At 43.2% G+C, this 57,671-nt stretch carries 37 protein-coding genes (2 of these 37 cut by a window edge); 21 read left to right on the top strand and 16 right to left on the bottom strand.

What is annotated here, in order from left to right; all coding sequences use genetic code 11:
- Positions 1-1,365, top strand: the 3' end of a protein-coding gene (locus tag HII16_RS00430; RefSeq protein WP_169126455.1) for a TonB-dependent receptor. 1,794 nt of this gene lie to the left of the window's left edge; only the last 1,365 of its 3,159 coding nucleotides appear in the window; its start codon lies off the left edge, out of view; its stop codon occupies positions 1,363-1,365.
- Positions 1,366-1,490: 125 nt separating this feature from the next.
- Here the strand turns inward: HII16_RS00430 and HII16_RS00425 are convergent, their stop codons facing one another.
- From HII16_RS00425 to HII16_RS00415, 3 genes are all read right to left on the bottom strand, one after another.
- Positions 1,491-1,775 (bottom strand): SelT/SelW/SelH family protein, encoded by a 285-nt coding sequence (locus HII16_RS00425; protein ID WP_211183353.1) that lies wholly within the window; start codon positions 1,773-1,775, stop codon positions 1,491-1,493.
- A gap of 24 nt (positions 1,776-1,799) precedes the next feature.
- Positions 1,800-2,060 (bottom strand): hypothetical protein, encoded by a 261-nt coding sequence (locus HII16_RS00420; RefSeq protein ID WP_169126453.1) that lies wholly within the window; start codon positions 2,058-2,060, stop codon positions 1,800-1,802.
- 264 nt (positions 2,061-2,324) lie between these two features.
- Positions 2,325-4,601: a putative Ig domain-containing protein gene (locus tag HII16_RS00415; RefSeq protein ID WP_169126451.1), complete on the bottom strand. Its 2,277-nt coding sequence runs from the start codon at positions 4,599-4,601 to the stop codon at positions 2,325-2,327.
- Between the two features lie 437 nt (positions 4,602-5,038).
- Here HII16_RS00415 and HII16_RS00410 point away from each other — a divergent pair, with 437 nt between their 5' ends.
- The 5 genes from HII16_RS00410 to HII16_RS00390 all read left to right on the top strand — a co-directional run bounded on the left by HII16_RS00410 (position 5,039) and on the right by HII16_RS00390 (position 19,949).
- Positions 5,039-8,173 (top strand): TonB-dependent receptor, encoded by a 3,135-nt coding sequence (locus tag HII16_RS00410; RefSeq protein WP_169126449.1) that lies wholly within the window; start codon positions 5,039-5,041, stop codon positions 8,171-8,173.
- A 69-nt stretch (positions 8,174-8,242) separates the two neighbouring features.
- Positions 8,243-14,719: a S8 family serine peptidase gene (locus HII16_RS00405; RefSeq protein WP_169126447.1), complete on the top strand. Its 6,477-nt coding sequence runs from the start codon at positions 8,243-8,245 to the stop codon at positions 14,717-14,719.
- Between the two features lie 38 nt (positions 14,720-14,757).
- On the top strand, positions 14,758-17,199 hold the full coding sequence (locus tag HII16_RS00400) for a Calx-beta domain-containing protein (RefSeq protein WP_169126445.1): 2,442 nt from the start codon (positions 14,758-14,760) through the stop codon (positions 17,197-17,199).
- Between the two features lie 204 nt (positions 17,200-17,403).
- Positions 17,404-18,453, top strand: a complete 1,050-nt coding sequence (locus tag HII16_RS00395; protein WP_169126443.1) for a helix-turn-helix transcriptional regulator — start codon at positions 17,404-17,406, stop codon at positions 18,451-18,453.
- A gap of 92 nt (positions 18,454-18,545) precedes the next feature.
- Entirely contained in the window at positions 18,546-19,949 is a 1,404-nt protein-coding gene (locus HII16_RS00390) for an amidohydrolase family protein (RefSeq protein WP_169126441.1), read from the top strand.
- Between the two features lie 120 nt (positions 19,950-20,069).
- Here the strand turns inward: HII16_RS00390 and HII16_RS00385 are convergent, their stop codons facing one another.
- The 3 genes from HII16_RS00385 to HII16_RS00375 all read right to left on the bottom strand — a co-directional run bounded on the left by HII16_RS00385 (position 20,070) and on the right by HII16_RS00375 (position 28,454).
- Positions 20,070-22,652 (bottom strand): putative Ig domain-containing protein, encoded by a 2,583-nt coding sequence (locus HII16_RS00385; RefSeq protein WP_169126433.1) that lies wholly within the window; start codon positions 22,650-22,652, stop codon positions 20,070-20,072.
- 260 nt (positions 22,653-22,912) lie between these two features.
- The gene (locus HII16_RS17005) at positions 22,913-26,746 is read right to left on the bottom strand and encodes a S8 family peptidase (RefSeq protein WP_169126432.1); all 3,834 of its coding nucleotides are present in this window, start codon (positions 26,744-26,746) and stop codon (positions 22,913-22,915) included.
- A 226-nt stretch (positions 26,747-26,972) separates the two neighbouring features.
- Positions 26,973-28,454, bottom strand: coding sequence for a peptide MFS transporter (locus HII16_RS00375; protein ID WP_169126431.1), 1,482 nt, complete (start codon positions 28,452-28,454; stop codon positions 26,973-26,975).
- 514 nt (positions 28,455-28,968) lie between these two features.
- Here HII16_RS00375 and wecA point away from each other — a divergent pair.
- From wecA to galE, 15 genes are all read left to right on the top strand, one after another.
- A complete protein-coding gene (wecA, locus tag HII16_RS00370) occupies positions 28,969-30,027 on the top strand; it encodes a UDP-N-acetylglucosamine--undecaprenyl-phosphate N-acetylglucosaminephosphotransferase (protein ID WP_169126430.1) in 1,059 nt (352 codons plus the stop codon).
- 155 nt (positions 30,028-30,182) lie between these two features.
- Complete coding sequence (locus tag HII16_RS00365; RefSeq protein WP_169126429.1) at positions 30,183-30,584, top strand: hypothetical protein; 402 nt, start codon at positions 30,183-30,185, stop codon at positions 30,582-30,584.
- Between the two features lie 2 nt (positions 30,585-30,586).
- The gene (locus HII16_RS00360; protein WP_248289459.1) at positions 30,587-32,389 is read left to right on the top strand and encodes a polysaccharide biosynthesis/export family protein; all 1,803 of its coding nucleotides are present in this window, start codon (positions 30,587-30,589) and stop codon (positions 32,387-32,389) included.
- 4 nt (positions 32,390-32,393) lie between these two features.
- Positions 32,394-33,179, top strand: coding sequence for an ABC transporter permease (locus HII16_RS00355; protein WP_169126428.1), 786 nt, complete (start codon positions 32,394-32,396; stop codon positions 33,177-33,179).
- Positions 33,176-33,826 (top strand): ABC transporter ATP-binding protein, encoded by a 651-nt coding sequence (locus tag HII16_RS00350; RefSeq protein ID WP_169126427.1) that lies wholly within the window; start codon positions 33,176-33,178, stop codon positions 33,824-33,826. The genes HII16_RS00355 and HII16_RS00350 overlap by 4 nt, the downstream gene beginning before the upstream one ends.
- A 2-nt stretch (positions 33,827-33,828) precedes the next feature.
- Complete coding sequence (locus HII16_RS00345; protein ID WP_169126425.1) at positions 33,829-35,253, top strand: lipopolysaccharide biosynthesis protein; 1,425 nt, start codon at positions 33,829-33,831, stop codon at positions 35,251-35,253.
- A 19-nt stretch (positions 35,254-35,272) separates the two neighbouring features.
- Positions 35,273-36,403, top strand: coding sequence for a UDP-N-acetylglucosamine 2-epimerase (non-hydrolyzing) (wecB, locus tag HII16_RS00340; protein ID WP_169126423.1), 1,131 nt, complete (start codon positions 35,273-35,275; stop codon positions 36,401-36,403).
- Between the two features lie 13 nt (positions 36,404-36,416).
- Positions 36,417-37,682, top strand: a complete 1,266-nt coding sequence (gene wecC / locus HII16_RS00335) for a UDP-N-acetyl-D-mannosamine dehydrogenase (protein ID WP_169126421.1) — start codon at positions 36,417-36,419, stop codon at positions 37,680-37,682.
- Between the two features lie 16 nt (positions 37,683-37,698).
- Positions 37,699-41,508, top strand: a complete 3,810-nt coding sequence (locus HII16_RS00330) for an FkbM family methyltransferase (RefSeq protein WP_169126419.1) — start codon at positions 37,699-37,701, stop codon at positions 41,506-41,508.
- Positions 41,509-41,551: 43 nt separating this feature from the next.
- On the top strand, positions 41,552-42,535 hold the full coding sequence (locus HII16_RS00325) for a hypothetical protein (protein WP_169126417.1): 984 nt from the start codon (positions 41,552-41,554) through the stop codon (positions 42,533-42,535).
- Positions 42,536-42,548: 13 nt separating this feature from the next.
- The gene (locus HII16_RS00320) at positions 42,549-43,748 is read left to right on the top strand and encodes a glycosyltransferase (RefSeq protein WP_211183351.1); all 1,200 of its coding nucleotides are present in this window, start codon (positions 42,549-42,551) and stop codon (positions 43,746-43,748) included.
- On the top strand, positions 43,745-44,641 hold the full coding sequence (locus tag HII16_RS00315) for a glycosyltransferase family A protein (protein WP_169126415.1): 897 nt from the start codon (positions 43,745-43,747) through the stop codon (positions 44,639-44,641). Before HII16_RS00320 ends, HII16_RS00315 begins: the two co-directional genes overlap by 4 nt.
- On the top strand, positions 44,641-45,399 hold the full coding sequence (locus tag HII16_RS00310; RefSeq protein WP_169126413.1) for a glycosyltransferase: 759 nt from the start codon (positions 44,641-44,643) through the stop codon (positions 45,397-45,399). The genes HII16_RS00315 and HII16_RS00310 overlap by 1 nt, the downstream gene beginning before the upstream one ends.
- A gap of 20 nt (positions 45,400-45,419) precedes the next feature.
- Entirely contained in the window at positions 45,420-46,379 is a 960-nt protein-coding gene (locus tag HII16_RS00305) for a DHH family phosphoesterase (RefSeq protein WP_169126411.1), read from the top strand.
- Positions 46,380-46,414: 35 nt separating this feature from the next.
- Entirely contained in the window at positions 46,415-47,425 is a 1,011-nt protein-coding gene (galE, locus tag HII16_RS00300) for a UDP-glucose 4-epimerase GalE (protein ID WP_169126409.1), read from the top strand.
- Positions 47,426-47,561: 136 nt separating this feature from the next.
- Here the strand turns inward: galE and HII16_RS00295 are convergent, their stop codons facing one another.
- From HII16_RS00295 to HII16_RS00250, 10 genes are all read right to left on the bottom strand, one after another.
- Entirely contained in the window at positions 47,562-48,197 is a 636-nt protein-coding gene (locus HII16_RS00295) for an EAL domain-containing protein (protein ID WP_169126407.1), read from the bottom strand.
- A gap of 175 nt (positions 48,198-48,372) precedes the next feature.
- Positions 48,373-49,842 carry a sodium/proline symporter PutP gene (gene putP, locus HII16_RS00290; protein ID WP_169126405.1) on the bottom strand — a complete coding sequence of 490 codons (1,470 nt, stop codon included), beginning with the start codon at positions 49,840-49,842 and terminating at the stop codon, positions 48,373-48,375.
- A gap of 242 nt (positions 49,843-50,084) precedes the next feature.
- A complete protein-coding gene (locus tag HII16_RS00285; protein WP_169126403.1) occupies positions 50,085-50,798 on the bottom strand; it encodes a DUF3379 family protein in 714 nt (237 codons plus the stop codon).
- Positions 50,791-51,306, bottom strand: a complete 516-nt coding sequence (locus HII16_RS00280) for a sigma-70 family RNA polymerase sigma factor (protein WP_135437606.1) — start codon at positions 51,304-51,306, stop codon at positions 50,791-50,793. The genes HII16_RS00285 and HII16_RS00280 overlap by 8 nt, the downstream gene beginning before the upstream one ends.
- Positions 51,307-51,463: 157 nt before the next feature.
- Positions 51,464-53,101, bottom strand: a complete 1,638-nt coding sequence (locus tag HII16_RS00275) for a BatD family protein (RefSeq protein WP_169126401.1) — start codon at positions 53,099-53,101, stop codon at positions 51,464-51,466.
- A complete protein-coding gene (locus HII16_RS00270) occupies positions 53,095-55,005 on the bottom strand; it encodes a VWA domain-containing protein (RefSeq protein WP_169126399.1) in 1,911 nt (636 codons plus the stop codon). The genes HII16_RS00275 and HII16_RS00270 overlap by 7 nt, the downstream gene beginning before the upstream one ends.
- A complete protein-coding gene (locus HII16_RS00265; protein WP_169126397.1) occupies positions 55,005-56,015 on the bottom strand; it encodes a VWA domain-containing protein in 1,011 nt (336 codons plus the stop codon). The genes HII16_RS00270 and HII16_RS00265 overlap by 1 nt, the downstream gene beginning before the upstream one ends.
- Entirely contained in the window at positions 56,012-56,527 is a 516-nt protein-coding gene (locus HII16_RS00260; RefSeq protein WP_169126395.1) for a DUF4381 domain-containing protein, read from the bottom strand. Before HII16_RS00260 ends, HII16_RS00265 begins: the two co-directional genes overlap by 4 nt.
- Complete coding sequence (locus HII16_RS00255) at positions 56,515-57,516, bottom strand: DUF58 domain-containing protein (protein ID WP_169126393.1); 1,002 nt, start codon at positions 57,514-57,516, stop codon at positions 56,515-56,517. The genes HII16_RS00260 and HII16_RS00255 overlap by 13 nt, the downstream gene beginning before the upstream one ends.
- 29 nt (positions 57,517-57,545) lie before the next feature.
- Positions 57,546-57,671: the 3' end of a MoxR family ATPase gene (locus tag HII16_RS00250; protein ID WP_169126391.1), read on the bottom strand. 831 nt of this gene lie beyond the right edge of the window; 126 of the gene's 957 nt are visible here — the last part of the coding sequence; its start codon lies beyond the right edge, outside the window — the gene reads right to left on this strand; it ends in the stop codon at positions 57,546-57,548.

Genomic DNA, 57,671 nt, shown 5'->3' with positions numbered 1-57,671 from the left:
TTCATCAATATGGATGGACAAATTGCCCCGCGCCTAGGTTTAGCATGGGATATTTTTGGCGATGGTGAATCGGTATTTACCGCCTCATTCGGCCGTTTTTATCTACCAGTAGCAACCAATACCAACATTCGTCTGGCCGGTAAAGAATTGTATGTCATCAAACGCGATTATCAGTTCGATAGTATTCCTGCTTCAGAGTTTGAAAGTATCGCTGATATCCTAGGTAACAGTGAACTAGATTTAATCGCCGCTGACGGCACCCTAAAAGATACGCGTCGTTTGGTTGATGCGGACATCGAACCTATGTATCAAGACGAATATACCATGAGTTTTGAGCAGCAATGGGACGATTATGTTTGGGGTATTCGTGGTACTTATCGCGAACTTGGCGAATCCATTGAAGATGTTACCGTACAACGTGGTTTGGAAAAATATCTTGATGAAGTATTTGATGAAGATTGTCCTGCCTGTAGTGGCTCACAAGCTGCGATGTATGTACTGACAAACCCAGGTTCATCGGTGAATATCTGGGTAGATACCGATAACTATGTGGATGAGAATGGGAATTTGGTTGAAGGGCCGAAAGAGTCGCGAAACTTTACCATCCCAAATGAATATCTACAGTATCCAGAAGCAGAGCGTAAATATATCGCTTGGGACTTAAAAATTACTCGCCCTTGGCAAGATGATTTTACTTTCTCTGCAACTTACACTTGGTCTCATTCATGGGGTAATACCGAAGGTTTGGTTGACTCCGATATTGGTCAGCGAGATGCCGGTGCTACGCAAAGTTTTGACTATGCGGCACTTATGGACCATTCGTACGGAGATTTACCGAACGACCGTCGTCATACCTTCAAATTAACCGGTGCCTATGCTTTTAATGAAGAATGGTCAGTCGGCTTTAATGCGACATGGCAAACGGGACGTCCAAATAACTGCTTTGGTTATCACCCTGATCCAGGTGCTGTGCCTTCCATTTATGGCCCAACATCTTTCTATTGTGAAGAAGAAGTAATAGACCCGGATAGTGATCCTGAAAATCCGGAATATATTGCTGAATCTGTGCCAAGCTCGCGTGGTTCAAAAGGTCGTACACCAACAACGTTTGTACTTGATTTAAGCTTAACTTATCAAACCACCATTATGGGTTTTGATACCAGAGCGCAATTACAAGTGCAAAACGTGTTTAATGAGATTGAAGCAACACGTTACTACGAAACCGGTGAAGTGAGCGACATTACTCTGCCAAGGTTAAAAGAAATTAACCCTGAGATGATCGCCAACACCCATCCCGACTATGGTCTGGTGTCATCAACGACGGCACCTCGTTATGTCGAATTGTCGATATCTGCTAGATTCTAGTGAGATAAAGACGACGATTAATACGCGTATAATAAAAAACCACAAAGTTCGCTTTGTGGTTTTTTTATATTCGTGTGTGCGCACTGACGATAGATGTTAACCATCAATCGCCTGCTGGCATGTCATTACGGGTGAGCTGATTTTCGGTCGATACAGCCTAAATCTTTGTTGGGGGCGATAGCATCACGCACACATTGCTTTAATTCGGTTATTTCTGGAAATCGAGCCATTTTTTTGCGCGACCAAACCAGTTTGCCATTGGCGACGATTTCAAAAATCCCACCATTGCCCGGACGCAATGTGAGCTCGTCAATGTCACCATCAAAGGTGGCCAATAACTCCTGCGCCATCCATGTTGAACGCATCAGCCAGCGACATTGAGAGCAATAGGTAATTTCTACTTTATTCATAATCGGATCTTTATCTTGTTTGTGCTAAAGCTTAAACAGCTTTTTCGTCAAACGTGATCCCGCGAATGCTATCGCAATCGCTAACACGAAATACAAGGCGACGAGGTAATTGGTAAAACTGGCTACATGAACCTTAGCGTCAGCCAGCAGACATTGACCGGTTTGATAATCAAAGCGTCCACCATGGTCTAAACAGTCGTCAACGATAGTGAACTCGTTAATTAGCAAGATAACCAAAACCGCAACGATGACACCAAAAAACATGGCAATGGAGTGCTTGTTCATAAACTTTTTATGATTCCTAATAGAGACTTGGTTGCTGGCCTATTAACTAGAGATGTAATGAATCCACCAAGTTGGGGTAAGTAACTTTGTCGGTCACAGATAGTAATGTACTGAAATAAACGGTATTGTCAATTTCCTTGCGGCCAAAATAGCAATAATGACTGATTTAGGGAGGCTCAATTAACTCAGACAAAACCGCAAACAAAACCACAGATAAAAAAGCCCGGTAATAAACCGGGCTTTTATCGTTAAAGTGCAGTGTTGCTATTGCTTACTTAACTCTTCTAGAAAGCTACCATTAGCAACGTAGTTACATCCTGAGGCGTTACAACAAGAGCCTGCAACGGCATCGCCATTCGACAACTCACCTGCTGCAACCTCAGGGAATTTACCGAAGGCACAGCATTTGCCATTGGATTCGCCTGTTAAACCGCGGTGGCTTTCAACACACAAGTTTGCCGGTACATTGCTACACATAAAGGTATTACGTACTACGTATTCAGGATCTTTAACCAATAGTGCTGTATCTAACCCGGCTTCTTCACAAATGTTTACCGTAGGGCCTAGGTCAGGTAACTCTTCACAGCCGCCTGCACCGTTGTCTTGTTCACCAACTAAACAGTTACCTTCAAGTAACCACGGAGTTAAGCTAACAAGTCGAGTCACAGCATACGTTAACGTTCCTGTTTCAACCATAAGTTGTGCACCCATAGACAAGTCTTGCTGGCCAATCCAGGTATAACGCATTGGCAAACCTGCACCATCATAATCAACTAATAGTCGACCTTCGCTGTCTACTGACCACGTGAAGTTGCTAACCGAACCTTTATTGTCAGTATTACCTGAGTTATCGGCATTAAAGTGATTTTCTACGCTGATTAAACCACGGTCTTCAATATACTTTTTCGCCGTATTGATGTGCTCTATTAAAATTGGTTTTGACTCAATTTCTACATTGCGCTCTATCAGCGTTTTATAATGGCTGTAATTAAAGTCGGCATCCCATAAGTTGATTTTGCCAAGCTTTGGTAGGTTAAACATTGGCGTGAAATCAGCAACTGGGTTTAACTCGTTAACCAAATCAGTAAACGATGCCTTGGCAACTGATAAGTACTCAAGATTTGTTAGGCCATTGATATTATCTAATGTACGAATGTTTTGGCCAGATAAATCCAAGCTTTTTAAATGCGAAAGTCCATATAGGTCAGTAATATCAACACCATCACTGTATGCAAAACCAAGAGAGGTTATGTTTGTCATATGAGAAAATTCGGTGAAGTCAACGCTACCCGCAAAGTATGAGTTGCTGATGTTTAATGATTCAAGCTCTGTAAAGTAGGCAAGGTCGGCAATACTGTCTACATTGCTAAGGCCGTCACAGCTGATATCAGTAATATTGTTTGTCGTGGCATTTTCACCGTGCTGTTCAATAATACAATTTTCCAATTCTTCGTTAGCAAACGTTAAGTCATTTAGGAAAGTAACTGTAAAGTCAGGGTGACCATCGCCGTCCGCATCAACACTTGCCGACTTATCAAGCGGAAAAGCATCGTTCATATCCAGAACCAAATCGTTATCTGAATCATCATCTTCTGAGTTGATGATGCCGTCGTTATCGGTGTCCAGATTGTCGCTGTTCGCTAACATCTTATTTTGGAAGTGATCAACCAACAATGCAGCACGTGAACTGATCATGTCTTTTTGTTGTGAAGACAGGGTTTCTGAATTAACAAAATCGCTTAGTAATTCAGCGCCATCAACAGACAGGTAGTTGGTGATTTGCTGTAAATATTGATATTCACCATGAGCGGCAAGAGTTGAGAAAGGTGAAATAACCGGCGCAACAGCATCAGTCGAGGCATCAAAATTTAACGCTGAAGTAGAAAGCGTAATAGGTGCTGAGGCAAAGTCATCATCTTGACGCGTTATGTCATCTGCACCTTCACCTAAATAAGCATTCATATTGGCCGCAGAGTACATGCCAGCCTGATCTGCAGTTAATAGAAATTCAAATTGGCCTTGCGCGTCACTGGTGACCACTAATTCATTTTCATCGTGTTGATTGTTTGCATTAGCGTCAAAGTAAACAAGCGCACCACTAATAGGGCCATCTAATACTGTACCGCTTACTTGCACCAGGTTGTTAATGGTTAGATCAAACGCAGTCAAATCCGTTGAAACTTTACCATCACTTACGCTAATGATGATGTCTGCCGTGATGCCCGCATCAGCCAGCGTCGGGGTTCCAGAAAGCGTACCAGTGGCGCTATCAAATGTTGCCCAATCAATATTCTTGTTGATTGAAAACGATAGAGAGTCACCATCACTATCGCTTGCAGAAGGCGTGAATGAAAATGAATCAAGTTCATTGATGGTTGAAACCTCTGGCGCACCGCTTATGGTTGGCGCAGCATTTGTTGGTGGATCTATAGGATCTATAGGATCTGGATCTGAGCCGCCGCCACCGCCGCCACAGGCGGTCATTGTCAAAGAGCCGGCTATCAGCATGGCTAATCGATGATGCTTGAATGGATTGTTCATAGTTTTCCCCGAGTTGAAATACGTTATCAACTCACCACTTTATAAGAGCAAATATTAGGCGGATGTTAAAAAGTGTAAATTTGCCGCTGCATAGGGAGGTTTGTTTATCCTTACACTTGCTTTTGAGTAGATAATATTCATTAAAAACAGAGGGTTATTTTAACTGTTTGAAGTTTGTCCAATTGTCAAAATTTCCACTCAATTGAAAGGTGTTACATAGGTTAATAAGTTGTTGTTTTTGTTATTTTTATGTGTTTGAAAATCGACACTTCCATAGGCGTTCATTCGTTAACCTTTTTTCACATATTTTCGCACTTAATTACATTAGTCTGAGGCTGCAATTTTTATCTCTGCAGCTTTTAATAAGTCTGGATGTCAGTGTTTATGAGGCCTGCAGGGTAATTTATAACGATAACTACACTGTATAGGCTAACACTATGAAATTAAGCTTGAACAAGTTAACAAGAGCGATGGGATATTCGTTGTTAACTTCGTCTCTGCTGCTCGCGCAAGCAGCTAGAGCGGAAGCTGAAAGGGATGCAAATCAGCAACAGAACAATGCAGTTGATGAAGTAGAAGTATCACAAGTTAACAATAACGACGTTGAAGAATACCAAGAAGCGGAAGAGGAAATTGAAGTATTTCAAATCACCGGTTCGCGCATTAACCAAACAACGCTAGAAGGACCTTTACCGGTTGAAGTCATCAGTGCCGAAGACATGCTCAAGGCAGGTAACTTGACGGTTTATGATGCCCTGCAAAATCTTTCGCAAAATACCGGTTCAGTAACCGGTGATGAGAACTCAAATGGTTTCACACCAAATGCGAAAGTATTAAATTTCCGTGGTCTAGGTCCTCAATACACCTTGGTTTTGATTAATGGTCGTCGTATCGCCAATTATCCAGCGGCGTATAATTCGAATGCGACGGTTGTCAACGTGAACTCGGTGCCAATGGCAGCGGTTGAACGTATTGAGGTTGTTTCTACCGGCGCATCAGCAATTTATGGCTCGGATGCAGCCGCCGCTGTTATTAACGTAATTTTGAAAAACGATTATGAAGGTACAGCATTAGGCGGTACCTTCGGTACACCGGATAATGTCGACGGTGATTCGTATCGTTTTAATATCGTAAAAGGCGTGGATTTTGATAACGGTAATGTTACCGCCGTTTTAGAATATGCTGATTCAGATACCATTTTAGGGCCGTCAGATCTTGATTACCCTTATGGCACACCAGTAATGAATCGCGGTGCCGCAAAAGTGCGCACTCTTGCATCACAGGGCTACGATGCCTTCTTTAATAACCTGCCTGCTGACTTGCAGCCTGATACCTATATTGATCCTGGTAAAGAGCTATGTGATTCATTACCTGGCCAGGAATATCAATATCGTGCCCGTGATGAAGAAAGCTCTATTCCTGGTTCATACGGCAGTTATTGCGGTTTTGATATCGGCAAGCGCAGCACTATTCGCAACGGTCAAACTAAAATCTCAGCAATGATTTCGAGCAATTTCGAAATTAACTCTGAGGTCAGTTTTTTCGCTGATGTGATTTTTACCGACATTGAAGCAGAAAATGATCGCGGCTACATCAACATTCAAGGTGTGGTTGAAGATCAAAGTTCTGCAGCACCTGTTTTCCAATTTGGTGAAGGTGATAACGCGGTATTAATTCCGGGTAATCAGTACGGCTATAACCATCACCTTGAAACACACTTGCGTTTAATGGGCTCAGAAGAGATTGGCGATACATCGACCAGTTTTGATGAGCAAGCGTTCAGTGTGTCGCTTGGCCTAGAAGGTTATGTATTTGATGACTACCAGTGGGAAGTGAGTTACACCCACAGTGAATACACCATGGATACCGCTCGTACGTTAGCGGACCATAAAATGGTTGAAGAGTATTTCTTTGGCGAAAAAGTCATGGTTAATAAAGACACTGAGCTGAGCTACTTCGGCTCACCTGTATACGATGGTAACGCCAAATTAGGTGTATTCGGCCCGCTAAATCAGCAAGCAATCGATGATCTTTTTGGTCGCGCCAAAGAAGAAAATAAAACCTACTCGTACATGACCACGGCGGTTCTATCTGGTGACTTATTTGAAGTTCCCAGTGGCTACGTGCAGTTTGCTGCTGTCGCTGAATATATGCACGAAGGCTTTGAGTATAACGCCGATGATAAGATGACCGCAGATCCTGGTGAAGGTTGGTATAACTTTGCCGGCTTTGGTGGTGAAGGTGAGCGTGACCGTTACTCAGCTGGTTTGGAAATCAAGGTGCCAATTCTTGATGACTTAAGCGCTACCGGTGCGATTCGTTACGATGAATATCATGCAACCGGTCCGGTAAACAGTGACTGGACTCCGGCGATCAGCCTTGAATATCGTCCACTTGATGATTTATTGGTACGTGCCTCATATTCCGGTATTTTCAGAGCCCCAGACTTACAAGCCATCTATACCGAAAGTTCATTCTACAGCGGTGGTACTGACTGGTTAGGTTGTTACGAGCAAATTTGGGCACCGGAAGGTGTTTCACCAGAAGAATTCTCTAATGGTCCAAATGCCGGTGTTTATCAATCTGCTTGTCGCAGTTTCTCGGCGACTTTCTTAGCCAATAAATTGCCAGCAAGCGATCTGAAAAACGAAAGCGGTACCACCTTTGGTATCGGTTTTGTGTGGGAGCCTATCGACAATTTATCTATCCAATTCGATTACTACGAAGTGGAAATCAATGATCAAATTCAACAGGCAAGCTTAAATGGCATTTTGTATGACGAGTTTGTTTGTGCATATGAAGATGAAGTCAGCGATAACGTTACCTTTGGTTGTGAGAAAGTCGATCAACTTATCGTTCGTACCCCGAGTGAAGACAGTGAGCTAAACCAAAGTAATCTGGAAAGTGTTAATACCACACCATTTAACTTGGCGATGCACCGTCAAACTGGTACCGATACCAAGGTTAATTACACCTTGTTCACTGAAAGTTATGGTGTGTTCAACTTTGGAATCAGCCATACCGGTATCATCAGCACCCAGCGCGATACCATTGAAGGCGACGGCATCCCGCCAGTTGAAATTCATGACCTTTTAGGTAACCCGGAGCCTATCGATACCATTATTGGTTCACTAGGTTGGGCTTACCAAGAATTCACCGCCAACGTTAATGTGCGCTACAAGAGTGGTTTAGGTCCGCGTCGCCCGCAACCGATTCAAAACGATGATGGCAACGATGCGCTATACGACATTGATACCGGTAAAGAAATCGACTACGTGTTTGACGAAGACGATATGCCGATTGATCCGAGTAGCGGTGAGCCAATCGAAAATGCAGAAAAACGTATATCACAGAAACGTTTAGACCCTTACATCACGACCAACTTAGTTCTTGGTTACACCTTCAACGAAGGTGATACCCGCATCAACTTCACCGTAAATAACGTGTTTGATGAAGAGTCACCAGATGACGATACCTTCCTGGCCCATGAATGGCCTTGGTACAACATTGGTGCCTACGCAGGTTCTGCCATTGGCAGAGAGTTCTATTTTGGTTTTGAACACAACTTCTAATAGCTCGCGTTATTGGTTGTGTGAATTGTTACGGGCAGATTATCTGCCCAATATGAAGAGGAATTTAAGGTGAAATTAAAGCAAATAGCTATAGCAGCTTGCTCCACGCTCTATATGGGCGCGGTTGCAGCATCTGCTGTTACCTTACCCGAAGTAAAAGATCGCATTGCACTACCGGATCTTGCAAATTCCGGTTTGCCTGACAACTTGAAACAGACTCGTTCTTTCGAGCATCAGGAATTACCAACGTCAACAGACTCAAAATTGTCGTCTGTTAACCGTATTACTGGTTTACCTTTGGTTGGCGGTGTCAATCAGCATATGTCTCAACCGGTTAAATTTACCCCTGAAGAGGGGATTGAAGGTGAGCATCGTTATTTTATTACTCTGCAAGATCGCCCGGTTGCGCAATATACCGGTGGCATTGCTGGATTGGCAGCAACGAATCTAGCAACGGTCGCCAAGCAAGGCTTAGGCAGTTTAATTGCCGGTGCTGATGGTCACGTTGATCTTAGATTTATTAAAAAATCGGATGCTTATCAAATACGTGTTGAGAAGTACAAACACTACTTGCGCGCTAAGCAAGACAGTTTTATTAATGCGGCAAGCAGCTTAGGATATGAACTTGAAGCTCAAACCTCATATGATACGGCGATCAACGCCATTACTGTCGTGCTAACGCAACAACAAGCGGCGCATTTAGCGGAGCTTGCATCGGTGAAAAATATTCATCGTGTTACAGCCCACCAGGTACAAACGTTGGTTAATGCTGACAACGATGTTACTGGTGCTCACGATATCATCAACACCCACCATATTTGGGAAATGGGTGCTAAAGGTGAAGGCATCATCGTTGGTGTCAGTGATACTGGTATCAATACCGACCACCCATCGTTTGTCGACTTTGGTGGCCAACGTTTTTATACCGATGAAAGCGGCGTCACATGGGAAGCCGTTGAGCTATATGACCATGTTAATCCATGGGGCGAAGGTAACTATGTCGGTGATTGTAATAAGCATGGCTTTGAGCACATGTGTAATGACAAGCTTATAGGTGTTCGTTCATATGAACGTTTAACAGACCAATACAGTAAAACTGATTTGATCAATCACATGCTTGAAGAGCGTGAATTATCTTATGCTGATTTACACCAAGAGAATGGCCGCTTTTACGCAGTTCCACCGGTAGGTGAAGATCATGCCGGTCACGGTTCACATACCGCTGGTACCGCTGCGGGTAATGCCATTAAAGATGTTCATCACTTATATCGCGCCATTGAAGGTCCTGGTTTAAAAGCCTCTGAACAGCCAATTGGTAATGTCAGTGGTGTCGCGCCACGCGCCAACATCATTGCTTATCAAGTGTGTATTTCAGCCAACAGTAACTCGGGTTATGCCGGTTGTCTTGCCGACGTTATGGTCGAAGCATTAGAAGATGCGATTGAAGATGGTGTTGATGTAATGAACTGGTCATTGGGTGGTGCGCCATACGATGCCTGGGAGAATCCATTAGGTCAGGCGTTTTTATCTGCTCGCGAATCGGGCATGCACATCGCTGTTTCTGCAGGTAACAATGGTTATCAAGGGTCGGTAAAACATGCTGCGCCATGGATAATGACCGTTGGTGCGACGCAAACTAACCGTCGTGAACGCACAACCTCTGACGACAAAATGACAACCGGTTCGGTTGTTCCTGCAAGTATCGATGGTGAAGAATTTCCTATCAACTTGAGTCAAGCATGGTACAACATTTCTGGTGATCATGAAGATGGTCGCGCTGTATTAGGCGAGTTCATGGGTACCTGTGTTGAAGATGATTGTGCAGAAGGCCCGGTGTGTAAAGTTGGCTTTGAAATGCTTGACGATGATTTGTGTTATCTGGAATGTAAGGACGATGAGTTCCGTGATCCAGATACGCTATCATGTGACAGTTTTGAGATTGATGACTTACCGGATCAAAAAGACCCTGCCAATTGTTTGATTGGTACCGAATGGGTCGCACAAGACGAAGTGGGTTCTGGCCAAGAGTGGGGTTGTTTAGATATCAACCGTAACGTTCCAACTAACTACACAACCCGTGAATCAATCTGTCTTAGTAATGATGATGTGATATTCCCATCATTAACAGATTCTGGCTCGCCTTATGAGCAAAAAAGCAAACAACGTTTTTATTGTCCTGATGTCGAAGTAGATGATGCTCACCCTAATTATCGTGGTCGACTCGGTGGTTCTAAAGGTGTGGTTTGTGCTTACGGTGTTGAACCGTACATGGAAACCGAATTCAACAATGGCTTCACTTGGAATAACAAAAACGCCATCGTTTATTGGGATGGTGACTCTTGTAAAGACAGCGAAGAAGAAAACTGTGTACCAGAAGATAGAGATGGTGATGGCGAAAACTCAACCATTGATGAGCCAACGCTAGGCCAATGTCGCGTACGAGCGCCAGCCGATCGTGATGTTGATTACAGTATCTATGAAAACAGCACAGGCCCAGGTGCATCAACTGATAGTTTTGGTGTTATTGCAAATCGCCCAGTGATCACCGATTACAAAGCGCCAACACCAACGTTTAAAGGTTCGAGCAAGGCACCTGACTCAAGCGTGCAATCACGTGCGGTTGGCTTGCAGCCTGAAATGCGTGTATTTGAAGGTGACCGTTATTGTGAAAACTTGCACGAATGGCGTGATCCGCATAACCCGCAACAACTTTTCGATTTTGATAATGCTGTGGTGTTTTGTGCCCGTGGTAACGGTAACAACATTAGCTATTTACAAAAGAGTAAAAACGTTATTGAAGTTGCAGAGCGCGATGCCGAACTAGCCGGCCGTGCAAGCGATGAAATGCAGGCATCGATAGTGGTCTATAACGATGTGGAAACATACGGCAGTGTGTATCAATTCCCAGCGGATATCCCGTTTGTAAATGTTCGTTTTGACTCTTGGGTGACTGACTTTGCTCCATTCTTTAAAGGTGGTGATGTGCCATCAAGCCTGACGGAGCTGCAAAAAGATCGTCGCATTACGTTATCGTCACAAACTATTGAAGTTGTGCCTATTAACGAAGACGACGAGCGTATTAATCACACTTTAGCCAACTTTACCTCAAAAGGTCCGCATTATTATCAAGAAGATTTAATGCCTGTTCAAGTGATGGCGCCAGGTGTAAATATCTATGCTCCATGGACGGATAATGCAATTTTAGACAAAGGTTGGAACTCTGCAGATTGGGCGTTCAACAGTGGTACATCAATGGCTACACCAGTTGTTGCTGGTACATTGGCTATTCTTAAACAAGTTCGCCCAGAGTGGACTCAACACGAACGTGAATCAGCGCTTACCATGACCTCTGGTGAAGTGGCCTACCGTACCGTTTACATGAATGAAAATGATTATGATGAAAATAATCCAGATCATATTAAATCGGTTGGTTTAGTTCCTGCAACGGATGAAAATGGCGAGCTAGTCTACGACGAAGATGGTGTATTGGTGATGATCGAAATCTCTCAATACATGAAAGTTATCAACGTCAGCTCATGGCATGTTGGTACCGGCATTATCAATCTAAAATCAGCGATTAACTCTGGTTTGGCACTTGATGAGTCGCTCGACAATATGATTGCGGCAAACCCAAGCGCCGGCGGTGACGCTCGCCAATTGAATATGCCGTACATGTTTGATGGTAGCTGCCCTGAAGTGTGTACTTGGTTACGTACCTTTACGGCGAAACGCGCAGGTCGTTGGACAGTGAATATTGAGAAGCTTGATGCAGCGGTACAAATCAGCTCATCAGTGGATAGCTTTGAATTGAGTGAAGGCGAGACCATCACCATTATGTTCACCGCTAAAATTGATCGTAGTATTGCCCAAGACCAGTCTGACTATGTCACTAATGGTACCGGTTACACCGGTGGTGAAGTGCGCCTTGTCGCCGATGATATCAGCATTCCTGACGTTCGCTTACCTGTAGGTGTGTCATTAGATAATGACTCATTACCAACCTTGATTCAGGCACAAGCATCATCTGAAACGGGTCGATACCCAGTGGATTTAAGCATGCCTGCGATGTCAACGGATAGCATGATTTCTAAGGTATATCATCAAGAAAACATCAAATACATCAATACTGATGAACACGGTGAACTTGCTAAAACAGGCAGTGGTGTGGTGGAGCTGCAAGCAAGTACTGGTTATGGTCAAACATGGTTAGGTCGTGTTGAATTACCACTAGATGAGACCAAGCTTAACTTTGACTTTGCAACCGCACATAAAGAAAAATCGGCCAAATTGATTTGGGTTGATGTGCCAGAAAACACCAAAATGCTGGCCATTGATGTGCTAGGAAAAGTAGCCACCAATGCACATTCTTTGCCTGAGTTACAAGCTGCACAAGGTACGCTGATGATGGCGGTTGGTCGCGACATGATCAATCCGGGTCAATTAGACTTTGAACACGAAGGTAGCTGTGCCTCTATGGCAGAGAACCTACGTAACTTCTGTTACATCATCGATCCACAACCTGGTCGTTATTGGGTATTAATGCAAAACGTGAACGATAGCTTCCCTGGTTATTCGTCATGGTTATTGGATACCTATGATTACGCGGTATCTGTGGTATCAGACGATCTATCAAGTCACATGATTTTAGATGCGCCACAAACAGCTAACCCAGCACAAGGTGCGCTGCAACTGGATCTTGTATACAGCTTGCCGATGAAAAAGCATGAAGCGCGTTTTGCTGTGGTTGAGTTATTCTCTAATGAATTTGCCACTGCTGCCGATATGGGCACCGTGCCAGTACGTTTGTATCGAGAAGATGACCCAGTATCGATTAGCTTCGAGCGCACTCGCGCCCTTGAACTGCAAGACAATGTTGTATCTGCAGCACCTGGCAGCTATATGAAAGTGAACTTGGATGTTGCGCAAAATATGTCGGGCTACGATCGTCCGGTAAGTCTGAAAGTCGATTTACCTGAAGGTATCACCTATGTGCGTGGTGCCATCAGTGGCGATGGCCGTTTTGTCACCGGTTATCAGGAGATGGAAAACGGTGAAGGTATGGAGTTGTCTCTATATCAACCTAATACACATCGTCTTGGTAAAGGTTATGTGATGACCACCAACATCGATCCGCAAGACCCGAAAAACAGCAATCATCCATATGTGATTGATGGCAGCCATAGATACAGTGCGCAGTGTCGCACACCAGCGGTTGGCAACTATTATGATGGTTCAAGTCCTAATGGTGGCTATGTCGATTTGGCCAAGTTAAATCCTCTTTATGCTCGTAACATGTGGGGGGAAGACACCTATGTTGATTTAGAAAAATTGTTCTATTTCGACAGCCGTGGTTATGACGTTAGTTTGTATGACGGCCCTCGTCGCCATAGTGAATTTAAAGTATCGCCACGTGGTTATGTTTCTGCAGGCATGGGGGCATTTGTAGATACCAAATTCTTCAGCCCACTTATTTGGCCAAGCAATGAAGTATTAATTGCGCCGCTTATGCGCAAAGGTGTGACCTATGAGCAAACGGTTGCATTGAAATCTGGTCGCGATCTATTGCCAGGTGAAAGCCCGGACGTAGTTGAGGGGATGAGCATGGCATTATTCGCCGATGGCATCGAATACAAAGCGATGATCGAATGGGATAATGCCCATACGCAAGACGCTGGTGTTCGTTTAGATGATAACGTTGACTTCCAAGCTTGGTTTGATTTAGAGCATTCGCATTTACCGGGTAAATACGAGCTTATTTTTGCCTACGACAACGTCGATATGATGGCACCCGATGCCAACTTTAATCGCAGCGATGTCATTGGTTTTCAAGGCCTTGAATCGGATATTCATTTCTTTGGTTTGATTAAGCCGCCAAGACGTGAGTTCTTTGCCTTTAATAACATTGAAGAGGTGATTCACGACGATTTGGTTATCTGTTACGACTATTATGGCCCAGACTACAGTGCATCAGAATTTAGCTTCTGGGTACGTGTCGATGATCAAAGTGCAGGTGAAGAACTGGAACTGAACATTGAAGCGGCGGTTGGAGGCTCGGTTGTCGATCAAACCTATATCGTTAATGTGCCAAGCCAAATTACCATTGGTAAATTCAATAGTGTGGTTCTAAATCAAGGTAGCAGCATCAATGTACCGGTATTTTATGCTGATTCAAATGTCACCTCAAATACCATCCGTGCATACAGTGACGAATTAAATTTGTCGGTTGATGGCAAAGTGTCTGGTTCGATGTTGACTATTGATGCTAACTGTTCATTCACCGGAGAGACGCAAATCGAAGTGGAAGTGGTTGATGACTACAACAACGACGATCGCGCAATGGCTGTGATTGATGTCACCGTATTGGCAACATCAGGTTTTTCTGGTGACGAATGTAGCACCAGCAAAGACAGCGATGAAACGTCAACAGAAGAAGAAATCAAAGATAAAGAGCCAGACTCAGATGATTCTTCAGGTGGTAGTTTCGGTGTTTGGATGCTGCTGTTCAGTCTGTTGGCAGTATTACGTTTCAGAGCTATTAAAGGTTAAAGCGAATAGGGCAGCATTAGCTGCCTTTGTGGAGAATAATGATGAATTATAAAAAAATAACCGGAATTGCTTTATCTGTCGCATTCGCTGTGCATAGTGGCACAGTGTTGGCGAATAGCAGCGACGATGCGGAATATAAATTTCCAGAGCAACACTATAACCATGTTGGAGAGGATGAATTTAGCGATCCTGTGTTTACTGACGCAGGTATTTTACCTAGCAATGGTAATGCCGATTCTGAGCTAGAAAACCCATTTGAATTATTGACTGCGGCATACGACTTGTTCAATGAACATGTCATTTCTGGTGCCGATCTAATAACCTTCAGTGTAGATGGTGAGCAATTTTCATTTAATACTCGAACCGAGTATAAGTACGGTTTATTGCATCTATATGGTGAGAATGAACAAGGCCATTTTCTGCGCTTGATCCGAGGTGATGATACTCGCTGGTTTGGTGATGTAAGTAATGGCGTTAATGCCTACACCTTGATGCCGCATACAGCGGTTGGCGGTAGTGCATGGTTTACCGCCGATTGGCGTATACCAAATAAGGGTGAGTTGTTGGTTAACGGTGCTGAGCCTGTTGCCGCGGATCCTTTAACCAGCCTAAATGTTGATGTTGGATATGTATATACCCACTTGCTTGAAGCACGTTATGGTCGTTTGGGTATGCGAGCATCGATATTGTATTCTCACTATCAGGTACAAGATATTTTAGATAACAGTGGCATCGACTTCTATTTGAATCCGGTATTTATCGAACGACAAGATGCTCGATTCTTCGAACAAGGTACGAACAGTCGTGATTATATTGCCGGTCGAGAGTTCATGTTCGGTGAATTAGAGGGGGCCGAAAACCTGCGTGAATATCTGATGGATTTCGGTGTCGATTACGTAGGTTCATGGATTGGTGGCGCTGGATTTTTCTGTGGCATTTTACGCCAAGAATATGAATTGGACGATATTGGTTTACCGAAATTTGTTGTTGATGATGAAGAAAATCGCGCCGATACCCTATACGGTACACTATTAGGCGGTAATAAAGTGTCTTGTCGCAACACCTTTACCAGTCGTTGGTTCTTTATTCATAATATGGCGCGTGCACACCGTCAGTATTATAAAGATAACCCAACCTTGCCTGCGAACCGTCGCATGGACTTTGGTGGTATCAGTGATTATGCTCACGCGAGCAGCTGTAACGGTCATCCAACCATAATGAACACCTATTATGGACACGATAATTACCCTTTGCCGGTATTGTCATCACCTACTGTCACCTATAAAGGTGAAGCCTGTGGTGATGAGCTAAACAATAACGTAAAAGTTGTTACTGAAACACTACCAGGTATGGCCAACAACGGTCAGCGACCAGAGACAAGCTCTGTGGTTTCATTTAAGTCAGTGATCAACTTGGCAAATGAAAATCAACAATGGGCGACGGTAACCTTGGTACGCGATGGCGATGTCTCTGAAAGCGCCAGCGTCGAAGTCGCTGCGATCAGTAAAAGTAACCCTGGCTCTGCGGTTGCTGGGGTTGATTTTTCGCAAGGATTCCCTCGCGCGGAATTTGCCGCAGGTGACAAAGAAGCTGAAGTTAAAGTACGCATTATTGATAACGATGTGTATCGTAAAAACGCCACCATAGATCTCGCCTTAAACTTTGCCAAGCGATTGACGGTCGAGTCAGGTACGATCTCTAAGCTTATTATTCAGGATAACGATTCTGAGCAGCCCGGTCGATTTGACTTTACCAGTGACTCTATTGTTGTAAATGAGAGCGAGCAAGCCGCTGTCATTGAATTAACTCGAAGCGGCGATTTTGTCGGTTCGCAAATGATTCGTTACAACGTGGTTGAAGGTACGGCGAAAGAGGGCAGCGATTTTGTTGGTGACAGTGGGTATGTGGTCTTTGGCGAAAACGATAGCAGCAAAATGATTAAAATTGAGTTGATTGGCGATGATTATCAAAACGCCACTAATCGCAATTTTTATGTTGAAATAACCTCTGATGTCGATGGCGACGTACAACGAACTGAAGTGGTTATTGGTGATGATGAAGCCGCCACTGGTCGCATAGTATTGCGCTCAGCGGTTGTTGATGTTGATTATCACGCATCGAGTGCTAATATCACCTTAACCCGTGATGACGCTAGCCAAGGTGAAATCTTGGTTCACTTTGAAACGTTTGATGATACAGCGCTAGCGGGCACTCACTATGTGCATACCAACGACAGCGTTAAATTTTTAGCCGGAGAAACGGAAAAAACCATCAGCATTCGACGTCTAAGAAAAGGAGAGGCAAGCGAACAAAACTCGTTTACCGTGGTATTTGACAGCCCGATGTTAGATGCTGAAAAAGTGGTTACCGTCAACCTTATGGCGCAGCCTGAGCGTGAAGAATCAAGCTCGGGTGGAGCTCTAAGCCTATGTTTTTCAGCGCTATTGTTGTTGCTAGCAAGGCGCCGTTGTTACCGCTAAAAAATGACAATATTTCAAATGAAATCCGTAGCTTGTCTGCGGATTTTTTTGTTTTAAATTCAGGGAACTAACTATGATTTATAAATTTGACCAGACGCCATGCAAAGGGTTAATGTTGGTATGACATGTCATACTTTTCGTGGCAAAGGTTACGGCATAAGTCGACTTAAAACGGCATAAGCGCTAAGGACGAGCATCGCTCAAATGGAACAATTAAATTTTGTCAATCTGATTCAGGCTGGTATCACCACCATAGGTATATTAGGGGCGGTATTGTTGTGGCAAAGCAAAGGCAAAGAATATCGTGGAATAGCTTTATTGCTGTTGATGACGGCAATCGCTTCTTGCATCAATATCCTAGAAGAATCAGGGCTAACACGTGATATATATTTGATAAGCCCAGTGTTTATTATGTTGTTTGGGCCCGCGAGCTATTTGGCGATTAAGTTACTCATTGAAAAGCAGTTAAATACAATACAATTGCTACACTTATTTCCGGTTTTGCCGATTTTACTGGTAACTGCTTATGTTGAAGTGGTTATCGCTATCGGCACGCTGTGGCGCTTAGTGTATGCGTTGTTAACGGTACTGTTGTTACTCAACTATAAGCGTTTACTCGATCAACAACGCTCCGATTCAGATGAGTTCTCTTTAATCTGGCTTATTTGGATTTTAGCCATCAGCGCCACGTTTAATCTTCTCGACCTGATACGATTAAATTTACAACATGCCATTCCGGTGCAACTTAATGTGTTTGGGCAAGGCTTAAATAACTTTATTTGGCTTATCAGCGCCATGCTGATTATTGTTAAATTGCAGCTGCAGAATAAGATGCCAAGTACTCGCCAAGACCCATTAAAAAAGCTAACAGAAAGCACGATAGAACAGTCTGAGAATACACAACAAGCTGAAGGGGATTATGCGCCAATCTTTGTTGAATTAGACCGTTTAGTTAGTAACAATTTTTGGTATTTGACACCACGGTTAACACTCAATGATGTAAGTGAATTAACAGGATTACAAAGCCGAGATATCTCACGGGCAATAAATGTCTGTGCGAAAAAATCCTTTAATGAATATATTAATGGCTATCGTGTCGACTATGTTTGTCAATCCTTACGCCAAGCCAATAAACAATCTTTGACGGACATTGCATTTGATTCTGGGTTTAGCTCGAAAGCGTCATTTAATAAGGTGTTCAAACACATCACAGGACAAACGCCAAGCCAATATAAATCGGCAAATGAGGTCTAACATCAAGAAACTAGACGGATAAAAACATGACAATGGACGATCACTTATTCTAATCAAGGTAACGTTTAAACATCGAGTTTAAGGAGTTAACCATGAAATATTTTATCGTCATTTTATTAATCTGCACGGCAAGTTGCAGTGCCCCAAACAGTGCTAAAGTCAGCACCAAAAGAACACAGCCCGCAGCATTGACTAGCGGCTTTGTGCTCAGTAATGTGCATATCGTTGATGTTGAAAAGCAAATCATTCACCGCGATAAAACCGTTAGTGTTGAAAACGGTGTAATCACCGATATTACTGGCATAAATGATGTTAGCAATGAGTTACCACGTTACCCCAAAACTGAGCTTACTTACATTGATGGTAACGGAGGCTACCTTACCCCTGGCCTTATTGATATGCATGTGCATATCTACGAAAAAGCATCGTATGCTTTAACGTTGAGTCATGGCGTAACTCATGTGCGCATCATGAATGGCGTTGCTGAGCAATTGATTTGGCGTGAGCAAGTAAACGCTGGCGACTTAATCGGCAGCACGTCAACGGTCAGCAGTCCGATCATTTCTGCCTATGAGGATGCCTATTTACAGCATAGCGTCACAACAGCAGCGCAAGCTAGAGAGGCTGTGAGAGCCTATCATAGGCAAGGCTACGACGTGATAAAAGCCTACGGAAACCTTAATCAACAGGCATTAGCCGCCATTGTCGAGGAAGGGCAGAAGCTCAATATGCCTATTGCTAAGCATGGCCCGCACGCATCAGGCACCATGTCGGTGTCCGCATTAACCGGGTTACAGTCTTTTGAGCATGTAGAAGATATTTATCAAGGGCCGCTAAATCATCAGTTTGATGCGGACCAATTACCCGAGATTATTGCCGAGCTAAAGGCAACCGAAGTGGCCATCACACCAACACTGAATATTTTTCAGCAACTGACTAAGTTAAGTAGCGATAAACAGGACCACCTAAGCAAAACCTCACAACACTATACGTCTGATATTATCAGCCTTGAAACCAAAAACAATCAGGTCAAACGTTGGCTAAATGCCTCTGACGATATGGCGGCACACAATAGAAAAACACTGAACTTTTTAATATCCATCACCAAAAAACTGCATCAAAGTGGCGTGTCTTTATTGGTTGGCTCTGATTCTGGTGTCTTGTTATCGCCACATGGTATTGCAACCCATAATGAAATGCAGCTTTTACAGCAAGCCGGATTAACCTCGTATGAGGTATTACAGGCGGCAACCATTAATCCGGCGAAAGCGCTAAATATGGCGAACGAAATTGGCACTATAGCGCCAAAATATCGTGCGGATTTTATCTATTCAAAATCTAATCCAATAGAGGATTTAAGTGTGTTACAAGAGCCGGACGCAGTGGTAAAAAGTGGCAACTGGTATTCCCAGCAACAGTTGCAACAAATACGAAACCAGGCCATAGAATCAAGAAGTATGTGGCAAGAGTTTTGGGTGCTATTCGACGCACTCTAAGCCGTCATTGAGATACTATTGCAGTAAAAAAGCCCTCCATATATCACAATAGAGGGCTTTTTATGTTTTGTTGCTCAAGGGCGAATTTAGATTTAAATACGCTTTAACTAAGCGTAAAATTTAGTTAAGCTTGATTTCACCTGAGAAATATTCACCAACACAGTAGGCCTTTAATGAACCAATAGCACAAATAGTCGAGCTGTTATCGATAACGGTTTTAACATCAAAATCGACCGCACTGAAATCAAACTCTACCATTTTACACGACCACACATCTTCTTTGTCGAAGCCACAGATTTTTTGGCTATCACAGCTCAGAATGCCTTCGCTGATCAAACAACTATTGGCTGCGTAATTATCTAATCTAAACGCATATTCAGCGGTTTGTTCCGCCTTAAACACAACCGGCGATTGTACGACTTTTGTTTGATGTACGCCTTCAATAAACTTGGTTAATGTGTCTTCATATGGCGCGATTAATTCACCTTGTGCTACAAGTAGTTCACCGCTTTGATCATTATAGTAATCTTTTGTTGCAGTGATATTGGTTCGTTGATCGTTGCTACCATAACAATATGGGATTTGATCATCGATAAAGCACAGGCTGTCTGAGGTTAAGCGGATATTAGACAGTGCTGTTGATGCATGGTTAACCTTGTCTAAGCCATAATCTGGATTACCCCAGCACTTGATGCCATTGTCATCTACTGCACACATGTTAACTAAGCTACCGTAGAGCTCAGTAGGGTTGCTAAATTCAGGCACACCCGAGGTTAGAGCGTATTCATCACCACCCCAGCAGGTTATCGCATTAGAGGTTTGCTCATTTTCTGTAACTTCAGAGATAACACAGGCATTACCCGAAGATAACTCTAACGTGCTGACATTCGTTAGACCTTCCGGCATACTATTTTCTATGCCACCGAAACACTTAACGCCGGTTTCATCAAGAAAACACATGTTTAAGTAGCCAGTCTCTAATTCAGTTGGGTTCAAACTCACTGGATTTGCACCAGCGTAGTCAAAACGAAACTTGCCATCCAAGCAATACACTTCGTTATTAGCAATGGCACACGTACCGGCAGCCGCGGCAGAATCACCGGATTTAATAATAGAATCACGCGAAAGTGGTAATGGTTCGCCTTTAATAGATTCAACCACAGACCATTGATAATTATTTAAACACAGCAGTTTATCTTGGCTTACCAAACCAACACACATGTCATAGCCTGGTACGCGGGCCTCCGGTACCGGCTCAAATACAGCTAAACCGGCTGGAATCGCAGGTTCTGGATCGTCTGCGTTGGCAATGCCATCACCATCAATATCTTCGTCTTCTGATTGACAGGTGACATCTTCGGCGACACGTTCACAATCACCCAAGCCGTCTTGGTCAATATCACTGATGTAGTCAGGGTTCAATGGTAGGTCATCAAAGGCGTTATTAATGCCGTCATTGTCAGAATCGTTGATTTCATTTTGCAGTTTTTCAAGAGCCGCTTTGGCAACCGCGGCAATTTCATTGCGGCTGTTGCTTGGTACTTCAGGGCTCATGAAGTCAGACGTTGCTAGCTGTAAGTCAACGCTGTAGACACCTGATACACGCTCGACCGCTTGCTCCATGATTAGGCTATATAATTCATTATCAAGCAACTCAAAGCTATCGCCAGCAGAGGTTAGGATTTCTTGATGAATTAAATGGGTAAATGGTGTGATATAAGCGGTCAGACCGTCAGCCATATTGCTTAAATCCGTCACAGGGTAGCTGATCATTTTGATAGGCAGCGCTTTAAAATCATCGTCGAAACGATGGATATCATCGGCGTCAATACCTAATCCGCTACCAAGTTCTGCCACTAAGGTACTGCGTTTGATGTTATTGATAAGGTTACCGGCAACTTCTAAAGCAAATTCACCTTGGCTGCCTGACATCGCACTTGGCTCGCCTTCGTCAAACATCATGTTGTTGTTGATATCTAAAAATACATGCGCTCCGGCAATATAACCGTCGATGACTTTACCGTTAATAAAGATGCTACCAGGGATGACGGTAATGATTAGGTTATGAGATGAGGAATTAACGCCATTGCTGGCGGTGATGGTGACACTATACGTGCCGACATTATCTGCGCTTGCGTTAACTGAAATCTCACCGGTTGTGCTGTCAAAACTAAAACCTGACCATTCTGGTGCGCCATCTATGCTGAAACTAAAGTCGGCATCAACGTGATCAACTAAGGTAGGGGTAAACACATTGGTTTCGTCTACAGTAACCTCTAAAGTGGCGGAACCTTGTAAGGCGAAAATATCATTTACGGTGATATTAAAAGGGCTAAGGCTACTAGAGTCGGTACCATCTGATACGGAAATCGTTATTCCTGTATACGTGCCTACGTCGGCATTACCCGGCGTACCTGCTAAGGTACCTGTCGCTGAATCAAACGTTGCCCATTGCGGCATGTTGGCGATTGAGTAGGTTAGTGCATCGCCGTCTGAATCAGCACCATTAGCGCTAAAGCTATAACTTTGGTTTTCGTTAATACTAAGGCTTGGTGAGCCGCTGATCGTTGGTGCGTTATTTGTTGGTGGCTCTATCTCTTTCTTTTCCGTACCGCCACCACCGCCACCGCCACCACAAGCGGTAAGCGATAGAGCAGAGGCGACTAATAAAGCTAAATAGGATTTATTTAAATTCTTACTCATTGATCTTCTCATCTTTTAGCCCCTAAAATTATTGTTATTAGCCAGGGGACATGGTTTTTGACACAAACCAGAGTAAGTTATCGAGGTGAAATGAGTTGTTAAAAAGTGTAAAAACCTCTAGCGCTTGTTAACGCCCTTAATCAGTAACGATTGAATATTTGTAACGCAATGAAAATACCGTAAAAAACTGTAAATAACGGGAGCACAAAAAAGGCCTGTTGCTAAGTGCATCGGCCTTTTTATTGAGGTTGATATGGGGATTAATCGCTATTGAAAGATTGTAATGTGTGCTCTGCTTTTGGATTATTAGAGACTCGTACTAGCAGTACGCCTATTAGTAAAATTAATAACCAATGCGATGTACTGCCACCGCCAGATGAATCACTCTTTGGCGCCGGTTGTTGAGCGATTGGTTGCACCGTTATCGTGGTCGTGGTTTGTGACTCTCTACCGCGACTATTGACGATAAGTTGTATTTCAATACTGCTGTTGCTGCTCACATCTGGTGCGGTAAACGTCAGTTGTTCTTGGTTAGTATTGGTTAGCGACAATAGTGGACCAGATACTTGTTGCCATTGATAGATTAAATCACTACCTGGATTGGGATTGGTGCTTTGTGCTGCACTTAAGGTGACCTGCTCACCAGCGGTGACAGTCAAAGCCAATATCTCTTCACCATTTACTTTTGCACTTGGATAGGCATAGACCATGATTTCTCTTGTACTTTCATTGTATTGCACAAAACCGTCGTCATATTGGTAGTCAATAACAAAACTATCGCCTCGAGTAAGTTCGGGAGCTTGTAAGGTTAGGGAAATGGATTTAGCGCTAGCACCAACCGTTTGTTGGGTTTGAATGGATATCATGTTGCCATTTAGCTGGGTTTCGCCAGTCGCAGATACATAGCTAAACCCTTGCGGCAATTCAATGTCGATTTGGTAGTCTTTATTGTTATTACTGTTATTTGCGTCGATGTTAACGCTGACATCAAAGACTTCTTGCGCATCTAAATCGGTTTTACTTAACGCCAGTGATAAAGACTGTTGTGAACGATTAATACGTACTGGGAAAAAGGCAATGTCGTTAATAGCAGCACCAGCATTGCCGCTGGCCAAATCTACCGCAGTGATGTACTGGCTATCGGCCTGCATTTGTGCATCCCAATGTAATTGAAACTGTATGTCTTGGTATGGCAACGGCGCGACAATAAAGCTCGACGTTACTTGGTCCTGGTCTTCAGTAACCATGACCACTTCAAATTCAATCTCATCTGTCGTATTGCTCGGGTTGTTATAGTCACCGTAATTGTGAATGGCCAAAAAGTAGTTGCCAACCGGAGGAAACTCTAACTTACATGACTCAAGGGTGATGATTGATGCCGATGAACAAATCAAGTCGTACATCTCATAATCGGCACTTGGGCGACCATCAAAGTCTAGATCGTAGCCAATGTATAAATCCAAATCTGGTGACGAGGTCGATAAGATATTTACCTCGAGATAGCGGGTATTAAAGCCAATGCTCAATGGCATAGAAAACAGCGAGTCGCGATCGTTAAACACGTTATACGGCCAAGGGCTGTCATCAGCGTCATCGCGGCTTAGCATTTTACTGTAGATATCAATGGCATTTAAGGCATAGTGAGTCGCTTCAATATGATTCACACCAACAGTAACAATGCTCGGAATAATTTGTGCGCCTTTGTCTGAATTCGCTGTAATTCGAATATTGTCTGGTACTTGACCTTTTCTGAACGAGGCGATTAAAGGCAAGGTCACATTAACGAGATTGCTGTTATCGGTTTGCAAGGCGATTGCCGCAGTTATATCTCCACCTTGATAGCGTTCATTTATTTCTGCGCTGATGGTTAAGGCTATCGACTCGCCTTTTGCCAAACTAAAATTGCTTGGCGATACCTGTACATTAATTTGTGATGTTACTGATGATGTTTGTACATGCCATGATGCCGCTTCTGTCGCGGTTAGGGTACGCGTCCACGTGCAACGGATCATGCAATTTTGGGCAACTAATGCAGCTAGGTTTAAGGTGCTTAAATCACCACCAAAATCTGGGTCGGCATTTAAATAATTATCGTAATTTTCATCGAGCACTAATCCAGAACGCACGGCATTAGCGACATTGAGACGACCTGCGCCAAAATCGTAGTAATCAAGTACACTACCATCTTCGCTTTTGACGCTGTTATCGGCAGTCAGCATTAATGCTGATTGTGCCATTGCTGGTGACCATTCTGGTTTCAAACCATGCAATAGAGCCAATGCACCCGCCACGTGTGGGCTGGCCATTGATGTGCCGTTCTCAAAACGATAGGCTGGAAAGTCAACGTTTGGGTTGGTGTAGGGTTGACGCTCGGCATTGGCGGCATAGATATCAACGCCCGGCGCTGATACATGTGGCACTAAATAACCGGCAAATGCAGGTTCGGGTCCACGCGAGCTAAAGCCTGCTAAAACATCGCCACTGTTTTGGTTAATGACCATCTCAGAACCGTCAAATTGCACTCGATGATTTTCACCGCTTGCTAACCATTGCACCAGACGTTGTCCATCTTCGGCACCGATATGGGCGCTAGGTAATACGTGGTGGTCGTTATGCAGGGTTTGGCTGCCGTCAGCGGTATTAATTAAAATCATACCAGCCGCGCCACCTCTAGAGGCGGTGAGACCTTTGGTGACACGAGCAACATCGCCGCGACGACAGACGACAACTTTGCCGGTTAATGTACCGGCACCGAATGATGATAAACAATCACCATTATTAAATTGTGCGGCGTCAATGATTTGTGCATTAACGCCTGATGTTGCAGAAAAACCGCTGATCGCTGCTAATGAGCTGTCGCCGCCACTGAATATCAGAGTTTTCGCGGTATAACTTCGGCCATGGGTTGTCGCAGCAACGGACGTTAACCAAGGTGCGTTGCCCGGAGTGCTAATGCTTGCTGCGCCATCTGCACCATTGTTACCCGCAGATGTGGCAACATGAATGCCAGCTTCACGTGCCGAAAGCAGTGCCATGGCATCGATGGCTTGCCACGGGCTATACCCAGGTGAACCGATTGAGTAGTTTAATACATTTATACCATTGGCAATGGCGTGCTCTACCGCCAATGCGGTGATGTCTGGCCAACAGCCTTGCAAGTCACAGACTTGATAACTGACAATGTTGGCACGTGGTGCAACACCTGAAATACTGCCAAACGTTTCTTGAGTGGCATCGCCAAACACATTATAGACAGGGACATTATTGACTTTATTGCCTACGGCAGTGCTGGCTACATGAGAACCGTGGCCCTGAATATCCAAGCCAATTGGGTCGTCGCCAGAGTACGTTGTGGTGTTGGTAATATCTGGATGAGACCAAATACCAATGAGTTTGTTATTGCAATAACGCTGGTAGCTTGATTGCTGACAGTCACCAAGGAATACGCCGTCACCCAGAGGGTTGGTATGGCGGTAACCGGTTGCATCGATTTCGGCAAATGACGGATGTTGCGCATTAATCCCGGTATCAATAATCCCAACTATGGTGCCTTCACCTTGATAGCCGACGTCAGAGTCTAAGCCTGACCAAACTTTATCGGCGCTAATTTGCTGTGGACCGACATCGGTATGCAATTGCGCCGGTTGAATCTTGTGTACTGATTTGACATCCGCATGCTGCGAGATGTGTTGCAACTGCTCATCATTAAGCACAAGGGTGAAACCATTGACCGCTAACTGGTATGAGAATTTGATTTTAGGTTGGTTGTTTTTATTAACCTTGGCAACGCTATCAATGACTTGCTGTTGTTTGTTTCGAAGAGACTCTATATAGCTCTTAGCCTGAGCCGAATTAATATCTAAGCCTTGGGCTTTGTTACTAAGGTTATTACTTGCTGGGCTTTGTAAAGACGCCTGTGCTAAAGGGGCACCTTTTAGAATTACCGCATATAAGTTATCAACATTACGAACTTGGCCGCTTTGTGCAGTAGAAACAGTTGTGCTGTTTTTTACATCTCGTTTCGCTGCATCAACGCCTGATGAAAAGGTCAGGGTGTATGCGGCAGTAATAGCAATGATTAATGAATGATTCACAACGCGTTTAAACTCCAAATACCAGTGGCTGGCAATTAATCGACGGATTAACGACACAGCATCAACAATTAGCGTATTTCACCAATAGTGTGGTGAGTATATACATTACGCAACTCACAGGTAATAAGATGTTACTTTTTGTAAACACTTTATTTTTTGTTATGGTATAGCTTAAAAAAAACGGAAGCATTGGCTTCCGTTTTATTCGTCTGTTTGAGCTAACTGATTAGTGTTGCTCTTTGATACCTTCGTGAGTACCGGTTACAGATAACTCTTCTTCGATCTTTTCAGTAAGATCTTTAGGTTGGTTATCTTCAGCACCGTGCATCCAGTCAACTAACTTACCGCTGATTAACCATAACAGGATACCTGCAACAAAGGCCATGATCGCCACGCCCATAAATGCAGCGAATGGACCTACATCACCAACCATTTGACCAACCCATGCTGCTGCATAGTTACCAACACCAGAGAAGAAGAACCACATACCCATTAATAAAGAGGTGTATTTCAGCGGTGCTAATTTGGTTACCAGAGATAAACCAATTGGTGATAAACATAGCTCACCCATGGTATGGAACATATAGGCAAGAATTAACCAGATAATGCTCGCTTTCGCGGTATCGCTATCACCAATTTGGATAGCTGCCATTACCATAGAAATAAAACCTAAACCTAGGAAGAACATACCCATGGCAAACTTTTTAGGAGAATTAGGTTCTGCTGCTCCCATTTTTAGCCACATTGCAGCAAACATCGGTGCAAACAAAATAACAAAGATAGGGTTTACTGATTGTAACCATGATGCTGGAATTTCAAAGCCGAACATGACAAGGTCGGTTTTTTGTTTGGCAAATAAGTTCATTGAACCTGCGGCTTGCTCGAAGCCTAACCAGAAAATAATGGTGAAGAAAGACATGATCAAAATAACTTTAACACGATCTCTTTCTTCTGAGGTTAATGGCGCATTAGATGCTTGTTGATTGTCGGCACTTTTCTTGGCGGCTGGTTCAACACCAACATTACCTAAGAATTTCTTCGACATAGATATTTGCAGGATAACACCTAACAGCATACCTACACCGGCTACTAAGAAACCATATTGATAGTTAATTTTTTCACCGATAGTACCAACGACAAAGTAGCCCAAGATAGAACCTAAGTTGATACCCATGTAGAAGATAGTAAATGCCGCATCACGACGTTTATCACCTTCAGTATACAAATCACCAACCATGGTAGAGATATTTGGTTTGAAGAAACCGTTACCCATGATAAGTAAGAATAAACCTAGGTATAAGAATTCAACTTCTAAACCTGGAATCATTGAATGCGGTGTACCTAGTGTAAATTGACCTAATGCCATTAACACACCACCGACAATAATGGCTTTTCGCTGCCCCCAGTGGTTATCGGCCATCCAACCACCTAGCACAGGTGTTACATATACCCAAAACGCGTATATACCTAATATACCTAGAGCGTTTTTATTAAGTGCTTTGGTTAATTGATCTTGCGCGTCAGCTGCTGCAGGGTCAATGCCAAAGTAGGCCATATCCCAGCCAAAATTTGCGGCAAAGGCAACTAAATAAAGTACAAAGATACCACGCATACCGTAGTAACTCATACGCTCCCACATTTCGGTACCGAAAAGTAAAAACAGACCTTTCGGGTGACCAAACATGGTGCCTGAATTTGTGTTAGACATCAAAACTTCCTTAACTAACAGTTTTTATAAATTTTTAAAATCCGCAATGTTATACCCCAGTGCAAACGGCAATTGCAAGCAAAGATAACCAACTTGTAACAATTCGTTTAAAGAATGCTGTAAACATATTTTTATATGGGTTTGTAATAAAGCAGTTAATCAATGGCTTGTAGTGCAGCAAACATATGGATTGTTGTACAATTGTGAGAAAAAGTGGTTGTGTTTTTTTGTACACTTGTTTTATGTACACAAATTTACAAAGTTATTGTTGGTAAGTCCTTTAAATCAATGAGGTTTATCTTTATAATTTGCAACTTAATTTGAAAAGTTTGTAACGTAATTTTCATAAAGTGCTTAGTATTTTGGGCTATCCTTTTGAAATACTTTACATTTTCTTTCATGGATTATATTGACTTGTTCAAAAGCAGTTACAAATACTGATTAATAAGGATGTTAAGCAATGGGAGAAAGGTTATTTTTTTAGTAAAGTACAGCTGTCACCAGGTAGGTTGGCATGACTAACGTATCACTATTTTTATATCCTGCTTTAACAGCGTTTCTCTGTGCTTTTATCGTTATTAAAGCGATGAAGCCTATTGCCATCGAGTTTGGTCTAGTTGACACCCCTTCAGCACGAAAAACACACCGCGGCAATGTGCCGTTAATCGGTGGTATCTCGATTTTTTTGGCGGTATTGTTTGCCACCGTTATTTGGTTACCTAATACGCAAGAGTTGCGATTGTACTTAATTGCTTCGGCGATGATGGTATTTATTGGTGCCGTCGATGATAAGTATGACCTTAGTGTCAGTGTGCGTCTTGTTGGCCAATTAATTATTGCCAGTTTGATGATATATGGCGTAGGCGCCTACATTCAGGATTTAGGCAACTTACTTGCATTAGGCGCGATTGATTTAGGTTGGCTAGGTATTCCTTTTACCTATTTCGCTATCATTGTTGCGATCAACGCCTTTAACATGATTGATGGTATCGACGGTTTGGTCGGGGCATTGAGTATCAACACCTTTGCTAGCATCGCGGTGTTGTTTATTTTGCAGGGTCAAATTGACCACACCAGCTATGCCTTGATTATCACCACCGCTATCTTGCCGTTCTTGCTGTTTAATCTTGGTATTCCTGAGGGAAAAACCCGTAAGATTTTTATGGGCGATGCCGGTTCGATGTTTATCGGTTTGAGTGTGGTGTGGCTACTTGCTGAAGGCTCACAAGGGGCAGACCCTTCCTTTAGCGCCGTTACCGCGTTATTTATTACCGCTATTCCCTTAATGGATATGCTAGCTATCGTTATTCGTCGCGTTAAAAAGGGCCACTCGCCATTTAAACCTGACCGAGATCACATCCACCATATTTTACTTCGCCTTGGTTATAGCCAACGGCAAACCCTTGCCATTATTGTGACCATGTCAGTGATGTTGTCAGCAATAGGTATTGCTGGGGAAATGTTTCACGTTACAGAGAGCCTAATGTTTGCTCTGTACTTGTTTATATTTGCAATATATAACGCGGTACTGAGAAGCACCAAAGCACTGAATTATTTTATCAAAACTCAATAGTTAAACTATTTAATTATCATTATCTTACTGATAACAGCATATGTAGAAACTGAGTTTGATACGCTATCAACGAGTTAAGCTTAGGATAATGTTCAAGAATAGCATTTTGGACTAAACTAAGATGAGTCGCGACAAAAACAATTAATTATAAAAATATGAATTACTTAAGATGCATTATCGGCTTTACTGGCCTGTTTTTTTTGAGTGCTTGCACTTCAGTTCCTGAAGTCAGTGCTCAACGTCCACTTATCGAGCAATCCCAAGTTGCATACACCAATGCAGAGTTATTGCCTGAATCCATGTGGATTGGTTTTAATCAAGCCTACGAGGGGACACAGTTTTCTACCGAATATGGGCAAGTGTTAGTTGAGAATACTTATGTTTCAGCGATGGGACGTTGGTGTGTTGCCTTCAGCTTATTTGAACACCAAGATGGCCTGCAATTGCTTAACCCTAAGTCTGATTATTACGGTAATAATCGTCGAGCTTGTAAAGACAGCGATAAGTGGTTTTTCATCACACCACTGATGCAAAATAATAATTATAAAGGAACCTAGCGATGAACAGGATGATGCAATCGCTCGTGCTGGGTATGTTTTTGACGAGTGTTAACGCGCTAGCGGAACTGCCCAAGTCAGCAAAAATGGATGCGGCTAATCAAGCATTGCAAGGTGTGATGACGCCGAATGAAGCGCTAACTCAGTTAGAAGGTGCTGAATCGACTCAAGTCATGGATACCCAAGCCCTATCTCAGGGTGAGTATATGCAAGTTTACCGAGATAACACCATACTGCCAGGTGAACAAGATATCACCAAGCTACTGCCTATCGTTGAAGAAGGTTTACCAGCACCATACGGTGCAAACTTATTTGCTGGCGGCTATGAGTCTGAGCGTATGGATGGCTTAAATGATGACTACCTTATTGCCCCAGGAGATAAGTTATCTATCTGGTTATGGGGTGCGGTTAATTATGCCGATGTCACCACGGTCGATAATCAAGGCAATATTTTTATTCCTGAGGTTGGTCCGATTAAGGTGCAAAATGTACCGGCTAGCCAAGTCAATAAAGTGGTCACCAGTAAGCTGCGCACGGTGTATAAACAAAACGTGCAAATTTACGTGAACTTGCTGACTGCAACACCGGTCAGCGTTTATATATCTGGTCCGGTTATTCGCCCTGGGCAATATGCAGGCATGGCTTCCGATAGTATTTTGTACTTTTTAAAGCGAGCAGGTGGCATTGATGCGGAGCGTGGCAGTTATCGTCGCATTCGCATTGTTCGACAGGGCAAAACACTGGAAACCATCGATTTATATGACTTTATGCGCCATGGCATTATACCAGCGGTTAATTTCAAAGATAAAGACGTCATTTTAGTTGAACCCCAAGGCTCGACAGTGGTGGTGACTACTGGCGCGAAAAACCCGTTTCGTTTTGAGTTTCTTGAATACGATGCCAGTGGTGAAGAGTTGACCAAGTATTCAAAACCGCTCAGTAAAATTTCACATGTTGGTGTTATAGGCACCCGCAAAGACGGGCCTTTTTCGGTGTATATGCCATTAAAGGACTTCTCTGATTTTAGATTGAGTGACGGTGATAAATTGTTTTTCAATGATGATTGGGATGCACAGGTTCTTGATATCAAATTAGAGGGCAGCTTTTTAGGGCCAAGTTACTTTACCGCACAAAAGCCAACCAAGTTATATGATCTGTTGAATCATGTACAGATTGATCCTGAGCTAGCGGATTTCGACAATATTTATATTTTACGTGAATCGGTAGCTGTAAAACAAAAAGAGATGATCGATCAAGCCTTGGACCGATTAGAACGCAGTGTTTATACCACGCCGGCGACATCAACCGGTGAATCCAGTATTCAAGTGCAAGAAGCGTCATTGGTTTCAAGTTTTGTGCAACGAGCCAAACAAGTCGACCCGCTAGGTAAGGTTGTGGTTTCTGAAAGTGGCAAGCTTGCTAATATAAACCTTGAGCAAGGCGATATCATTGTCATCCCTGAGAAAACTCAGTTAGTGCATATTGGCGGTGAAGTGTTGATGCCACAGTCTGTGGTATTTAATCCGAGAGCAAGTATTACCGACTACATTGCTTGGGCAGGTGGTTATACTGACCGAGCCAATTTCGAGCGAATTTTAATTGTTCATGCCAATGGCATGGTGTCGTTTCATGATGACGACAGTGATAGCTGGTTGTCTGCGTCAGCGCAAAAACTGGTTCTGCAACCGGGCGATCAAATCCTAGTGTTACCAAGAGCCGTCGCAAAAACAATGCAAACAGTAAAAGATCTTACTCAGATAATCTATCAGATAGCGGTTGCTGCTGATGTGGTGATGGATAACTAGAGCTATGGCTGATGTAAGGCGGCGAAGTAATTTGCAAATATGGCAAGACGTGATCTTTGCGATATTTTTGCGAGAAATAAGAAGCAAGTTTAATGACAAAGTTGGCATCAGCTGGGCATTGATAAATCCCTTACTGTTTGTCTTTGCCTTCTCTTTTATACGCAGCCAGCTTGCCGGCCCTACGACCCACAGTATGCCTACGGTGATTTTTATCATGTATGGCATGTTGATAATTCAACTGTTCTTATCGACGTTTCGCAGCGTCTCAGGTTCAGTGCAAAAAAACAAAGCGTTGTTTGCATTTAGGCAGGTGCAACCGATAAGTGCAGTATTAGCCAATGCGATGTTTGAGTTATTGGTTATATTCGCGGTCATATTAGTCAGCATGTTGCTGATTTATCTTATTGGTATTGAATTTTATATTTACAATCCGTTGTTGGTTATCAGTTACGTGGTTTTAGTTTGGCTGATTTCAGTTGCCTTAGGTTTGTTGTTTGCTGTGGCCAAAGCATTTGTTGCGGAAATAGGTAAATTAGAAAACTTACTATTACGACCAATGTTCTTTATATCCGGCATTTTTTTCAGCCTAAAAGACATTCCGCAACAGTATTGGCCTTACTTGGATTGGAATCCATTTTTACATGCCGTCGAATTGTCACGAGACGCGGCTTATCCGACGTTTGCGGCAAAAGGCGTGAGTGTTGAATTTCTGTTGATGTTTGCATTAACCACTTTGTTTTTATCTTTGGCGGTTTACAAAGCGTTTTGGAAACAGGTGGTGAGCCGATGATCACGTTAAGAAATCTCACCAAGTTTTACCCATCGAAGATAGGTAGACAATATATTCTCAATAAGATTAATTTTGAGATTCCGTCAAATCATAATATTGCCATACTCGGTCGCAATGGTGCGGGTAAGTCGACCTTATTTAGAATGTTGGCAGGTAGTGAATACCCAAATGATGGTCGTGTCATTACCAATCTTAATATTTCCTGGCCCGTGGCATTGGCGACCGGTATCCATCCGCAAATGACCGGTCGGGAAAATACCCGTTTTATTGGCCGAGTCAATGGCGTGGATAACTTGGACGAATACGAATACTTGGTTCGAGATTTTGCCGAGTTAGGACAGAAATACGACTTACCGGTAAAGACCTATTCATCGGGTATGCGCTCGCGCTTAGCGTTTGCTTGTTGCATGTCGATTAGCTTTGACGTTTACCTAATTGACGAAGCCACATCGGTTGGCGACCCAAAATTTAAACGCAAAGCCAGAGATTTTCTCTTAAGCCGCAGCCGTGATGCCAACGTTATTATGGTCAGTCACGATATGGATGAAATCAGAGAGTTTTGTGACAGTGCTATTATTATTCACAAAGGGCAATTAGCGTTTTTCAATGATTTGGAAGTTGCCATCGATAAGTACCAAAGATTATAAGCATGAAAAAAATAAAAGAATTAGAAGCTCGTTTGGCGCAATTTAAAAATTCGATAAGTCCTTTGGATTGGGAGTCCGCGTCATTGCTGCGTGACGAGGCGATTGAGCGCGAAAACGATGATCTTGAATTAGCCTACCTGATCATGAAAAGGGCGAATGTACTGCGTCCACATGGCCCGTTTATTGTAAAAAAGCTGCATCAATACAAGCTCGAGTTACAAACCGATCAAGCCTATGTATTTGAGGTGAGCTTAGCTGATCCCAAAGAGTCTGCTGCGGATGTCGATAAAACCGCCTTAAGTTATCGTGTCAATGCGCTAACCGGTAAATTGCCCACTTGGGCGCAAAATCAGTTTTTTGCATTTGTGGTATTACCTTGGTTTATCTTTTGTATTTATCTTGTCGTATTCGCATCGCCGCGCTATGAAAGCCAATCCAAATTGATTGTACGTCAACCTGATAATATGGCCACTATGGATGCCTCTATGGCGATACTGTCCGGGCTTGGAGTAAGCACTGCAAGCACTGATACGCAGTTGGTCGAATCCTATATACATTCGATGGATATGCTTGAGTATTTAGCGCAAGAACTCGATTTAAAAGGACACTATTCAAATTCGGATATAGACTTTTTTAGTCGTTTAAGTGGTTGGAATACACGAGAAGATTATCTGCAATTTTATATTGATAAAGTTGACATTGAAATTGACGAAATATCGTCAGTGATCACCGTCAGAACGCAAGCGTTTTCAGAGGGCTTTGCCAAACAACTCAACAGCATTATTGTCAAACGCGCCGAGTGGTTTATCAATAATATCAGTCATCAAATCGCCAAAGAACAGCTGGCGTTTGTGCAAGGCGAGCACCAAGTTGTGGCCGATAGAATGGAGCAAGCAAAAGCAACCTTGCTGGCTTTTCAAAGTCAATATAATTTGCTCGATCCAGAAATGGAAGGCGCGGCTTATCAAGAAATTGCCTATACCATGGAAAGCCAAATATCGGCGAAAAAAGCCGAGTTATATAGCTTGCAGGAAATCATGTCGGAAAACTCACCTCAGGTGATCAGTTTAAAGCGTGTTATCGCGGCCTTGGAAACCCAGTTGGAGCAGGAAAATAAACGCTTGTCTGGTCAAGATAGTCAGTCGCCGTCATTAAACGTCGGTGAAAAGTTAGCTCGTTATTCTGACTACAAAATTGAACTGGAATTGACGATGCAAGCATACGCGTCATCGCTTATATCCCTAGAAAAAGCCCGTATTGAAGCCTACCGACAGTTGCTGTTTTTGGTGGTCGTTGAAACGCCGACCTTGCCAGAAGACAACAAGTACCCAAAGATTCTTTATAACTTAACCCTATTTGCGGTGATTTTATTAATGCTCTTTGGCGTGTATCGAATTGTTGCGGCCACCATAAACGAATTGAATTAGATAAGAGAAATATACCAAGATGAAAGTATTAACCGTATTTGGCACTCGCCCTGAAGCAATCAAAATGGCGCCACTGGCCATTGCTCTGAATCAGGACTCTAGAATTGAGCACAAGGTATGCGTTACTGCTCAACACCGCGAGATGCTTGATCAAGTATTGGATCTATTTAATCTAACGCCTGATTTTGATTTAAACATCATGAAGCCTGGGCAAAGTCTCAGTGATGTCACCTGTAATATCTTAAAAGGTATGGAAGACGTTTTCGCTGAGTTTGATGCGGATATTGTCTTGGTGCATGGCGATACCGCCACAACATTTGCGGCAAGTTTGGCGGCATATTACAAGCAGATTGCGGTAGGGCATGTTGAAGCAGGTCTGCGTACCGGTAATATTTACTCTCCTTGGCCAGAAGAAGCCAATCGCAAGCTTACCGGCGCACTCACTAAATTGCATTTTGCTCCGACCCAAACATCAGCAGACAACTTGAGCAAAGAAAATGTCAACGAAGCCGATATTCATATTACCGGCAATACGGTTATTGACGCCTTGATGCAGGTGGTTGATAAGGTTGAAACTGACGAAAACATTCGTTCATCATTTGCCGATAAATTCGACTTCATAGACGACAACAGCAAGCTGATATTGGTCACTGGCCACCGCCGAGAAAGTTTTGGTGGCGGCTTTGAGCGTATATGTGAAGCGCTGGTAAAAGTGTCCAATGATTTCCCGGATAGCCAGATCGTCTACCCAATGCATTTAAACCCAAATGTACGTGAACCGGTCAACCGATTATTGTCAAATTCACCTAATATTCATTTGATTGAACCATTAGATTATTTGCCATTTGTTTATCTGATGAATAAAGCCCACATCATTTTGACAGACTCCGGTGGTATTCAAGAAGAAGCGCCATCATTAGGTAAGCCGGTCTTAGTAATGCGAGATACCACTGAACGACCTGAGGCATTGCAAGCAGGTACGGTGAAATTGGTTGGTACCGATATCAATACGATATATGAACAAATTAAGCGATTAATGACCGATGATAATGCTTATCAAGAAATGAGCTTTGCCCACAACCCTTATGGTGATGGTAAGGCCTGTCAACGAATCGCTACCGTCTTAGCTGAATATGCTGAATCGCTTTAATAAGGATTAGAAAATGAGTTTTAAAACAATATCTGTTGTTGGTCTTGGCTACATTGGTTTGCCAACCGCTGCCGTGTTTGCCTCACGCAAAGTTCAAGTGATTGGTGTTGACGTCAATGAGCACGCTGTCGATACCATAAACAGAGGTGATATTCATATTGTTGAACCGCAATTGGATATCGTTGTCCGTGCAGCGGTCACCGAAGGTTATTTAAAAGCGACCACAACAGCAGAGCCTGCCGATGCTTTTTTAATCGCCGTACCAACGCCGTTTAAAGATAATTATCAACCTGATCTCGCCTATATCCAATCCGCTGCCAATGCGATAGCACCGGTTTTGAAAAAGGGCGACTTGGTGGTACTGGAATCGACTTCTCCTGTGGGGACTACCGAACAAATGGCGGCATGGTTAGCCCAAGCTCGACCGGATTTAACCTTTCCGCAAACTCATGGCGAAAACTCTGACATTCGCGTCGCGCATTGCCCTGAGCGTGTATTGCCAGGCCATGTGATCAGAGAGTTGGTTGAAAATGATCGCGTCATCGGTGGTATGACAGCGAAATGCTCGCAGTATGCTGTCGAGTTATACAAAATATGTGTTCACGGTGAATGTGTTATTACCAATGCCCGCACCGCAGAAATGGCAAAATTAACGGAAAACAGTTTTCGTGATGTCAATATCGCCTTTGCCAATGAGCTTTCGATAATTTGTGATGAATTAGACATCAATGTCTGGGAGTTGATCGCTTTAGCCAATCGCCATCCGCGGGTCAATATTTTGCAACCAGGCCCAGGTGTCGGCGGCCACTGTATTGCCGTTGACCCTTGGTTTATTGTCAGTAAAACCCCAGAGTTGGCTCGCCTTATTCATACCGCACGTACCGTTAATGATGGTAAACCGGGTTGGGTGTTAGAAAAAGTAGAGCAGGCTATTTCTGATATTGTTCATCACAGTAGCAAGCAACTCAATGATATTCAAATTGCCTGTTTTGGCGTTGCGTTTAAGCCAAATATTGATGATTTACGGGAAAGCCCGGCGCTCGATATTAGTAAAGCATTGGCAGCAAAATACCAAGGCCAAGTAACCATTGTCGAGCCGAACATAAAATCATTACCTGATGATTTACTCGCTCACGATGCAAGGTTAGTGGATATCGAATCTGCCGTAAGAGACAGTGACGTACTGGTTATGCTCGTTGACCACAAACAGTTTAAAGAAGCATCGATTGCACTCGGTGAACAGCAAAAATTAATCGATAGCAAAGGCATTTGGCTTTAATGGGGTACGAAGTGTCGTGAGTGATGCAGTAGACAACTTGGTTGAAATTAATACGGCCAGTGGCCCTTATAAAATTTATCTGCCTAATCGCCAAAGCGATTATATTCAGGGCAAAATTTATAAGAATAAGAAACCTTACGAAGAAGAAATTCTTCGTGACATGGCAACCCGTATTGAGGTGGGCGAATTAGTCTTAGATATCGGTGCTAATATTGGCAATCATTCCTTATACCTTGCGAATTTAGGTGCTAATGTTATTTGCTTTGAACCGAACAAATTTCTATGTGATGCGCTTGAAGTCAGTAAAAAGATCAATGAATTAACCTCCAGTTTAACGATTCACAATCTTGGTCTTGGTGAGTCCCGCAATCATGCTCATTTTACCAGTGAAAATGCGCAAAACCTGGGGGCACAATCCTTGGCACTCGGCCAAGGTGATATTCAAGTAGCCAATCTCGACAGTTTGTCGTTTCAACAGTCGGTTAAGCTGATCAAGATTGATGTTGAAGGTATGGAGCTGGCGGTTCTTAAAGGCGGTGAAGCACTGATCAGCAAAGATCAGCCGATCATTTATATCGAGTGCTTAAATAGTGAAGAATTTAAGTGGGCATATAATTGGTTGATTGAACGTGGATACCTATATTGGGATACGTTCAACGCGACATTAACCCATTTGTTTGTTCCTAAAAGCCAAGTCAGTTTGGAGCAGCAGCTAGCGCAAGTACAATATAAGAATGTACAGGATTCTTATAAAGACATTTTGCGCCATAACCGTTTAAGTCGAATGGCGAAAACCGCCCATCAAAAGCTTGAGCGAATAGAAGAGTTTACCCCTTTGGTTGATGAGCTAAGGCAAAAATCAACTCAGTTTCAATCTCTAAACCAAAAGCTTGAGCAATACCAAATAGAGTTAAATCAGGCAGATAAAAAGTTTCAGCAGCAAGATAAACTGATTGCTTCGTTAGAATCTAAAGTCAAGGGGCTGCAATTTGAAAAGCAAGAACTGCAACAAAAATTAACCGGCGTAAGAACCAGTTTAACCTATCAATTAGGTAGCTTGTTTGCCGGTGTTCGCAGTCCTAAAAGCGTACTAAATCTACCGAAAGATTTGTATCGTCTATTCAATGATTTTCGTCGTCGAGATAATTACAAAAAACAAGTGGCACAAGGTAAGTTTGGCAAGTTTCAGGACGTTGAATTGTTGCCATTGTTGGATGGCCGCAGTAATCAAATTATCGACTTAGAGCAGCCGTCTAAAGCCATTGCCGTTAACTTAGAACAGCGCAACAAGTTTAAACTGACCCTCAATCTAGCCACCGAAAATGAACTGCCGGCAGAGCAAAAAGTGATTCTAAAATGTCGCTTTTTTGATAATAACGGCGTACCGGTAGAGCAAATAGCGACCACCAAACTATTTCATTCGAAACGTTATGGCAAGTTCCGTTATTTTTATCAGGACAAGAACACCCTGTTAGTAGATATCGACTTTCCACCAGAGGTGTGTTTTTTCGAATATCAGGTTATCCCGTTTTCTCGGGATAGATCTTTGTCGCCATCTATTATCATGGAAAATGTCGCTACCCAGTTTCTAAGTAGTGATTTAGATAGTGAGGCAATCGATTATGATTTTGCCAACAATCAATTTTCAGCCTTTGCTGAGCAGCAGCAAGTGGTTGCTTCTCGTTGTTTGATTTTTGGTGACATTAGCCCAAATGTGATTGATGGCTCTTCTATTTGGTTATCGTCTATAAGCTCGATAATGTCACAGGTAGGGCCGACCGTATTGTTGTTAAAAGACAATGTTGATCCGGACAAAAATGTATTGTCTAACATCGTCAATGCCGGCAATTTGGTCATTGTGCAGCCTAAACATATTGGCTTTAATGCGCCGTTGACCACAAGCTCTGCAGTTAAGGCGATTAAATTTTTAGACGACAAAATTGCCAGTTTAAAATCAGTGGTATTGCGTGGTCTAGATGTGACGGCCGCGGTTATGGATGAGAAAGCATTTGCCAGCCGTGTGTACCCGTATTTAACGGATTTTTATGCCGTTGATGAACATGGTTTCTCGGTACCTGAAGAGAAACTCGCGGTACTACCATTGATTTTAAACAACGCCAACACGGTACTGACACAAACCTGTCAAATTCGAAACAAATTATCCGAACTAACCGATATTGCGTTTGACAGTGTGCAGTTGCCGCCGTCATTACCTGCGGATATCGAAGATAAACTGATTGAGGCTAATGTCGATAACAGCGTTATCAATATTGGTTACGCGGGCAAAGTTCAGCCCGGCTGGGGCGTAGAGCATCTGATTAATTGGAGTGAAAGATTAATTAATCAAGGGCATCAGATCAACGTACATGTGGTCACCCAAAAAGTGACAGCCAAAGGCGAGCGCCGCAACGAGTTTATTGCCGAGATGAATCGTTTGTTAGATAAGCCTTTTGTCACCGTCTATAACGATATGAACCGCTTTCAAGCCATGGGATTAATGAAAGCGATGCAATTGGTTTGGTGTTACCGCGATGCGTATCTAGAAGATAATACCTTAGAGGTATCGACTAAGTTGATTGAAATGGGCACCTTATCGATCCCGACGTTATGCTACCCATCACAGATTAATAAAGACTTACTTGGTGACGATTACCCATGTTATGTCAGCGACTTTACTGGTTTTGAAGCCAGCGTAGAGTGTATCGAAAGCCATACCCCATTTAATTATCAAGCACTGTCAGACAAGCTTCGTAAACAACATAGCTTTGCTACCATTGCCAGTAATTTGGCACCAATTCTCATTGGTGATGAACAAGACAAAGCAATGAAAATTGCTTTTGCAGGCAATGATTTAAAGTTCTTATATCCGTACATCTCTTATCTAAAGGATAAGAACTACTCGGTGCAATTGGATTATTGGCAGTGGGGTAGCGGTGATGAAAAAGCGGCAATGCAGTATCTGTATGAATCGGATGTTATTTTTTGCGAGTGGGGACTGGCTAACGCGGTCTGGTATAGCCAAAATAACGTCAACAAAAAGCCGCTTTATATTCGTATTCATGCACAAGAGGTTCGCGATAAGGCGAAACGTTTTGGTAAAAAAATCGATGTTGATAACGTAACCAAGTTTATCTTCGTATCGGCGCTGGTACGTGATAAAGCGGTAGAACTGTTTGGCTGGCCAATGGAAAAAACCGTCGTCATTGCCAACTTTTTGAATGACAATTTATTGCCCATGTTTGAACGAGATCAGCAAGTCAGTTTAGGTATGGTAGGCATCACGCCAAAAACAAAACGCTTTGATCGTGCTCTAAAGCTAACCAAAAGCTTATTGCAACAAGGTGTCGATGCTAAGTTGTATATTAAAGGTCATCGACCTGAAAATCTTGAATTTATGCATGGTCCAGGGCGTAAACACGAGCTTGAATATTACTACGATTTGTATCGCATGATTGATGAGGATTCTCAATTAAAGGATGCGGTGATCTTTACCGGCTGGGGTAATGACGTGCAAACATGGTACAAGAACATTAATTATATTTTATCTCCGAGTGAGACTGAATCATTCCATTATGCATTAGCGGATGGCACGTGCACCGGCGCCTTACCATTGGTTTGGCCATGGCCTAGTGCTGACAGTGTTTATCCTGAAGACTGGATAGTCGATTCGGTAAAAAGTGCTGCAAAAAAAGTTATCGAATGGCAAGCAATGGATCAGCAGGCATTAACGCAGGTTCGTTTGCAAAATCGTCAGTATCTGATTGATAACTATGGCTATGAGATTGTGTTTGAACAATTAGATAACGTCTTAAAACTGGAATCGTAGTGTTTATTAAGTTGCCTGCAAGCGCAACAGGCAGGGGGGATAAATGAAAATATATCACGTTGGCATGATGAAAAGTGGTACCACTTTTTTGCAACAAATTTTATCTAGCAATCAAGCCGCCCTTAAAAAGCATGGTTGGTCGTATCCTGGTAATAGGCTAAATCAACAACATGCCTGTTATGCGCTCTGTGGAGAGCATATTCCTTGGAGGTTTCCTGCGGTGCCAGAGGCACTTGGCAAGGATTTGGTGCAAGCCTTGCGTTCAGCGAAAACCCCTAACAGTGTCATCTCAGCGGAAGCGCTTTCTTGTTTGAGTAAGCAAGGCATCGCGCACTTTATTGATAAAGTCGGCGCGCCAGATAGAGTGGTTTTTACGATTCGCGGTTTATCGAGTGCTATTCCTTCATCTTGGCAACAGCTTATCAAGGGCGGGGCAAGTATTTCTTATCCCGGCTATTTTAAACAGCTGCGCACGCAACGTGGTAGCTTAAGCGGTATTTGGTCTAATTATGCGTTTGGTCACGCTATTGAGTTGTGGTCTCAAGTGGCGCCAGTCGATGTGGTGATTGTGCCGACCCAAGGGCAAAAGAGTGATTTAGCCTCATTGTTCTTTGACGCTTGCGGTATGGAGTTTAGTGACTCGTTTGCAACTGACATTGAATCGGCAAGCAGTAACATTTCCTTGAGTATGGAGCTCACTGAAATTCTGCGCTTGATCAATCAATTGTTAAAGGACGATAAGAGCCAATCAGAGGCCGTGCGCAAGTATTTCTTAAACAAAATGGCGTTCCCATTAGCGGGTAAATATCGTGGCACTAAAATTACTTTGCCGCAACGTTACTGTGAGCAAGTCAACAATTGGAATAACGAAGAGCTGGAATTACTGCAACGTCATGCCGATCGGGTTTATGGCCAAATGGATGACTTGTCGGTTACAGGCCAAGATATGCCTGAGTTGGATGAGAAAATGCTTCTGCAATCGGCTGCGACACTAATTAGTCAATATATCGCCGCAAACGTGTCGTAGGAGCAACATCAATTTGAGTAAGCCAATTAAGGTATCGATGATCGTATGGAACCCATTTACCAACGATGCCAGGGTACTAAAAGAAGCGGAAACCCTAGTCGCCAATGGTTATCAAGTGACGGTTTTCGCTTTATTTAAAGCCGGTGTCAATGTCGAGCATGACGTATTGACATCCGGTGTGATTGTGCGCCGTATTGATGGCATGGGGTTATTTCGTCGTAAAAATAAAGGCCATGCACAATCATTGTCAATGAAGCCATTGGCACAGCTATCTCGCTTGGTTAAGCGCGTCGGAACCATCTTTTCGATGATTGCTGCGGTGAGCCGTTCTAAGCCTGACATTATTCACGCCCATGATGTTAATGTGTTGGTTACGGCGTATGTTGCTAGCAAAATGTGCGCTGCAAAGCTTGTCTATGATGCTCATGAGATAAGTACCGATCGTGAAGGCTATCGCCCGTTTCGCAAAGTCGTCGGTTGCATTGAGAAAACGTTGACACCGAAAGTTGCGGCGATGATCACCACCACAGATGTGCGCGCTAAATTCTTTCGTCTGGCTTACAAAGTTCCACGGCCGACGGTATTACAAAATAGACCGACCAAATCTTTTGCCGAACCGCAGCAATCGAATCACATAAGAGACACCTTGAATTTACAGCAATCGTGGCCTATTGCGCTTTATCAAGGCATGTTGCAACCAGGTCGCGGCCTAGAACGGTTGGTGCAAGTGGCACAACATATTGATGAGGTTTATTTTGTGTTTATTGGTGGCGGGCGGATAGAAGATAAATTAAAACAGTTGGTTACCAATCTAGGAATAAGCGATAGGGTACATTTTATCGCAACGGTGCCACTCGCGGATTTACCGTTATATACCGCATCGGCTACGTTTGGTGTGCAGCCTATTGAGAATACCTGTCTGAATCATTACTCGACCGATTCTAACAAACTGTTTGAATATATTTTGGCTGGTTTGCCAGTGATTTCCACCGGCTTTCCTGAAATTCGTAAAGTGATAGAGCAATACCAACTGGGCTTAGCCATTAAAGATAACTCGCAAGATTTACATCAGGCGATCGTTCAGTTTCGTGACAACCCAGAACTGTTGCAGCATTACGCTGCCAATACTCAGGCTGCGGTAGAACAACTGTGCTGGGAAGAACAAGAGCACAAATTACTCGAACTTTATCAGCGGGTTCAATCGGCTGTATGAAGATAACTGTCATCGTTCCTTTTTATAATGCCGCACCTTATCTCGTCGATTTCATTAAGGCGATAACGTCGCAATCGTTAGCGGCAGAGCATTTTGATGTTGTCTTTGTAAACAATGATTCATCAGACGGTAGCGAGGCGCAATTGGTGCGATTATTGGCTGATAATACTCAGTTAAACGCCCGTCAAATCAATTATCAACAACGAGCGAGTTCATACGGTGCAAGAAACAAAGGGGTTCGAGAATCAAGCGGTGATATCTTAGTATTTACCGATATCGATTGCTTGGTCGAGCGCGATTGGTTGCAACAAATCCATGAAATATTCAGCCAAGAGCACATCGATGTGATCTCCGGCTTTGTTGATTTAGTGATTGATGACAAAAACAATCCATGGCAGTGGTATGACAAAACCTTTCATATGGACAACCAAGCTAACGCTGAAAAGGGCCACATTGTCACAGCTAATTTGGCGGTGCGCCGTGATGTATTTCAACAAATAGGCGACTTTGAGGAAGTAGAATCTGGTGGTGACTTTGATTGGAGTCAGCGCATGAATAGGCTCGGCAAACGGTTTCAGTTTAAATCACAGGTGAAAGTGTCACACCCAACTCGTAAAAGTGCTGATGAGATACGCAAGAAATTGAATCGCTTAGTTCGTGGTGATGCCGAACTCGCGGTAAAGTCTCTAAACGCTGCTATTGTAAAAATCACTAAAGCTGTTTTGCGACCACTCAAACCGAGCTTTTATATTAAAATTAATGGTTTTTTGAGTAAAACCAATTTAGTAGGTAAACAAAGGCGACGATTTATGGCGCAGGTGGTTTGGCTTAAGCTTATCCAGTTAGGGCAATTTATACGGTTTTTTATCAAATACTTAAGAGGTAAAGGCTGATGCAGTTGCCTGTCGTCTCAATCATCATGGCTACCTACAACTCATCGGCCTATGTTGAACAAACAATAAACTCAATTGTTGCGCAAAGCTTTAGTGATTGGGAGTTATTGATTACCGATGATTGTTCAAAAGATAATACGCTAAAGATTCTTGAACGTATTCAAGCATCGGATCCACGGGTGCAATTTAATCAAAATGAGCGCAATCGAGGGGCTGCTGTATCGCGCAATAGGTCATTAAACAGAGCCCAAGGGCGCTATATCGCTTTTCTTGATTCCGATGATTTGTGGTTGCCAACAAAGCTTGAGCAACACCTGCAGTATATGCAGCAGCACCAAGCGGCGTTATCTTTTACGTCTTACGATATTGTTGACCAACACAGCCAATCACGTAATAAAGTTGTCGATAAAGCCGATTTAGGCTGGATTGATTATCATCAATTACTGAAAAAAAAGGCGACCTTTGGCTGTTCAACTGTCATGGTAGATAAACAATTACTTGGTGACTTTCGCATGCCTTTGCTGCGCACCGGTCAAGATTACGCAACCTGGCTAATGCTGATAAAAAGAGCAGGCAAAGCGTTGCATTTGCCCCGTGTCTTGACGCGTTATCGCATAACCCCAGGCTCAATTTCGAGAAATAAGCTCAAAAAAGCCAAAAGGCAGTGGCAAATATACCGCGAACAGGAGAAAATCAATATAGTTTATTCGCTTTGGTGCTTTGCTTTTTACGCATTTCGTGCTGTATTTAGAAAATAACAAATAATAGAAGAGTGTATATGCATTACGATGTTTTTAACGGCGATGCCGATGGAATTTTAGCATTAGTTCAACTTCGTTTATCGGAGCCAAAAACCAGTACCTTGATCACCGGTGTTAAACGAGATATATCGTTACTGGATAAAGTCGACGTTGGTAACGCAAGTTCCGTTACCACATTGGATGTGTCTATGGATAAAAACCAAGCTGGACTAGAGAAGTTGTTATCCGCAGCTGTGCCAGTGTTCTATGTTGATCATCATCGTGCATCGAATATTCCCCAGTCTACGTTTTTAAAAACCATCATCAACACCTCTGCCGATGTGTGCACAAGTTTGTTGATTAATGATTATCTTAAGGGCGCACATCATAGTTGGGCGATTGCTGCAGCTTACGGCGATAACCTTAAAGCGGTAGCTGCCCGGCATTGTGCTCTAAAAGGCCTGTCACAAAACGAAGCGAACTTACTGGAACAGCTTGGTACTTACGTTAATTACAACGGTTATGGCCGTACTACCGATGACTTACACTTTCACCCGGCAGATTTATTTGAGCGTTTGCTTGGCTATGAGTCACCGGAAGCCTTATTTAGCAATAAATCATCGTTATTTTACGACTTACAGGCGGCATATGTTACCGATATGAATAAAGCCAATTCAGCGCAAGTATTGTTTGAGAATGACATTTGCAAAGTGGTTACTTTAGAAGATGCGGCATGGTCACGTCGAGTGAGTGGTGTCTTTGGTAATGATTTAGCAAACCAATCACCAGATAAAGCTCATGGCGTGCTAACGCAAAATTTAGATGGCAGTTATACCGTCAGCGTACGAGCGCCATTAAATAATAAGCAAGGTGCTGATGAAATTTGTGTGCAGTTCCCGACCGGTGGCGGACGTGCAGCTGCAGCAGGGATAAACGCTTTACCTGAAGAGCAAGTCGAAACATTTATTACAACGCTTGCAAATTATTATAAAAATTAATCTCCGTCGATATTCGGTGTTTTTGAGGATGTAACATGAGTTTATTAATAACCGGCGGTACCGGCTATATTGGTAGCCATGCCGTGGTTGAATTATTAAATGCTGGCGATGACGTGGTGATCGTCGATAACTTGTCCAACTCGTCGACTAAGTCATTGGATAGGGTAGAACATATCACTGGCAAAAGACCGATATTTATCAAGGCGGATATCTGCGATAAAGCGGCAATGGAAAGCGTCTTTCGTGAGCATGATATTTCTGCGGTCATTCACTTTGCTGGTTTAAAAGCGGTTGGTGAGTCTACGCAAATACCACTGAGCTATTATCATAACAATGTTACTGGCACCATAGTGTTGCTGGAAGTGATGAAGCAATTTTCAGTGAAAAACCTAGTGTTTAGCTCGTCTGCAACGGTTTACGGTGAAAACAACTTATCGCCATTAATCGAAACTATGCCAACATCGGCGACCAACCCTTACGGCCAAACCAAGCTAATGATCGAACATATTCTTTTCGATTTGGCGAAAAGTGATCCGCAATGGTCAATTATTTCACTGCGTTACTTTAATCCAATTGGGGCGCATCATTCGGGCCTTATTGGTGAAAACCCAAATGGTATTCCCAATAATCTATTACCGTTTGTATCGCAAGTGGCGGTTGGTCGATTGCAGCAATTGAGTGTGTTTGGTGATGATTACGACACTATTGATGGCACCGGCGTGCGCGATTATATCCATGTGGTTGATTTGGCTCTCGCGCATTTGAAAGCGGTAACGGCACTATCAAAAGTTGATGGCTGTATTGCCATTAATGTTGGCACCGGTAATGGTACCTCAGTATTGCAAATCGTGAATAAATTTAAAGAGATCAGCGGCGTTGATGTGCCTTATCAAATTAGCCCAAGACGCCCTGGAGATATCGCGACAGTATTTGCTAAAGCCGATCTTGCCAATGAATTTTTAGGTTGGCAGGCTGAACGTAACTTGGATGATATGATCCGCGATACCTGGCGTTGGCAATCACAAAATCCAAACGGTTTTGAATAACCGTTAATGCTATTGTCGTTCTTGGTCTAGGCGATTGTGTCTAGACCAAATTAACTCTGTGACAAAATCCATCTAAATCAAACCCTCTCTAGGTCAAACTCACTCTAGGTCAAATTCACTCTAGGTCAAAATCTCGCTACGCCAAATCCAGCTCTAAACCTATTTCATCCATCACATGTGGACGTGATTTCATCACTTCGGGCTGATCAATAAAATAGCCTTGAAAGTATTCAAAGCCTAACCGGCTAGCATGTTCAAATTCCTGTTTATTCTCGATTTTTTCTGCCAGTAATTTGATGTTCGGGTAGTTTGTAATGTGCTCTATCAGTTGCAGTATTTCGGTAGTCGATGTTTGTCTAAAATCTACTTTAATAATACTGATATAAGGAAAGAACGCATGCCACTGTTGATGATTAATAAAATCGTCTAAGGCGATTTCATAGCCTTGTTGATGCAGTTCTTGGCACAAAGAAAGCAACTGTTGTGTGGGCTCTTCGGTCTCCAAAATTTCAACAACGATATGGCGATTATCAAATTTGAAAGGGTACCCTTTTTGCAGTGTTTCTGTGGTGAAATTGATAAACGCTGGCTTTTGTTGAGTAAAGGTTTTGCTTTGCGAGCTTTGTAATGCGGTGTGTAGCAATTTTTGCGTTGCCGTATGCGCGTCTACCTTAGGGTAAACATTGATCATGCTGTCTCGAAACAGCAGTTCATAGGCGATGACCTGTTGTTGTTTATCAACGATGGCTTGTCTAGCTGCAAAGCTTGGCATAGTTATTATTATCCTGTTGAAGGTGGCAGGTACAACTTAAACCGTTATTAATAACCTATCACAGCCTTGGCTCGCTGTTAACTTAATTAACCGAGTTTCTGGGAAAATGTACAACAAAAAGGGCTTGATATGCGTATGGTGCATTTCAAGCCCTTGTTACGTTGTCGTGTTGTTATTATTTGCTGTTTAACTGTGCATATATCTTGCTACTCTCTTGATCCATATGCTGTGTTAGCTTACTGGTAACGACACCGGCGATGCCTGCAAGAATAAAGCCTGGGATCATTTCATAAAGCGCAAAGATTCCACCGTATTCAGCTTTGAGCATTGGCCAAGCAATGACCACGACAGCACCGGTTACAATGGAAGCCAAAGCGCCAAAACGATTATATTTATGCCAAAATAGCGCTAATAAAATGGTTGGGCCAAAGGCACTACCAAAACCGGCCCACGCATAGCTTACTAGCCCCAAGACACTGCTTTGCGGGTCTAACGCGACCAATGTGGCTAATATCGCGATAGCAAGTAAAGAGAAACGAGAAATCCAAACTAACTCATTTTCGGAGACATCTTTTTTGGCGAAATTTTTATAAAAGTCTTCAACAATGACACTAGAACAAACCAATAATTGCGAGTCAATGGTGCTCATAATGGCTGACAATATAGCGGCAATAATGATACCGGCGACCCAAGGGTTTAACAGTGCTTTCGATAGGAAAATAAATATTGTTTCTGGGTTTTCAAGCGGCGCGTTGGCGTAATACGCAATACCGACAAGACCAACAGCCAAGGCGCCTATCAAAGATATAATCATCCAAATCATAGCAATATTGCGTGACATAGGAATATCATCAACGCTGCGAATTGCCATGAAACGCGACAGGATATGTGGTTGACCAAAATAGCCAAGTCCCCATGCCATTAGTGAGAAGAAACCAAGCCAGCTAAAGTCTTTAAAGAGCGCGGCGTAATCTGGATTGGTTTGTTGCAGAATTTGTGAGGTTTGTTCAATACCGCCTAACTCGTTTAAGGCAACGATAGGCAAAATGACCAATGCCAATAACATTAAACAACCTTGGAAAAAGTCGGTCCAACTCACCGCCAGAAATCCGCCAAGGAAGGTATAAGATACAATCACAACCGCGCCAATAACCAGCGCCGTTATGTAATCTAAACCGAATACTTTTTCAAATAAAATAGCGCCGCCGACCAAGCCTGATGACACATAAAATGTGAAGAAAATCAGTATGGTTATAGCGGATATAAATCGTAAGGTATGGGATTTGTCGGCAAAGCGGTTTTCAAAGAATTCAGGGATGGTATGTGAGTTATTCGCCTTTTCAGTAAAAGAGCGAATCTTTGGTGCGACCAATATCCAGTTAAAGAACGCACCGAGCACCAAACCGACACCGATCCAGACTTCACTGATACCAGATAAGTATATTGCACCAGGCAAACCAAGTAGTAACCAGCCACTCATGTCAGACGCGCCAACACTTAGCGCGGTAACCGCAGGGCCAAGTTGACGACCACCAAGAATATAATCGCTTAGTGTGGTCGTTGCTTTATAGGCGATATAACCTATCAGCAATGTGGTTAGCAGGTAACCAATAAAGGTAACCATCATTGGAGTTTCTATTGTCATAATAACGTCTTTTATTTGAGTTTGCGGCGATGTTAACAAGTTTACATTTACTGTGCTAGTTTTCGTAACAATTGGTTGAATTTTTGCGATAGATCAACGTAATTGAGAGATGTAGTTGCACAACGGGAGTGTGATCAGAGGGTTACGCTTATGGTGGGTAATTAATGGCAAAAAAAAGCCTACCAAACGGCAGGCTAAAACGAAGTATGGCTGGAGTCATACTTGTGAGTACCTAGTGAATATTAGATTGACCACTCGATGGTTTCGTCAATTTTTTGTTGCCATTGCTCTAATGGCTCTTTGACATCTCCCATGATGATAACACCGCCTTTACTGTATTGACGGCTGATACCTTTAACGCTTTGGTCGGCAAATTGCTCGCTTTGTGCTAAGTGTTCATTTTTAGGAATGATAAACACCGTCACATTGTCGTAAAGGCCCTCAAACACCAAATGAACTGAATTCATACCATCAAAGAAACACTCATCAACCGACACCAGTTTACCTAGCTTGTCGGTAAAGCTGACATCAAGACCTGCGACCGAGTCGTTAAAACTGGTTAGAGTGTACTTACTGTCACCGCTATGAGCAAAGTTGCCTGCCTCATGGTGATAATGAGCTAATGAATAATCGGCAATGCTCGAGTGTGATGGGGTAATTGCCATATAGCTGACACTGATTCCAACGATAAATGCGACAGACGCAGCGACAGCCAAATGCCATCGTGATTTACGTTGACGTTGGCTATGTGAGTCCAGGCTTTGACGCAGTATTAATCTATCCGCTAGATCTTCTGGTACATCAACCCGCAATACAGAATCGATTTTATCGTCGAGAGATTTTAACTCTTTGGCGAATTTTTTACGGCTGGGATCTGCTTCAATAGCGTTGAGCAGCTCATTGTCTTTGCTGTTCGGATCACTATACAGCCTTCTACGGAATTCTAATTCATCCATTGTAGCGCCCCTTGATGTGTTTGTTTTGTTCGATAGCATCTTTTAATTGGTTTCTTGCGCGAAACAGTCGCGTCATTACGGTGTTTTTGTTTAACTCGAGGATTTGTGCGATTTCTTCACCGCTGTAGCCACAGATAATTTGCAATACCAGAGGCTCTCGATATTCTTCAGGTAAGCTGGCAATGCGCTGATGCAGCCATTGGTTTTCCTGACTTTGTTCGCTCGACAATATATGTGTATCCATTGTCGCTGCCTCATCATATTCGCTCATATCAAATTGCTTGCGTTCAAAACGTCTGGCATTTTCTCGTCTTAAGATGGTGATCAACCAAGACTTTGCGGCTTTCTCATCTTTTAAAGAGTCAAGGGCTCGCCATGCTCTTAGGAATGTTTCCTGAACAAGGTCTTCGGCGACTTGTTTGTCATGAACCAACCAGTAAGCATAGCGATATAAATCCTTATGCAATGCGTTTACTAGCGCTTCATAGCGTTTCTGTTTACTAGCCATAGGTTCCGTTTTATTGCGTCTCTTGATTGTATTGACCTTGCATGTTGCAATTTAATTTCTAAAAATTTACGATTTTTTCAATTTTTTTTATGAGCTTACAAAAATGCCCACAGACGTGGGCACTTATTTCATTGTTTAATTAACAGCTATCACCTCATTATGGGTTTATTGCAAAGGCGATATGTTGCTGTTGCTCACCTTGGGTTTGCAGCCTAGAAATGATTTTAAGTAATTTATCTGAATGCCAAGCTTGCTGTTGTGCACCGTAATAACAATGCTGCAGATGACTTAATTGTTTATCAAAGTCGTCATTTTGCAAGTGCTGACTCAGTTGCTGCAGGTTACTGAAATTTTGCCCTGGGAACAATTCATTCCCCCAAGCTGGTAGCAATGCCATCACCTGTTGACCATTATTTTGTTTACATGCGGCCATCAATTTTAGATAAGCGTGTTTAGTCGACGGGACAAAGGTTTCCCGCTTAAAGCTACGCCCTTTTAATTTCGCTTGATACAACCAAGCCATTGCCGTCAACAACCAACCGGCTAAAAACAGCCATTGTAAAGTCGTGTTATTTTGCTCTACCACTTGCACTGGCAGTGGGGTGTTCATTGCCGTTGTGTTGTCGATATTGACCGGCACCGCTCCCTTGACGACAATGGTTTTCGCTGGCAGTACAGCGAGTTCCATGCGATTTAATTGGGTATTGAACCAAGGTAGCGTCACTTCGGGCAATACGAATGTCCCCGATTTGGTAGGGACGATCGCAAAATCTTGGGTCTTTTGGCTGATCAGTGCGCCTTTTTGCACACCGTTTTTCACATCCGCTTGATCCGGGTATATTTTAAGACCATCAGGCGCGTTAAACTCAAGGTCAGGCAATTGTTCAGCCCCTAGTGCCGCAGCAGTAATTTTAACGGTACGAGTTATCGGCTCACCAAGCTCATATTCGCTTTGCACATCTGGCCAATTCTCTTCAATGACAATTAATTCACTTGGTAACCATTCACCAATAAAATCAGCAGGAGCGGCATTAACCTGAATATCGATTTCCTGACCTTTCATGCGCACAGGTTTACCACGATCTAAGCTTGAAAATACCGAGCGTCGTTGTTGTTTGTTGGCACTGATTTCGCCATCAAACATGGTGCTGTGTAACACAAACTTACCCGATGTTTGTGGTTTGACCGCATAAACACGTTCAATGATACGAAAGCGCTTACCTTCAATTATTTGGCTGTATTCGTTGTTCTCACCTATTTGCTTTATCTCTGCGCCGGTCATTTTAGGTTCCGCTAATGAACCGCGTATAAGCTCAGCGGCAAGATGTAAGCGTACCGTTAAGGTAAATTGTTGTTGAACATAAACCTCATGTTTTGATACATCGGCGGTTAAGTAGATATCTTTTTGTTGTTGTGCGGTTTTGTCACCTTGTGCTAATACCTGCAACTGGATAGGTTTCGTTGTGGCGTCATCAACCGTTAACGCTGGAATTGTTAATACCCCAGTCTTACGAGGGATTATAAGCGTGGTCCATTGCGTGGTTCGGGTGGTTTTAAAATTGACCATACTGGTTTGGCTGCTGATCGATGTACCACCAACAACAAAGTCTTGTTCAAGTACTGATGGGTCGAAGGCGTCTGCAGCAACAGAGCCATCGGCTATAACCGTAAGCACCACTGATTCATCAACTATCGCTGGGTTTTTATCAACCGTGGCGGTTACATTTAACGCCATGGCCTGAATGCTAACCAATAAAGAGAACAAACCTGCCATAACAGGTGTCGAATTTACCATTTTTCCTTAACTCCAATACTACTGCGGTTTTGACGACGTTTCTGATATTCAAGACGCATTTTATTTCGTAACAACAGTTGCGGGTCGTCTGTCACACGACGCAAAAGCTGCTCGTGTTTTTGTTGTTGTTCCGTTTGGCTTTGTTGTTCGCCATCGGTAAGCGCTGCCTGTTGTTGCTGCTGTTGTTCTGGTTGTTCTTGCTGTTCACTATTTTGCTGTTGAGCAGCGGCTTGTTGCTCTTGTTCAGACTGATCTTGTTCACCCTGTTGTTTATTTTGCTCACCGCTGTCTGAGTCAGACGATTGATCTTGGTTGCGATCCTCATCGCCTTGTTGCTGTGATTGCTGTTGCTCAGATTTTCCAGGATCTGATTGCTCAGAGGAATCTTGCTGTGATTGCTCTTGTTGTGACTGATCTTGGTTGCTATCACTAGAATCATCGTTGCCTTGCTGCTCTTGGTTTTGATCCTGCTGTTGCTGTTGCTGTTGCTGGTCCTGGTTTTGGTCTTGGCTCTGGTCTTGGTTATCTTGTTGCTGTTGCTGCAACAATTGTTCAACGATGGTTTTGTTGGTTAGCGCATCTTGATGCTCAGCATCAACTGATATGACTTGCTCATATGCTGCAATCGCTTGTTCTAACTTACCAAGTTTTGCAAGGGCATTGGCTTTGTTGTAATTGGCTTGCACGGTATCAGACTTTGCAAAGGTTTCGACCGCTTTTTCATAATCACCAGCACGGTAGTAACTGCTGCCGCGCCATTGGTTATCATCAAACGTTTGCGCAGCATTTTGATAGTCTTGTTTATCGAATTGTTGCTGACCTTGTTGGTTTTTAGTCCGCCATAAATCGTCCCAAAGAGATGCAGATGACGGCGCACTGTAAAACGTCGAAGATAAGCTCACCATTAACACTGGGGTTAATAAGATGCCTTTGCGAAAATACGCAAGCGCAAGTGGTAGGGCTATCAATAACAAATATGGGCCAAATTCTTGCCATTGGTCACCCATATTTTGTTGCTTTGATTGCAATACTTTTTGCGCATCGAGGGCGCTTAATGAGCTTAGTCGAGCCAAGTCAGAATCATCGGCGGTAATAACGGTAAATACACCGCCAGAATTGTCGCTAAACGCTTCTAAACGACGGCTGGTAAGCTTAGGGATAACAATGTTACCACGGCGGTCTTTCATTAATTCGCCATTGGCGAGGGTAATCGGCGCACCTTCGGCGGTACCTACCGCTAAAATATTAATTCGGTGATCGCTGTTATCGACAAAATCATTAATATCGTCAATTTCATCTTGCGTAACGCCATCGGTAACCCAGTAGATATCGCCCTTTATGTGGCCAGCGTTTTGCAACATTTGTTCTGCCAGTATTAACGCAGGGTAAGGGTTCGAGCCAAGCTCTGGCATAATTTGCGGCGACAATGAGGGTAACAATAACCTGATGTTGTTGATATCCGCGGTTAGCGGGCTGATAGTAAACGCGTCACCAGCGTAAGCGATCAGACCTATTTCACCTTCATCAATCTTTTCGACTAAATCCATGGCTTTATAACGTGCCATGGTCAATCTGTTCGGTTTGATATCGGTAGACAGCATTGAAAATGACATGTCCATGACTAATACCGAACCGCGCTCTACGTCATATACCGGTTGCGGCAGCTTTTGCCAAGTAGGTCCCGCCATGGCAATAATAAGTAAACTACCTATCAGAGCTGCGGGTATAATCGACACTGGTCTATTGTTTTCGGTATTACTTAACAGCTTACTGCTTAAGTGGGACGGAATAACACGGTGCCATGCGCTGCTAGATACGCGCAAGCGACGAACTTGCCATAACACCCATACTAAACCGATAAACGCTATTAACCACAATGGTCGGATAAAGTGAAATTCAGTCATTAGCTTTTGCCCTCACTGCCAAGGTTGAAAAAGCCATAGGTTTGGTACTGAACCAGTGCCAGTTGCAGCATGATAAGTACTAACGCTAACGCTAATGGGTAAAAGAATAATGCAGTAAGTGGACGCATTTGTTGTTCGTCTTGAGCAACAGGTTCCAGTTGATCTAGCAGAGTATAAATGTTTGCCATAGATGCACCATCTGTGGCTCTAAAATAACTGCCTGATGTTTGTTTTGCGATGTTCTTGAGTGTTTCTTCATCAAGATCTCTTGATGGGTTCACTTTACGGGTACCAAATAACGATCGCTCCATCATCACTTCAGCACCGATACCAACGGTATAAATGGTCACATCTTTTGCGACAGCCAGATCTAACGCTTGTTCCGGCGTTATTTTTCCTGAGGTATTCTGACCATCCGTTAATAGCAACAGCACTCGGTTTGAGTCATCTTTGCTAACAAAACGCTTTACGGCTAACGCCATCGCGTCACCAATGGCTGTCTTTTGGCCAACCAGACCGATCACCGATTCGTCAAGCATTTGTTTAACCGTATGTCGGTCAAATGTCATCGGCGTTTGCATATAGGCGTCGTCGGCAAACAAAATAAGTCCTAAGCGATCGCCTTGGCGGCGCTCGATAAAATCACCCAATAAGGCTTTTAGTAAGGTTAGGCGGTTGACCGTTTTACCGTTATGACGCATGTCTTCCATTTTCATACTGCCAGATAAATCAACGGCAATGATCATCTCGCGACTTTCATTTGGTAAGGCAATGGTTTCACCTAACCATTGTGGTCGCATACTGGCACAGACCAATAATATCCAAATAATGGCAATCAACCACAACGGTGCTTTTTTATTATTCACCGCCACAGAGTGACGACTTAAACTACCTAATAATACTGGCATTTTAAGCGCCGCTGCATTAGGCGACGTCTTCGGTGATAACCAATAAACCAATAATGGCGCAGGTAACAGCAAAGCAAGCCATGGCCAAGCAAACTCAATCATGCTGACTTCTCCTGCGGTTCTGTTGCTGATGTGTTAGCGCCGATTGAGGTGTTATTTTTACTGACTAAGTCTATATGGGTTAGCCAATAAATCGCAGCACGCTGCATATCTTCACCGTAAATGGTATTGGCATTCTTACGATATTGTTGAGCTAACGCTGACTCGGCTAATTCAATGAACTTAGCTTGGTGTTGTTCAGGCAATTTTATTTTCAGCGCTTGCAAAAGCTCTGCGGAAAAGTTATTGGCAAATAGTTGGCGTTGAAAATAATGCATAGCCACCCACTTTAAAATCGCCACACATTGTTCAACCGTGGGCGCTTCAAGCTGTTGTAGCTGCACTAGCGCCGTTTTTTGTTGGCTAAGGAAGCGTTGTTTTCGTTTGTTTTTAATGAACAGATAAACAACGATTGCCAGTACTAAGGCCAATAATATCCACCAACCCGGTGCGATAGGGTATGCGTGAATACTGTCTGGTAGATGGATATCTTTTAAATTCTCTAGCGGATCCATGTTTCAATCCCAGATTTTAATTGATGTTCGACACTATCACCGGCGCTGAAATGAATGACTCGTGCACCGGCTTGCTGATACAGCTGTTGTTTGAGCTTATTGGTTAGCATGGCTTTATCTTGATAGCGCTGTGCGGTCTGCTGATCACCAAGCAACAGTTGCTGTTTTTGGCTACCATCGGTTATTGCCACAGACGTTTTTTGTTTTGACTGAGGAAGAGTGAATTCCAAAGGGTCATTAACTTGGCAAATAACCAGCTCGCAGTGACGAGATACTTTCGCCAGTGGTCGTAATATCTCTTCATTAAAATGATTGCCATCGGTGATCAGATAAACCAATGAGCCAGGTTTGGCGAGCTGTGCTAAACGATTACAGTTTTCAATAAAGTAAGTTTGTGAACTGGGTAATTCTTGTTGCCAGTGAGCTAAGCCTTGCTGGTGCAGCTCTTCAAGAGTGTGTAAGTAGTGTAATACGCCGTTTTGTCGGCTTCGAGGCTTGAGCTCTTGATGCTGCTGTTCATTAAAAACCAAGCCGCCGACACGATCACCACGTTTTTTCGCATGCCAAGCGACAAGCGCCGCAATATGACAGGCTTGTGCTGATTTAAATAGTAATTTAGAACCAAAAAACATCGATTGGCCGAGATCGGTAGCGATTAAAACAGGACGTTCAACTTCTTCTCGAAACAGTTTGGTATGTGTCTTACCTGTTCTGGCAGTAACACGCCAGTCGATTGCGCGTATATCATCACCCGTTTGATAATGACGCACCTCATCGAACTCCATACCGCGACCTTTGGTGCGCGCCAAATAATTGCCGCTTAAGTGTCCTTGCACGGCTTTTTTCGGCGCCAAATTCAACAATGAGGCCTTGCCTTGATAGGGCAGGAGCTGCTCAATATCGATATTTATGCCATCACAACCTAACTGCTCAAGCGTGGCTTGAGCAAGCTGGTTTTGATCGTCTAACGCGATTTTTTTCCACCACATATTAGATTTACTTCACCTAATGGGACGAATTAAGCAACTGCAACTAATTCGAGAATACGATCCAGTACCTGGTTTGTCGTGATACCTTCAGCTTCTGCCTGATAGGTTAACAACAAACGGTGACGTAATGTGTTATGGAATACCGCTTGGATATC

Origin of the sequence: Thalassotalea sp. Y01 (assembly GCF_012932945.1) — a bacterium.
Classification (GTDB): Bacteria; Pseudomonadota; Gammaproteobacteria; order Enterobacterales; family Alteromonadaceae; genus Thalassotalea_A.
Note: the sequence above shows the minus strand (reverse complement) of the source record. Positions and strands in the feature narration are given on the sequence as shown.

Coding starts and splice junctions, on each gene's coding strand:
- HII16_RS00425 (WP_211183353.1), bottom strand. CDS start 1,775: ATGAATAAAGTAGAAATTACCTATTGCTCTCAATGTCGCTGGCTGATG.
- HII16_RS00420 (WP_169126453.1), bottom strand. CDS start 2,060: ATGAACAAGCACTCCATTGCCATGTTTTTTGGTGTCATCGTTGCGGTT.
- HII16_RS00415 (WP_169126451.1), bottom strand. CDS start 4,601: ATGAACAATCCATTCAAGCATCATCGATTAGCCATGCTGATAGCCGGC.
- HII16_RS00410 (WP_169126449.1), top strand. CDS start 5,039: ATGAAATTAAGCTTGAACAAGTTAACAAGAGCGATGGGATATTCGTTG.
- HII16_RS00400 (WP_169126445.1), top strand. CDS start 14,758: ATGATGAATTATAAAAAAATAACCGGAATTGCTTTATCTGTCGCATTC.
- HII16_RS00395 (WP_169126443.1), top strand. CDS start 17,404: ATGGAACAATTAAATTTTGTCAATCTGATTCAGGCTGGTATCACCACC.
- HII16_RS00390 (WP_169126441.1), top strand. CDS start 18,546: ATGAAATATTTTATCGTCATTTTATTAATCTGCACGGCAAGTTGCAGT.
- HII16_RS00385 (WP_169126433.1), bottom strand. CDS start 22,652: ATGAGTAAGAATTTAAATAAATCCTATTTAGCTTTATTAGTCGCCTCT.
- HII16_RS00375 (WP_169126431.1), bottom strand. CDS start 28,454: ATGTCTAACACAAATTCAGGCACCATGTTTGGTCACCCGAAAGGTCTG.
- wecA (WP_169126430.1), top strand. CDS start 28,969: ATGACTAACGTATCACTATTTTTATATCCTGCTTTAACAGCGTTTCTC.
- HII16_RS00365 (WP_169126429.1), top strand. CDS start 30,183: ATGAATTACTTAAGATGCATTATCGGCTTTACTGGCCTGTTTTTTTTG.
- HII16_RS00360 (WP_248289459.1), top strand. CDS start 30,587: ATGAACAGGATGATGCAATCGCTCGTGCTGGGTATGTTTTTGACGAGT.
- HII16_RS00355 (WP_169126428.1), top strand. CDS start 32,394: ATGGCTGATGTAAGGCGGCGAAGTAATTTGCAAATATGGCAAGACGTG.
- HII16_RS00350 (WP_169126427.1), top strand. CDS start 33,176: ATGATCACGTTAAGAAATCTCACCAAGTTTTACCCATCGAAGATAGGT.
- HII16_RS00345 (WP_169126425.1), top strand. CDS start 33,829: ATGAAAAAAATAAAAGAATTAGAAGCTCGTTTGGCGCAATTTAAAAAT.
- wecB (WP_169126423.1), top strand. CDS start 35,273: ATGAAAGTATTAACCGTATTTGGCACTCGCCCTGAAGCAATCAAAATG.
- wecC (WP_169126421.1), top strand. CDS start 36,417: ATGAGTTTTAAAACAATATCTGTTGTTGGTCTTGGCTACATTGGTTTG.
- HII16_RS00325 (WP_169126417.1), top strand. CDS start 41,552: ATGAAAATATATCACGTTGGCATGATGAAAAGTGGTACCACTTTTTTG.
- HII16_RS00315 (WP_169126415.1), top strand. CDS start 43,745: ATGAAGATAACTGTCATCGTTCCTTTTTATAATGCCGCACCTTATCTC.
- HII16_RS00310 (WP_169126413.1), top strand. CDS start 44,641: ATGCAGTTGCCTGTCGTCTCAATCATCATGGCTACCTACAACTCATCG.
- HII16_RS00305 (WP_169126411.1), top strand. CDS start 45,420: ATGCATTACGATGTTTTTAACGGCGATGCCGATGGAATTTTAGCATTA.
- galE (WP_169126409.1), top strand. CDS start 46,415: ATGAGTTTATTAATAACCGGCGGTACCGGCTATATTGGTAGCCATGCC.
- HII16_RS00295 (WP_169126407.1), bottom strand. CDS start 48,197: ATGCCAAGCTTTGCAGCTAGACAAGCCATCGTTGATAAACAACAACAG.
- putP (WP_169126405.1), bottom strand. CDS start 49,842: ATGACAATAGAAACTCCAATGATGGTTACCTTTATTGGTTACCTGCTA.
- HII16_RS00285 (WP_169126403.1), bottom strand. CDS start 50,798: ATGGATGAATTAGAATTCCGTAGAAGGCTGTATAGTGATCCGAACAGC.
- HII16_RS00280 (WP_135437606.1), bottom strand. CDS start 51,306: ATGGCTAGTAAACAGAAACGCTATGAAGCGCTAGTAAACGCATTGCAT.
- HII16_RS00275 (WP_169126401.1), bottom strand. CDS start 53,101: ATGGTAAATTCGACACCTGTTATGGCAGGTTTGTTCTCTTTATTGGTT.
- HII16_RS00270 (WP_169126399.1), bottom strand. CDS start 55,005: ATGACTGAATTTCACTTTATCCGACCATTGTGGTTAATAGCGTTTATC.
- HII16_RS00265 (WP_169126397.1), bottom strand. CDS start 56,015: ATGATTGAGTTTGCTTGGCCATGGCTTGCTTTGCTGTTACCTGCGCCA.
- HII16_RS00260 (WP_169126395.1), bottom strand. CDS start 56,527: ATGGATCCGCTAGAGAATTTAAAAGATATCCATCTACCAGACAGTATT.
- HII16_RS00255 (WP_169126393.1), bottom strand. CDS start 57,516: ATGTGGTGGAAAAAAATCGCGTTAGACGATCAAAACCAGCTTGCTCAA.